The 55,027-nt window shown below is 71.1% G+C and carries 58 protein-coding genes and 3 pseudogenes (2 of these 61 running past the window's edge); 34 read left to right on the top strand and 27 right to left on the bottom strand.

From position 1 onward, the window contains the following. Window positions 1-87 carry the 5' portion of a DUF6333 family protein gene (locus OO62_RS40280; RefSeq protein ID WP_033271087.1) on the bottom strand. 627 nt of this gene lie to the left of the window's left edge, so the window shows 87 of its 714 coding nt (coding positions 1-87); its start codon is at window positions 85-87; its stop codon lies beyond the left edge, outside the window. A 106-nt stretch (window positions 88-193) separates the two neighbouring features. On the opposite strand from OO62_RS40280, the gene OO62_RS41040 reads away from it, so the two are divergent. Next, entirely contained in the window at window positions 194-388 is a 195-nt protein-coding gene (locus OO62_RS41040; protein WP_051733779.1) for an MmyB family transcriptional regulator, read from the top strand. A gap of 246 nt (window positions 389-634) precedes the next feature. Here the strand turns inward: OO62_RS41040 and OO62_RS41035 are convergent, their stop codons facing one another. The 3 genes from OO62_RS41035 to OO62_RS31710 form a co-directional block, all read right to left on the bottom strand. After that, window positions 635-1,378 carry a DUF6333 family protein gene (locus tag OO62_RS41035; protein WP_129322906.1) on the bottom strand — a complete coding sequence of 248 codons (744 nt, stop codon included), beginning with the start codon at window positions 1,376-1,378 and terminating at the stop codon, window positions 635-637. A 117-nt stretch (window positions 1,379-1,495) separates the two neighbouring features. Next, entirely contained in the window at window positions 1,496-2,059 is a 564-nt protein-coding gene (locus OO62_RS41030) for an HPP family protein (protein WP_033271085.1), read from the bottom strand. A 298-nt stretch (window positions 2,060-2,357) separates the two neighbouring features. After that, window positions 2,358-2,909: a helix-turn-helix domain-containing protein gene (locus tag OO62_RS31710; RefSeq protein ID WP_033271084.1), complete on the bottom strand. Its 552-nt coding sequence runs from the start codon at window positions 2,907-2,909 to the stop codon at window positions 2,358-2,360. A 148-nt stretch (window positions 2,910-3,057) separates the two neighbouring features. Between OO62_RS31710 and OO62_RS31705 the strand changes: the two are divergent. Then, window positions 3,058-3,840 (top strand): annotated as a pseudogene (locus tag OO62_RS31705) (alpha/beta fold hydrolase); the annotation flags it as partial. Window positions 3,841-4,297: 457 nt separating this feature from the next. Continuing rightward, complete coding sequence (locus OO62_RS31700; protein WP_033271082.1) at window positions 4,298-5,002, top strand: hypothetical protein; 705 nt, start codon at window positions 4,298-4,300, stop codon at window positions 5,000-5,002. Between the two features lie 321 nt (window positions 5,003-5,323). Here OO62_RS31700 and OO62_RS31695 read toward each other — a convergent pair whose 3' ends face one another. The 3 genes from OO62_RS31695 to OO62_RS38530 form a co-directional block, all read right to left on the bottom strand. Beyond that, entirely contained in the window at window positions 5,324-6,082 is a 759-nt protein-coding gene (locus OO62_RS31695; protein ID WP_033271124.1) for a DUF2182 domain-containing protein, read from the bottom strand. Next, the gene (locus OO62_RS31690; RefSeq protein ID WP_033271081.1) at window positions 6,079-6,693 is read right to left on the bottom strand and encodes a DUF1326 domain-containing protein; all 615 of its coding nucleotides are present in this window, start codon (window positions 6,691-6,693) and stop codon (window positions 6,079-6,081) included. Before OO62_RS31690 ends, OO62_RS31695 begins: the two co-directional genes overlap by 4 nt. Before the next feature lie 199 nt (window positions 6,694-6,892). Next, window positions 6,893-7,840, bottom strand: coding sequence for a DUF2218 domain-containing protein (locus tag OO62_RS38530; protein ID WP_164993239.1), 948 nt, complete (start codon window positions 7,838-7,840; stop codon window positions 6,893-6,895). Between the two features lie 115 nt (window positions 7,841-7,955). On the opposite strand from OO62_RS38530, the gene OO62_RS31680 reads away from it, so the two are divergent. Further along, a complete protein-coding gene (locus tag OO62_RS31680; RefSeq protein ID WP_033271080.1) occupies window positions 7,956-8,507 on the top strand; it encodes a winged helix-turn-helix domain-containing protein in 552 nt (183 codons plus the stop codon). A gap of 264 nt (window positions 8,508-8,771) precedes the next feature. Here OO62_RS31680 and OO62_RS31675 read toward each other — a convergent pair whose 3' ends face one another. Next, on the bottom strand, window positions 8,772-9,290 hold the full coding sequence (locus OO62_RS31675; protein WP_051733778.1) for a hypothetical protein: 519 nt from the start codon (window positions 9,288-9,290) through the stop codon (window positions 8,772-8,774). A gap of 308 nt (window positions 9,291-9,598) precedes the next feature. Here OO62_RS31675 and OO62_RS31670 point away from each other — a divergent pair, with 308 nt between their 5' ends. From OO62_RS31670 to OO62_RS41810, 3 genes and pseudogenes are all read left to right on the top strand, one after another. Beyond that, a complete protein-coding gene (locus OO62_RS31670) occupies window positions 9,599-9,844 on the top strand; it encodes a hypothetical protein (protein WP_033271079.1) in 246 nt (81 codons plus the stop codon). Between the two features lie 41 nt (window positions 9,845-9,885). Further along, window positions 9,886-10,512 (top strand): annotated as a pseudogene (locus OO62_RS31665) (hypothetical protein); the annotation flags it as partial. Between the two features lie 299 nt (window positions 10,513-10,811). Then, window positions 10,812-10,985: a hypothetical protein gene (locus OO62_RS41810; RefSeq protein WP_398742480.1), complete on the top strand. Its 174-nt coding sequence runs from the start codon at window positions 10,812-10,814 to the stop codon at window positions 10,983-10,985. A 172-nt stretch (window positions 10,986-11,157) separates the two neighbouring features. Here the strand turns inward: OO62_RS41810 and OO62_RS31655 are convergent, their stop codons facing one another. After that, window positions 11,158-11,673 (bottom strand): hypothetical protein, encoded by a 516-nt coding sequence (locus OO62_RS31655; RefSeq protein ID WP_063739077.1) that lies wholly within the window; start codon window positions 11,671-11,673, stop codon window positions 11,158-11,160. A 183-nt stretch (window positions 11,674-11,856) separates the two neighbouring features. Between OO62_RS31655 and argG the strand changes: the two genes are divergently transcribed. Continuing rightward, a complete protein-coding gene (argG, locus tag OO62_RS31650; RefSeq protein WP_033271078.1) occupies window positions 11,857-13,302 on the top strand; it encodes an argininosuccinate synthase in 1,446 nt (481 codons plus the stop codon). 166 nt (window positions 13,303-13,468) lie between these two features. Here the strand turns inward: argG and OO62_RS31645 are convergent, their stop codons facing one another. Then, complete coding sequence (locus tag OO62_RS31645; protein WP_033271077.1) at window positions 13,469-13,747, bottom strand: hypothetical protein; 279 nt, start codon at window positions 13,745-13,747, stop codon at window positions 13,469-13,471. A gap of 88 nt (window positions 13,748-13,835) precedes the next feature. On the opposite strand from OO62_RS31645, the gene OO62_RS31640 reads away from it, so the two are divergent. The 4 genes from OO62_RS31640 to OO62_RS31625 all read left to right on the top strand — a co-directional run bounded on the left by OO62_RS31640 (window position 13,836) and on the right by OO62_RS31625 (window position 18,137). After that, window positions 13,836-14,132: a MarR family winged helix-turn-helix transcriptional regulator gene (locus OO62_RS31640; RefSeq protein WP_129322907.1), complete on the top strand. Its 297-nt coding sequence runs from the start codon at window positions 13,836-13,838 to the stop codon at window positions 14,130-14,132. A 106-nt stretch (window positions 14,133-14,238) separates the two neighbouring features. Beyond that, the gene (locus tag OO62_RS31635) at window positions 14,239-15,942 is read left to right on the top strand and encodes an FAD-dependent monooxygenase (protein WP_033271118.1); all 1,704 of its coding nucleotides are present in this window, start codon (window positions 14,239-14,241) and stop codon (window positions 15,940-15,942) included. A gap of 243 nt (window positions 15,943-16,185) precedes the next feature. After that, window positions 16,186-16,611: a pyridoxamine 5'-phosphate oxidase family protein gene (locus OO62_RS31630; protein WP_033271117.1), complete on the top strand. Its 426-nt coding sequence runs from the start codon at window positions 16,186-16,188 to the stop codon at window positions 16,609-16,611. A gap of 350 nt (window positions 16,612-16,961) precedes the next feature. Further along, window positions 16,962-18,137: a hypothetical protein gene (locus OO62_RS31625; RefSeq protein WP_033271076.1), complete on the top strand. Its 1,176-nt coding sequence runs from the start codon at window positions 16,962-16,964 to the stop codon at window positions 18,135-18,137. Window positions 18,138-18,231: 94 nt separating this feature from the next. Here the strand turns inward: OO62_RS31625 and OO62_RS31620 are convergent, their stop codons facing one another. Further along, window positions 18,232-19,347, bottom strand: coding sequence for an Lrp/AsnC family transcriptional regulator (locus OO62_RS31620; RefSeq protein ID WP_228332340.1), 1,116 nt, complete (start codon window positions 19,345-19,347; stop codon window positions 18,232-18,234). A gap of 30 nt (window positions 19,348-19,377) precedes the next feature. On the opposite strand from OO62_RS31620, the gene OO62_RS31615 reads away from it, so the two are divergent. Beyond that, window positions 19,378-20,412 (top strand): amidohydrolase family protein, encoded by a 1,035-nt coding sequence (locus OO62_RS31615; protein ID WP_051733784.1) that lies wholly within the window; start codon window positions 19,378-19,380, stop codon window positions 20,410-20,412. Further along, a complete protein-coding gene (locus tag OO62_RS31610; protein WP_033271074.1) occupies window positions 20,409-21,113 on the top strand; it encodes an SDR family NAD(P)-dependent oxidoreductase in 705 nt (234 codons plus the stop codon). Before OO62_RS31615 ends, OO62_RS31610 begins: the two co-directional genes overlap by 4 nt. Window positions 21,114-21,155: 42 nt before the next feature. Here the strand turns inward: OO62_RS31610 and OO62_RS31605 are convergent, their stop codons facing one another. Continuing rightward, a complete protein-coding gene (locus OO62_RS31605; RefSeq protein ID WP_033271073.1) occupies window positions 21,156-22,001 on the bottom strand; it encodes a helix-turn-helix transcriptional regulator in 846 nt (281 codons plus the stop codon). A 217-nt stretch (window positions 22,002-22,218) separates the two neighbouring features. Here OO62_RS31605 and OO62_RS31600 point away from each other — a divergent pair, with 217 nt between their 5' ends. Next, window positions 22,219-22,977: an SDR family NAD(P)-dependent oxidoreductase gene (locus OO62_RS31600; protein WP_033271072.1), complete on the top strand. Its 759-nt coding sequence runs from the start codon at window positions 22,219-22,221 to the stop codon at window positions 22,975-22,977. Window positions 22,978-23,019: 42 nt separating this feature from the next. On the opposite strand, the gene OO62_RS31595 is transcribed toward OO62_RS31600, so the two are convergent. After that, a complete protein-coding gene (locus tag OO62_RS31595) occupies window positions 23,020-23,349 on the bottom strand; it encodes a hypothetical protein (RefSeq protein WP_033271071.1) in 330 nt (109 codons plus the stop codon). Window positions 23,350-23,363: 14 nt separating this feature from the next. Next, the gene (locus tag OO62_RS31590) at window positions 23,364-23,786 is read right to left on the bottom strand and encodes a winged helix-turn-helix transcriptional regulator (RefSeq protein WP_051733775.1); all 423 of its coding nucleotides are present in this window, start codon (window positions 23,784-23,786) and stop codon (window positions 23,364-23,366) included. A 141-nt stretch (window positions 23,787-23,927) separates the two neighbouring features. Between OO62_RS31590 and OO62_RS31585 the strand changes: the two genes are divergently transcribed. Beyond that, the gene (locus OO62_RS31585) at window positions 23,928-24,305 is read left to right on the top strand and encodes a VOC family protein (RefSeq protein WP_033271070.1); all 378 of its coding nucleotides are present in this window, start codon (window positions 23,928-23,930) and stop codon (window positions 24,303-24,305) included. 73 nt (window positions 24,306-24,378) lie between these two features. On the opposite strand, the gene OO62_RS39755 is transcribed toward OO62_RS31585, so the two are convergent. Continuing rightward, window positions 24,379-24,555 (bottom strand): hypothetical protein, encoded by a 177-nt coding sequence (locus tag OO62_RS39755; protein ID WP_157850177.1) that lies wholly within the window; start codon window positions 24,553-24,555, stop codon window positions 24,379-24,381. 50 nt (window positions 24,556-24,605) lie between these two features. On the opposite strand from OO62_RS39755, the gene OO62_RS31580 reads away from it, so the two are divergent. The 4 genes from OO62_RS31580 (at window position 24,606) to OO62_RS31565 (ending at window position 27,515) form a co-directional block, all read left to right on the top strand. Next, entirely contained in the window at window positions 24,606-24,962 is a 357-nt protein-coding gene (locus OO62_RS31580; protein ID WP_129322908.1) for a hypothetical protein, read from the top strand. A 377-nt stretch (window positions 24,963-25,339) separates the two neighbouring features. Next, entirely contained in the window at window positions 25,340-25,783 is a 444-nt protein-coding gene (locus tag OO62_RS31575) for an RrF2 family transcriptional regulator (RefSeq protein ID WP_033271068.1), read from the top strand. 75 nt (window positions 25,784-25,858) lie between these two features. Next, window positions 25,859-27,055 carry a globin domain-containing protein gene (locus OO62_RS31570; protein WP_033271067.1) on the top strand — a complete coding sequence of 399 codons (1,197 nt, stop codon included), beginning with the start codon at window positions 25,859-25,861 and terminating at the stop codon, window positions 27,053-27,055. A gap of 31 nt (window positions 27,056-27,086) precedes the next feature. Next, the gene (locus tag OO62_RS31565; protein WP_033271066.1) at window positions 27,087-27,515 is read left to right on the top strand and encodes a hypothetical protein; all 429 of its coding nucleotides are present in this window, start codon (window positions 27,087-27,089) and stop codon (window positions 27,513-27,515) included. Between the two features lie 60 nt (window positions 27,516-27,575). On the opposite strand, the gene OO62_RS31560 is transcribed toward OO62_RS31565, so the two are convergent. Further along, on the bottom strand, window positions 27,576-28,004 hold the full coding sequence (locus OO62_RS31560; RefSeq protein ID WP_033271065.1) for a DUF6086 family protein: 429 nt from the start codon (window positions 28,002-28,004) through the stop codon (window positions 27,576-27,578). Window positions 28,005-28,197: 193 nt separating this feature from the next. Here OO62_RS31560 and OO62_RS31555 point away from each other — a divergent pair, with 193 nt between their 5' ends. Beyond that, entirely contained in the window at window positions 28,198-28,692 is a 495-nt protein-coding gene (locus OO62_RS31555) for a GNAT family N-acetyltransferase (protein WP_033271064.1), read from the top strand. A gap of 180 nt (window positions 28,693-28,872) precedes the next feature. Here the strand turns inward: OO62_RS31555 and OO62_RS31550 are convergent, their stop codons facing one another. Both OO62_RS31550 and OO62_RS31545 read right to left on the bottom strand, forming a co-directional pair. Continuing rightward, on the bottom strand, window positions 28,873-29,742 hold the full coding sequence (locus OO62_RS31550; protein ID WP_033271063.1) for a dienelactone hydrolase family protein: 870 nt from the start codon (window positions 29,740-29,742) through the stop codon (window positions 28,873-28,875). Between the two features lie 219 nt (window positions 29,743-29,961). Next, entirely contained in the window at window positions 29,962-30,363 is a 402-nt protein-coding gene (locus OO62_RS31545; RefSeq protein WP_033271062.1) for a hypothetical protein, read from the bottom strand. A 340-nt stretch (window positions 30,364-30,703) separates the two neighbouring features. Here OO62_RS31545 and OO62_RS31540 point away from each other — a divergent pair, with 340 nt between their 5' ends. Together OO62_RS31540 and OO62_RS31535 are read left to right on the top strand one after the other, a co-directional pair. Continuing rightward, a complete protein-coding gene (locus OO62_RS31540) occupies window positions 30,704-31,153 on the top strand; it encodes an SRPBCC family protein (RefSeq protein ID WP_033271061.1) in 450 nt (149 codons plus the stop codon). A gap of 101 nt (window positions 31,154-31,254) precedes the next feature. Then, window positions 31,255-32,187, top strand: coding sequence for an SDR family oxidoreductase (locus tag OO62_RS31535; RefSeq protein ID WP_033271060.1), 933 nt, complete (start codon window positions 31,255-31,257; stop codon window positions 32,185-32,187). A gap of 83 nt (window positions 32,188-32,270) precedes the next feature. Here the strand turns inward: OO62_RS31535 and OO62_RS31530 are convergent, their stop codons facing one another. Beyond that, entirely contained in the window at window positions 32,271-32,744 is a 474-nt protein-coding gene (locus OO62_RS31530; RefSeq protein WP_228332342.1) for an ATP-binding protein, read from the bottom strand. A gap of 418 nt (window positions 32,745-33,162) precedes the next feature. Between OO62_RS31530 and OO62_RS31525 the strand changes: the two genes are divergently transcribed. Beyond that, window positions 33,163-33,519: a hypothetical protein gene (locus OO62_RS31525; RefSeq protein WP_033271113.1), complete on the top strand. Its 357-nt coding sequence runs from the start codon at window positions 33,163-33,165 to the stop codon at window positions 33,517-33,519. Window positions 33,520-33,752: 233 nt separating this feature from the next. On the opposite strand, the gene OO62_RS31520 is transcribed toward OO62_RS31525, so the two are convergent. Beyond that, window positions 33,753-34,544, bottom strand: coding sequence for a DeoR/GlpR family DNA-binding transcription regulator (locus tag OO62_RS31520; RefSeq protein ID WP_033271059.1), 792 nt, complete (start codon window positions 34,542-34,544; stop codon window positions 33,753-33,755). A gap of 38 nt (window positions 34,545-34,582) precedes the next feature. Next, window positions 34,583-35,623 (bottom strand): NAD(P)-dependent alcohol dehydrogenase, encoded by a 1,041-nt coding sequence (locus tag OO62_RS31515; RefSeq protein ID WP_164993240.1) that lies wholly within the window; start codon window positions 35,621-35,623, stop codon window positions 34,583-34,585. A 217-nt stretch (window positions 35,624-35,840) separates the two neighbouring features. On the opposite strand from OO62_RS31515, the gene OO62_RS31510 reads away from it, so the two are divergent. Both OO62_RS31510 and OO62_RS31505 read left to right on the top strand, forming a co-directional pair. Beyond that, entirely contained in the window at window positions 35,841-37,190 is a 1,350-nt protein-coding gene (locus tag OO62_RS31510; protein WP_078617457.1) for an MFS transporter, read from the top strand. 114 nt (window positions 37,191-37,304) lie between these two features. Then, window positions 37,305-38,084: a hypothetical protein gene (locus OO62_RS31505; protein WP_063739076.1), complete on the top strand. Its 780-nt coding sequence runs from the start codon at window positions 37,305-37,307 to the stop codon at window positions 38,082-38,084. 93 nt (window positions 38,085-38,177) lie between these two features. Here OO62_RS31505 and OO62_RS31500 read toward each other — a convergent pair whose 3' ends face one another. From OO62_RS31500 to OO62_RS31490, 3 genes are all read right to left on the bottom strand, one after another. Beyond that, the gene (locus OO62_RS31500; RefSeq protein WP_033271109.1) at window positions 38,178-39,401 is read right to left on the bottom strand and encodes an RNA polymerase sigma factor; all 1,224 of its coding nucleotides are present in this window, start codon (window positions 39,399-39,401) and stop codon (window positions 38,178-38,180) included. Window positions 39,402-39,406: 5 nt separating this feature from the next. Further along, window positions 39,407-39,826: a YciI family protein gene (locus OO62_RS31495; protein ID WP_033271058.1), complete on the bottom strand. Its 420-nt coding sequence runs from the start codon at window positions 39,824-39,826 to the stop codon at window positions 39,407-39,409. A 178-nt stretch (window positions 39,827-40,004) separates the two neighbouring features. After that, a complete protein-coding gene (locus OO62_RS31490; RefSeq protein WP_033271057.1) occupies window positions 40,005-42,257 on the bottom strand; it encodes a HelD family protein in 2,253 nt (750 codons plus the stop codon). A 553-nt stretch (window positions 42,258-42,810) separates the two neighbouring features. Here OO62_RS31490 and OO62_RS31485 point away from each other — a divergent pair. From OO62_RS31485 to OO62_RS31465, 5 genes are all read left to right on the top strand, one after another. Beyond that, window positions 42,811-44,631, top strand: coding sequence for a TIGR03767 family metallophosphoesterase (locus tag OO62_RS31485; protein WP_033271056.1), 1,821 nt, complete (start codon window positions 42,811-42,813; stop codon window positions 44,629-44,631). Window positions 44,632-44,775: 144 nt separating this feature from the next. Further along, the gene (locus tag OO62_RS31480) at window positions 44,776-45,747 is read left to right on the top strand and encodes an alpha/beta hydrolase (protein ID WP_033271108.1); all 972 of its coding nucleotides are present in this window, start codon (window positions 44,776-44,778) and stop codon (window positions 45,745-45,747) included. Further along, entirely contained in the window at window positions 45,740-46,909 is a 1,170-nt protein-coding gene (locus OO62_RS31475; RefSeq protein ID WP_033271107.1) for an acyltransferase family protein, read from the top strand. Before OO62_RS31480 ends, OO62_RS31475 begins: the two co-directional genes overlap by 8 nt. A 10-nt stretch (window positions 46,910-46,919) precedes the next feature. Then, the gene (locus OO62_RS31470) at window positions 46,920-48,248 is read left to right on the top strand and encodes a sensor histidine kinase (RefSeq protein WP_033271106.1); all 1,329 of its coding nucleotides are present in this window, start codon (window positions 46,920-46,922) and stop codon (window positions 48,246-48,248) included. Continuing rightward, window positions 48,245-48,919 (top strand): response regulator, encoded by a 675-nt coding sequence (locus OO62_RS31465; protein WP_033271055.1) that lies wholly within the window; start codon window positions 48,245-48,247, stop codon window positions 48,917-48,919. The genes OO62_RS31470 and OO62_RS31465 overlap by 4 nt, the downstream gene beginning before the upstream one ends. 82 nt (window positions 48,920-49,001) lie before the next feature. On the opposite strand, the gene OO62_RS31460 is transcribed toward OO62_RS31465, so the two are convergent. Then, entirely contained in the window at window positions 49,002-50,600 is a 1,599-nt protein-coding gene (locus OO62_RS31460; protein WP_206738449.1) for a N,N-dimethylformamidase beta subunit family domain-containing protein, read from the bottom strand. A 147-nt stretch (window positions 50,601-50,747) separates the two neighbouring features. Here OO62_RS31460 and OO62_RS31455 point away from each other — a divergent pair, with 147 nt between their 5' ends. Further along, window positions 50,748-51,995, top strand: coding sequence for an aromatic acid exporter family protein (locus OO62_RS31455; RefSeq protein ID WP_033271054.1), 1,248 nt, complete (start codon window positions 50,748-50,750; stop codon window positions 51,993-51,995). Between the two features lie 138 nt (window positions 51,996-52,133). Next, a pseudogene (locus OO62_RS38520) lies at window positions 52,134-52,370 on the top strand (tautomerase family protein); the annotation flags it as partial. 295 nt (window positions 52,371-52,665) lie between these two features. On the opposite strand, the gene OO62_RS31450 reads toward OO62_RS38520, so the two are convergent. After that, window positions 52,666-53,538: an HpcH/HpaI aldolase/citrate lyase family protein gene (locus OO62_RS31450; RefSeq protein ID WP_033271053.1), complete on the bottom strand. Its 873-nt coding sequence runs from the start codon at window positions 53,536-53,538 to the stop codon at window positions 52,666-52,668. A 5-nt stretch (window positions 53,539-53,543) separates the two neighbouring features. Then, complete coding sequence (locus OO62_RS31445; RefSeq protein WP_033271052.1) at window positions 53,544-54,617, bottom strand: HpcH/HpaI aldolase/citrate lyase family protein; 1,074 nt, start codon at window positions 54,615-54,617, stop codon at window positions 53,544-53,546. Between the two features lie 341 nt (window positions 54,618-54,958). Here OO62_RS31445 and OO62_RS31440 point away from each other — a divergent pair, with 341 nt between their 5' ends. Continuing rightward, window positions 54,959-55,027: the start of a prephenate dehydrogenase gene (locus OO62_RS31440; RefSeq protein ID WP_033271051.1), read on the top strand. It continues 1,062 nt past the right edge of the window; 69 of the gene's 1,131 nt are visible here — the first part of the coding sequence; the start codon lies at window positions 54,959-54,961; the stop codon falls past the right edge of the window.

The raw sequence follows: 55,027 nt of genomic DNA, 5'->3' as shown, positions 1-55,027 counted from the left end.
GGGCCGCTCGATCATGGTCAGGCGGAACGCCCCAGTGCGGAGTACGGGGGCCTCGGGGGGACAGTCCCAGATGCTGTTGTCGGTCATAGCCGCCCACGGTAGTGGCCCGGCCCGCGGCGGGGACGACCTGGCCCGCGCCCGCCCAGCGCACGCCGTCCCGCCGAAAGAACGTCGAGGTCCCCGACCCTGTCCAGTGGCTGTTCGACTCGGTCACCTCGACTCGGTCACGCTGTCCGCGGCCTTCGTACGCAACGGCCGCATGGACGTCGTCGTCGCCACCAATCCGCTGGCCAGAGCCCTGCACGCCCCGATGTTCGCCAGCGACACCACCGACAGCCACGGCTGCGCCAACATCGCCCGCTACCACTTCCTCGACCCGGGCGGCTAAAGCACCCCGCGGTCGGCCGCCCGGAGCTGAACTACCAGTCCCTGGACCTGCCGGTGTCCCACCGGGCGGCGCACGACCTGACCTTCTACACCGCCGAGCCCGGCCGCACCTCCGAAGACCGCCTCAGACTCCTCACGAGCCTGGCAGGCCCAGCCTCGGGCGACCGAGCCCACCGACCAACTGCGCTGAGCCAAGCCCCTCGTGGTGGCTACCTGGAGGGCGGCTTCAGCCAGGTCATCGTCGTTCCTAGTACGCCGTCCACATCCACATCTCCTCCATCACCGAGGTGTAATCCTCGGTGTGGCGGACGCGGAAGACGGACCACTCAAGCCCGGGCCGGTACCTGCGACCGCAGCGGTCCAGGACCAGCCCGCCCAGCATCCCCCAGTTGGTGACGTGGGGTGCCTCATCCAGCTGAAGGTCTTCCCGCTCTTCATCGGTCAGCTCGGCCGGATCGATGTCGAGAGCCTTCAGGAGGGCGTGGGGGTCACCGTCGACGTCCCACGGCGTCGGGTAAGCGGGAAAGCCGGCAGCGAAGAGCGTCAGACCCCCGGGAAGACAGATCACGTCCTCCGTGTGCGTCTCACCGAAATCCGGCGACGCCGAACCGACGATCAGAGCCTTGGGGTAGCGCTCGTGGAGGGCCGTGACCTCCTGGAGGACCGGCGTCATGCCGGCGTCGTAAGTAGCGAGAGCCGGATCGGATATGCAGGTCACATTGCCCCAGCAGCCCACCGCGATCAGATCCAGGTCCGAGAGCGTCTCCGCGTACAGAGCCTCCGACGCCGGCAAGGGAGAAAGCTCTTCCAGCACCGCGTCGACGGTAGGGAAGGCTTCGGCGAACGCGCGCGCCCGCTCGCGATCGTGAGCCGGCAACTCGGCGGTGCTCGCGGGCAGCGGCGGGTCCAGGACGGTGATGACGTATTCATCGGAGTTCGAACTGCGAACGGCCGTCTCGGCCGGGTGCGTCCAAAAGGAGAGCTCGGTCATGAACGGCACCGTAACGGCAACCACTGACAGCGGGGCGAGTCCCGGACCCTGACGCGGCGTCATATCGTCCCGCCTCGTGCGGCAACTGGGCAGAACGGCGCGTTCCCAGCGGCGGGGTCACCACCAGTACACGGGGTACCTCGGTGTCCCGCGGCGTACGCGGGAGGCGGCGAAGCCGGTCAGGGCGAGGAGCACGGTGGCGCCGAGCAGCAGCGGCACGAACCGGCCGGGAGCCGGGGTCTGGAGCACGACGACGACAGCGGTGGCACAGGCCGGCGAGTGGGGGGTGCGGGCAGCCATCGTCGCGGCGAGTGTGACGCCGCCCGCCACCGCGGCGGCCCAGGGGCTGCTGTGCGCCAGGGCGAGGACGCCGTACCCGACCGCAGCACCGAGCAGATGCCCCACGACGAGACTCCTTGGCTGGGCCAGAGGCTGGGAGGGGGCACTGTGCACGAGGGCTGCGCTGGCGGCCAGCGGCGGTATCAAGACCGGCTCGTGGATCACCGTGCCGATCGCGACGAGCCCGAGGAGAACCGCTGTGGCCGCAATGATGCTGTGGAGGGCCGCGCCCGCGGTGGGCCGGGCCGGGGGTCGGGCGGAGGTCCGGCCGGACCGCTTCGGTGGCCGGGGCGAATCGGGGGCAGGGGCAGGCTGCGGGCGCAGCGCGAAATCGGTGCTCACGGTGAGGTTTCTGGGGCAAGCGGCTCACGGCCGGCAGGACGACAGGAGAAGGAACGGTCGTTGCTGCGGGAGCACACCTCTGTGATCAACAGTGGTTCTTGACCTTGCGCCTGTGCCCCGGTAGGGCCTGCGCAGTCCGTTCTCCACCATATCTTCCCTGCTCACGGCCCCGGACAGGGGGGTGAGCGGCACAGAGAACCCGCCCCTCGCTGGGCGCCTCGGTACAGCCGCCGGGCAGGTGCGGGCGCGTGCACGGTGCACGTCCGACCCGCCGCAGAAAAAGAAGTGGTCCATGAGTCTACGGTCGGGCCTCGTCAGGGGGCGGCTGCTCGGCCGGGAAGAAGATGCGGCTGAGCAGGTACGGTGCGCGGCCCGGCTCCGGCTGGTTGGCGAGCAGGGGTCCCAGAACCGTGAGCAACTTGTGGTTCATCTCGTTGAGTTCGTCCGGGTTGAGCCAGAGCGTGCCCTGGCGGTAGGAGACCGCGTCGGCGACCGGGTCGGCGCCGTCGCGGTCGAGGTAGGCGTTGAACTCTGCGATCAGCACAGCCATGGCGGCGGCGAAGCCCCGGCGGTGATCGTCCAGAGACATCGAGGCGGCCGCGTCGACGTCGACGACGGGGCGGTCCTGACGTAGGCGGTAGTGCCGCTCGACGGCGCCGCGCACCCGCTGCTCCTCGGCGACCTCCAGGAAGCCTGCCTCGGTGAGCAGGGCGACGTGCCGGTACACGGTCACCTTCCCCACCTCGGGCATGCGCTCGCACAGCTGAGTGGTCGTCAGCACCCGCCCGCCGGAGAGTGCGTGCACCACACGCAGGCGCACCGGATGGAGAAGCAGGTCGATGGTGTCCATGACGCTACTCTTTCACATGCGATACCGTTATCGAAGTTGAAAACGTAGAGGTGCGGGAGGGGAACATGCGCCAGGCAGTGGGGCAGGCGGTGCAGGTGAACGGCCGGTCCGTCTATGTCGAGGAGTCCGGCAGAGGGGCGGACCGGGTGGTCTTGAGGCCGGCCAGGGACTGGGACGTACCTGCTGGGACCCGGTGCTTCCGCTGCTGGCGGATCGAGGGCGACTGGTGACCTACGACCGTGCCGGCTTCGGCCTCAGCGGCCGGACGGCGGCGCAACTGGGCATTGACGACATGGCCGCCGACCTGGTCGCCATGGTCGAGGCAGTCGTCTCCGACCCCTTCGTGCTGGTCGCGCACAGCATGGGCGGGCTGGTCGCGCGGCGCGCGGCGGAGGGTCTGCGACCGCATCTACGGGGGCTGTTGCTGCTCGATCCGACGCCGGAGAGTGCTCCCGTCTACGACACGTTCGCCCATACCGCCAGGAACGTCGACCGTGCGATGAGCGTGACGCAGGCGCTGGTCCGGTCACGCTCGCTGGCTCGCATGGTCAGCGGGAAGATCCGCCGCGTCTACCCGGCGGACACCTACGCGGCCATGCTCGCTGAGGACTTCGTCCCGGCCGGCATCGCACAGACAAGGAAGGAGTTCAGAGCCGTGGCCGCAGCCATCCCCCAGCTCCGTGCTGAGCCGCCTGCCCTCCCGTCCTGTCCAACGGTCCTGCTCTCCGCATCCCGCCCTGTGAAGGGTCGGGAACGGCAGCACGCCGTTATCGCCGAATACCAGCGACGCCGGGTCGAGACGTTGCCGGACGGACGGTTCGAAGAGGTCGACTCGGGTCACTTCATCCAGGCCGAGCAGCCGGGCATCGTCGCGGACAGGGTCGGAGAGCTGCTGGACCGGGCACCGGACCGGCACTCCCGGTCGGCCTGAGGGGCACCCTGCGGCGTTCCTTCTCCGCTGGTCTGCACCCATATGCCCGAAGGGTGAAAACTTCTGCAACATTTCCCTGGTGGAGTACCAGGGCCACTGAGCCTTCAGGCAGTCAGATTCCGGCACATTCAGGCCAGCAGGGCTTTGGTGAGTTCGCTGACGAGGGCGCCTCCAGCTGACGGCCACCCGTTCGGCCTCGTTGCGGTGCCCGGTGGTTGTTGCGTCTGTCAGCAGGTCGCGTGCGGCGGGCGTAGCGCCGGCCCGTCCCGCTGGGCCCAACCGGGCGCCTTTCGTGGGTCAATGTCGGATCGTTATCTCCGACTGTTGGGACACTTGCTACCGAATGAGGCGGATGGGACGCGAAGGACCTTGACGGACTGGTGGGAGTGGCTGGAATCTTTCCCTCTCCCCCACGTGTCACTCTCAACCTCCATCACTTTGAGGCGGGAACACGCCCATGCGCACCCTCAGCTCAGCCTGCGCGGCGTCCACGGCTCTGGCGGCAACCCTGCTGTTGCCCACGACCGCGTACGCACACAACGCACCCGGCGACAACGGCACCGTCAAGATCCACGATGCCGAAACCGGCGAGGCGCTGAAGAAGAACGAGCCGCACGTCTGCACCTTCTACCTGGACGCCTTCGGTTTTGACGGCCTCCAGAAGGTGGACTGGCGGATTGCCGAATGGCCCCCGACCGGCACCAAGAACAAGACCGCCGACTCCGGCACGATCACCTTGGACACGGACGGACACGGCCGCACGGAGGACCAGAAGCTTCCGAACGGCCACTACAAGCTGTACTGGAACTTCGGCGGCGAGAAGGGCGCCGCGAAACACAAGGTGTTCTGGGTGGACTGCGCGGACCAGGGCGGCACCGTGCCGTCGGCGACCGCCTCGGCGCCGGCCTCCCCCAGCTCCACTGCGTCCGCCTCGGCGACCCCGGCGAACCCCTCCGCGTCCGGTACGCCGTCGGAGTCGGGCACGAGCAGTGCGCAGCCCGGTGCGCCGGCCGAGCCCAGCGCGTCGGCCACGCCCGACAGCGGCAACCTCGCCGAGACCGGATCAAACGCCGGTGTGCTGACCGGCGTCGCCGTGGCGCTGCTCGCCGCGGGCGGCGGAGTCACCCTGGCCATGCGGCGCCGGGCGCGCGTCCAGCGCTGATCCGCTGGACCGGCGGCGCCGAGCCCACCTCCCCGGCCCCGGCGCCGCCGCTTCGTGTCACGAGGCGCGTCCTCGTACGGCACGGGCACGTGCTCATCGGGTAGCCGCCTCGTCCTGGTGGCGCGGCGGCTCGCGGTACGTGCGGGGCGCCCGCGCTCCGCTCCGGACGGGTGGCCCAGGCGGCCTGGTAGAGCTGGATCGCTTCGGGCCGCCACCGGGGACAGCGGCGCAGGGCACGCTCAGCCTCGCCGTCACCCAGCCGCAGGGCCTTGTGCACCGTGCCGCGCACGCCCCGGCGGTCTCGGCCGGCCCGGCCTCTTCTCACATGCCGGCCATCCCACCGCCGGTGAGGCCCGGGGCCAGCGCCGGGAACCAGAAGACGGCGACTGCCAGGGCGAGCGAGGCGAGCCCGACGACGCGGGCGATCAGGTGGCCGGCCGGAGCGAGCTTCTCCGCGGTGATCACGGCGGTCAGCGCGACCATGGCCCACAGATTCATCACGCCGAACGCCGCCAGCAGGACCATCAGCGACCAGCAGCAGCCCAGGCAGAAGGCCCCGTGATGGGCTCCGGCACGCAGATCGCGCGACGTCCTGGGGTACGAGGCGTAGCGCAGCATCAGCCCGATCGGCGAGCGGCACCTTGCCAGGCAGCGGTCTTTGAGGGGCGTGAGCTGGTAGAGGCCGCTGACCGCGAAGACGGCCGCGGCCACTGCGGTGCCCGTCGCGGCGGGAAGGCTTGCCACCCGGCCCAGGCCGGCGGCCAGCCCGTACGCCGGCAGCCCGGCCGCGGCCCAGACGAGCAGGTAGGCGATGGTGAAAACGACCATGCGCGGCGCCCGGTGCACGGTGAGGGTGCGTGCGTACAGCGCCGCGACGGGCGCCGTGGCGGGCAGCATCATCGCCGCGGTCATCAGCGTCCACACGGCCAGGAAGGCGGGCAGGCCCAGGCCCATGGTGCCCGGCATCGCCTGCATGCCGCCCCAGCGCATCACCATCCAGACCCAGGCGGCGACCGCCACGACCAGCAGCAGCCCGGCGGGGCCCGCCCTGCTGCGGACGGTGACCGGCCCACCGGTCACGCGGACCACGTGAAGGGCGCCGAATGTCCGTTGCCGCCGCTGAAGTCCCAGGACCGGCCGTAGACGCCGTCGCCCGTCGCCCGGGTGGACCTGGCGATCGTGAGCGTGCTGCTCACCGGGTGGAACATGCCGGTCAGGCCCATGATCGGGCCGTCCTGGCCGAACTGCGGGGCGATCTGGTCCTCGATCTCGATGTCGATGGCGTCGCCCACCCGCACGGCGTGGCGACGGCCTTCTTCGCGGTAGTCGATGGGGACGCGCTCCACACCGAGGACCTCGCCGATGAGCGGAGTGAGCGCCGCCATCGGGCCGCCGGCCTGGCCGGAGAAGACCTTGCCCAGCGCCTCCGCCTGGCCGTCGTCCGCCGCGGCGTCGACGTACAGCGCCACCTGCCAGCCGCCATCGGCCATCACCCGGGGCCCGTCGATGAAGACGGCGACGCTGCGGTCGGAGACGTCCACGCCGTCCACTTTCCCGCTGTCCACGTGGAACGCGAAGGTCACCTGGCAGCGCTCGTGGTCAGCCGGTGCGGTCAAGCCGGAGGTGGTGCAGGGGCACACCACGTCGCAGTTGCAGCTCTCCAGGTACGTGCCGTTCATATTCCAGGGCACGGCTCTTCCTCCCTGTTTTGCCGCCCCCTCGGTGGAGGGGATGCATCGGGAGCGTCCGTACCGTCCCGGTACCCCCGGTGCGGCTCTTTCCAGGCTATTCCCGGCGGCCCCGTCGCGCAGATCCGCTTCCGGTGCAGGTCACCGGCCTGGGACCGGGTCGTGGGTACCGGCGAACCCGGACTGTTCTGCGCATCCGTGGTCAGCGCTTGCGCGCCAGTGTCACCCCGTCCCGCACCGGCAGCATCACCGCTTCCACTCGCTCGTCGCCGACAATCGCGTCGTTCAGTCGGCGCATCGCGAGGTGGTGCTCCTCGTGGTAGGCGGGGTCGAAGACCCGGCCGGCGAGGAAGACGTTGTCCAGCACGACCAGACCGCCCGGGCGCAGTCGCGGCACGATCTCCTCGTAGTAGGCGGGGTAGTTGGCCTTGTCCGCGTCGATGAAGGCGATGTCGATGACCGGCTCGTCCGGCAGGGCTCGCAGGGTCTCGACGGCGGGGCCGAGCGTCAGCTCGATCCGGTCGGCAACGCCGGCCCGCTCCCAGTACGGGCGAGCGACCGAGGTCCACTCGTCGCTGATGTCGCAGGTGAGCAGGCGGCCGTCGTCGGCCAGGCCCCGCGCGATGCAGACGGACGAATAGCCGGTGAAGGTGCCCACCTCCACCGCGAACCGGGCGTTCACCAGGCGGGTCAGCATCGTCAGCAGTGCTCCCTCGTCGTGGGAGACCTGCATCGTCGATGCGCGCCCGGTGGCCTCCCGCGTCGTGACCGCCAGCTCCTGGAGCACGTCGTCGGGGGCAGTGGAGTGGGCCAGCAGGTAGTCGCCGACCACCGGGTCGACGATCTCCAGGTCTTCCCCCGCCGCAGGTTCGCTCCAGTCGACGTTCAGGACCTCCTGGGTTGCGAAGCGCGTCAGGTGACGGGCGACCACGTCCTGGACGCGGGCCAGGCCCTTGGTGTCCGTGGCGGTGGCGATCAGGCTCAGTCCGTCGGAGCCTGCGGTGAGTGCGCAGGTTCCGGCACTGAGCTGGACGGTTCCCCGGCCGTCACCGGCCAGCTGGGTGGTGGCTTTGTGGCCCAGGTGGGAGACGAGCTGTTTGAGGTAGCGGGCGGAGCGGTCGGTGGTGACCAGCGCCGTTGATATGGGCATCGCGAGTCCTTCCGCACGAGGAAGCGTCGAAGAAAATCGACGCTTGGCTGCGGCCGATTCTGTTGCCGCTCGGCGTCGCTTGTCAAAGGGTCGAGGATTATGGACACTTGCCGGCATGTCAGACCCTCAGTCCGAGCCCCTGGTGCTCAGTTCGCCCGAGCAGTTCAAGGCGCTCGGGCACCCGGTCCGCCACCGCATGGTGAACGTTCTGCGCCAGCGGCCGGCCACACTCCGCCAGTTGTCGACGGCGCTGGGCATGGCCAAGGGAACGACGGGCTACCACGTGCGGGTGCTGCGCGAGGCCGGCCTGGTCCGCCTGGCGGAAACCCGACAGGTGCGCGGCGGCACGGAACAGCACTTCGCGCTGGTCAGCCACGGCTTCACCTTCCACGAAGACGTCCAGGGCGGGCCCCAGTTCCTGATCAACGCGGCCCTTGGCGAGATGCTGCCGGCCCGCCCCGGGCAGGCGGAGCACACTGTGTTGCGTCACCTCTGGCTCGCCCCGGACGAAGCCCACGCGCTGGCCGCCCGGTTGCGCGAGCAGGCCGATGAGCCGCACACCGTCGACAGCTCACAGGGCGAGCCCTACGGCCTCCTGGTCAGCCTCTTCCCGGCGGACATCCCCACCCTGGATCGCGACTCCCCCGCACCCGACACGGCGGTCTGACCAGCGGGCACGCCCCGCCGCTAGTGACCTGCCGCGGCGCACCGGCCCGTTGAGGTCGGCTCGTTCGCCCGGGCGAACGCGTCGGCACACTGGGCACTGCCCGTCGCCGAGCGGGGCTCCTCGTGGTGACACCGGGGTAGCGGGCGACAGCCGTACCGACACCGACCGTCCGGGTCTTCCGACGAGCCCGGACCCCGGCGATCCCGGCAGCTCTCGTCCGACCGCAGAGACGGCGGCCGCGGAGCCGTCACCCACATGAGCCGTTCACTTGACCACCACGTTCGCGAACACGATGAACAGCCCGACCATCACGTCCACCCCGCCGACCCGACAGCTCGCCGGCCAGGTGCGACCGGCCACCCGGGCCGCCCACAGACCCCAGCCGAACAGCGCCACCAGATTGATGAGCAGCGCGGCGTCCACTGCCGCTTCCTCGCTCCACCAGTGCAGGTAAGCACCGGACAACGCGGCAATCGTCGGCAGCGCCGCCACCACCAGCGGCCATTCGGTCAGCATCGACCGTACGGCGCTGGTGGTGACCGCTGCCGCGTCGTCCGTCCGGTGCGCGATGGCATGGGCGTAGCCGTGCGACGCGGCCGACGCCACGGCCGTCAGCGCCACCCACAGCGCGTCATAGCCGGGATCTGACGGATGGCCGTCATGACCGAGCGCAGCCAGCAGCGCGCTGGCGAGCACCGAGCCGTACACCCCGCCGAACAGCAGCCGCTGCAACGGCTCCCCTCGTCTGGGCGGTGGCAGGGAAGCGCTGGAACGGATCGACACGGCGCCACCTCACAGGGACGAAGGGCTCTTCTCACGGGGACGGGTGCCTACGAGGTGTAGCAGCCTGCGGCACGGATCCTCCGGAGCTACGCCGACGACATGCGGCCATCGCCCTCGCCCCCACATCGCGCATCGCGCAGCGGAGGTGAGGCGGGGCTGCGGGCTTTGCCCTCAGCGACGTGGTGGCCCGCATCGATCTGCGCGTTCGGGTACCTCGCGCATTCGGCGCAGCACGGGGAGCGTGGCAGGCCACGCGGTGATCTCCTTTGAGGACCGATGTCGACGCGCCCGTAACCGAGGAGACCGCTGTGATCATCAAGAAGCTGCACGAGGCTGGACTGCGGAGCGAGCATGCTTACTGCGCGGCTCTGGGTTCCATCGGCATTTCGTTCCTCAGCTGGGCGACCTCGGCCAAACTCGAGAAGTCCGCCGAGGTGGACCGCGCTGACCGGTGGGGCATCTTCGTCGGCGAATGGGCGCCTACCTTCTTCGGCCTCGGGCTGGCCCTCGCCCACTACGAGAGCCACCAGACCGGCCTGCTGCGCCGAGGCTGAGCCCCGCCGACCCGGCGCCGGACCCTGCCGGAGGAAAGGCGATGCCCCCGTTGTTCGTGCCGCAGCGGCACGCTCGACTGCACTTCGACGGCTGGATCGCCGGCGTCGGTACGGCCTCCGGTACCCGCGTGGTGGTCGGTCACTGGGCACGGTCGCCGTTCGGGCCGTTCAGCGACGTGATGCTCGAACGACCGGACGGACACCGGCTTCTGCTGGCCCCCACGCAGCACACGGCCGACTTCATCGCCGAGACGTACACCTTCGACAGCGTTCGGGTCACGCCCGTCCGCGTTGGTCTCACCGCGGGGAGCTGGACCGTTTCGGCGGGCTCGCTCGACCTGCGGCTCACCCTCGGCCGACGGTCCCTCCTGGGATTCCTGCTGTCGGCCGTCCCCGGTCCGATCGCCGCCCGGCCGGCCTGGACGGCGGTGACGGACCCGCTCGCCCGCCTGCTGTTGAACGTACGGACCCATGGGAGCGGCGGCGGCCGAAGCGAGTGGTACGGCGTCCGTGACCTGCACCCGATCACCGCGGCAGCCGCCACCTACGAGGGCCGGGACCTCGGCCCCCTCGCGCCGGTCGAGCCCCCCGTACGGTTCGGGTTCGGTTCGACACCCCGGACGCCCTGCGTCGTGCGCATCACGACCACGGTGGAGGTGAGCGGGGGCGGCTCCGCACCCCGTACGCCTCCGTCCACGCCCGGTGCCGACAGGGCGGGAGGCGAAGCGCCCGGGGCGGGTACCCGCAGCCGTGCGCGCCGGTGGCGGTCCCGCCTCCTGGCGCCTGGCCCGCGTAGGTGGCACGGGAGGATCGACCGGCCTCGCTCCGGCGCAGCTCAGGCCGAAGGCACCCGCGGCACGGGCCTGGACCTGCTGGGCATCTACCTCAACGACCACCTGGCCGGCGCCACCGCGGGGGTGGAGCGGGCCCATCATCTGGTGCGGACCACCCGCGATACGGCGCTCTCATGAGAGTGGCGGTGGAGGCAGCCGGATGGCAGACCCTCCGCCGGCTCACCGCCACCGAGAAGCGCCTGGACCCGCAACTGCTCGACGACCTCCTCGAACGGGCCCGGCGCCAGCAGGACGTCGTGGAGGAGTGGCGCACCCGACAGACCGAAGCGGCCTTTCCGAGTGGGTGACGTGCACCCGCTCACTTCAGGCGTCACACGGCTGGGGCGACGCTCGCCCACCGCTGTCGGAGACTCCCCCACCCGCAGCTACGTCGCGCAGGGACTCACCACACCGGAGCGAAGCCAAGCGAAGCCAAGCGAAGCCAAGCGAAGCCAAGCGAAGCCGAGCAATGCCGAGGAACTACCCACCAGCGCCAGGGCCCTGCGCAGCCTTTCCGTCGCGGCCCGCTTCCACTTCCACGTGGTGGCGACGGCCGGGGCCGCGTACCGCCAGCGCCTCGAAGCCCCAGTCTCGCAGTACGTCCTGGCAGCGCCGGAGATGCTCTTGCTCTTGGTAGCGGGCGCCACTCCCCCGCGGCCCGACCCAGCGCACCAGCACCTGCCCGGGCCGTTCCCCTTCGCTGGTGCGGTACCCGGTCCGCACCGGCTCGCCGTCCGCGCCGGTGGCTGACGGGGCGATGCCTTCGGCTTCGAGCAACAGGCTCACCGTGTGCAGCAACCGACCACGCTCCCACGCGGCGGGATGCGCAGCCGGGTCGGGTCCGCTGTTGGTGAGGCGCCGGATGGTGCGGATGCCGTCGAGGGCGGTGCGCAGCTCAGCCTCTCGCGCCGCGGTGCTCCCAGCCTCCGCCGGGTCGGGAGGTTCGGCACCGGTGCGCACCTGGAGTCGGCCTGCCTCGATGTTCTGGTCCCGCATCCCCACCCCAGACTGCGCCGGTGTTGTCTGCCTTGACAGTACGCGCGCCACTACTGCCTCGGTGTCGGTCGAGGAGTCATGACTGAAGGGACTACGAGGCCGCCCGCTGCGCCTCGCAAGGGGGCCTCCGACACAGCCCACCCACCTATTGCATACTCATGCCTTTTGTTGCATACTCTTCCCATGTCTAAGGTCCTCACCTCCCTTCCCGTCGGCGAGCGCGTCGGCATCGCCTTCTCGGGCGGCCTCGACACCTCGGTCGCGGTCGCGTGGATGCGCGACAAGGGTGCCGTTCCGTGCACCTACACCGCCGACATCGGCCAGTACGACGAGCCCGACATCGCCTCGGTGCCCGGGCGCGCGCAGACCTACGGCGCCGAGATCGCGCGCCTGGTCGACTGCCGCGCGGCTCTGGTCGAGGAGGGCCTCGCCGCGCTCACCTGCGGCGCGTTCCACATCCGCTCGGGCGGCCGTGCCTACTTCAACACCACGCCGCTCGGCCGCGCCGTCACCGGCACCCTCCTGGTCCGGGCGATGCTCGAGGACAACGTACAGATCTGGGGCGACGGCTCGACCTACAAGGGCAACGACATCGAGCGGTTCTACCGCTACGGCCTGCTCGCCAACCCGAACCTGCGGATCTACAAGCCCTGGCTGGACGCGGACTTCGTGACCGAGCTCGGCGGCCGCAAGGAAATGTCGGAGTGGCTGCTCGCCCACGACCTGCCCTACCGCGACAGCACCGAGAAGGCGTACTCCACCGACGCCAACATCTGGGGCGCCACCCACGAGGCGAAGACCCTGGAGCACCTCGACACGGGCGTGGAGACCGTGGACCCCATCATGGGCGTGCGGTTCTGGGACCCGTCCGTCGAGATCGCCGCCGAGGACGTGACGATCGGCTTCGACCAGGGCCGCCCGGTGACGATCAACGGCAAGGAGTTCTCCTCCCCCGTCGATCTGGTGATGGAAGCGAACGACATCGGCGGCCGGCACGGCATGGGCATGTCGGACCAGATCGAGAACCGGATCATCGAGGCCAAGAGCCGCGGCATCTACGAGGCGCCCGGCATGGCTCTGCTGCACGCCGCGTACGAGCGCCTGGTCAACGCGATCCACAACGAGGACACCCTCGCCCAGTACCACAACGAGGGCCGGCGCCTGGGCCGGCTGATGTACGAGGGCCGCTGGCTGGACCCGCAGGCGCTGATGGTCCGCGAGTCGCTGCAGCGCTGGGTCGGCGCGGCCGTCACCGGTGAGGTGACGTTGCGGCTGCGGCGCGGTGAGGACTACTCGATCCTCGACACCACCGGATCGGCTTTCAGCTACCACCCGGACAAGCTGTCCATGGAGCGCACCGAGGACTCGGCATTCGGCCCGGTGGACCGGATCGGCCAACTCACCATGCGCAACCTCGACATCGCCGACTCGCGCGCCAAGCTGGAGCAGTACGCCGGGCTCGGCATGATCGGCACCGCCAATCCCGCCATCGGAGCCGCCCAGGCGGCCGCGACCGGACTGATCGGCACCATGCCCGAGGGCGGCGCCGAGGCCATCGCCTCCCGCGGCGAAATCTCCAGCGAGGACGAGATGCTGGACCGCGCCGCGATGGAGTCCGGCACGGACTGACCAGTCCGCCAACCGGACCTGGACGGCTCAGCACCCCGAGGAATGCACCACCGGAAGGCCGGCTCGACGCCCACAGCGCCGAGTCGGCCTTCGCCGTTTTCCCAGGCCGGCGGCCGGAAAAGGGCGGCGGGGCGGGGCGGTGATGCCGCGTCATGCCCCCTTGGCGCTACGCGGCGTCCGCGAGGATCCGGCCCACCACGGGCGAGCGGGGCTCGAAGACGTCGAGGAGCCCGATCGTGCGCAGGACGGGGGCGAGTTCCCGCAACTGCGCGAGGAGGGCCGCGTACTCGGGGGTGTCCTCGGTGAGGTCGTCGAGTCGTACGGCGTTGGCGACGAAGGCGGCCACCGAGCCCTTGCGGACGGTACGCCCGTTGATCGCGGTCGAGTCGATCCCGGCGGGCAGGACGTCCTCGGGTCGTACGGCGGGCTGATGTGCATGCGACATGAGATCCCCTTGCGTGTTTGATGCACGTGCTTTCTGCACGCATAAGACGCTAGCAGGACTCCGTGCTTTTTGCACGTATCATCGAGGAGTGAGCGAGCCAACCACTGACTCCATTGACCACACGTCCGTGGACACCCGCTACGCCACGCGGTTGCAGGAGGCCGGGCTGATCGCCCGCCGCTCCGACCCGTCCGACGCCCGCGCCACCCGGCAGGCCCTGACCGCGGACGGTGAGCGGGCCGTCCAGGCGCTGCGCGCCGCGATGGAATCCTTCCTGGCCGACGAGATGGCCACCTGGCCTCCGGGCGAGGCCACCGCTTTCGCCCTGCGCCTCGAAAAACTGACGGAAGCCCTCGCGTCTCCCGACAGGAGCCGTACGTCCTGAAGTGAGCCGGGCTCCGCAAGACCCGATGGCCGGCTCGCCGCTCGCGCACCCCCGGGGCACGATGGAGTACGGACCGGCACGGGGCCAGCAGCAGCGGGAGGCACGCGTGGCGCACACCCACACGACCGACGTACTGATCGCGGGCGCCGGTCCGGTCGGGCTGAGCGCGGCCGCCGAACTGCGTCGCCACGGGGTGCGCTGCCGTCTCGTCAACCGGCTGCCGGCCCGCCTGCCGTACGCCAAGGCAGTCGGCATCCAGCCGCGCACCCTTGAGCTCTGGGACCGGATGGGCCTGGCCCGCACGGTCCTGGAAGCCGCCATCGCGATGCGCGGCCAACTGATCTACGTCAACGGCCGGGAGCAGGCGCGGATCGACCTCACGCTGCCGCCCGAAGTGCCGTACGGATTCGCCGCGCTACCGCAGTACGAGACCGAGCGCATCCTTGAGGCGTATCTCGCCGGCCTGGGTACGGTCATCGAGCGCGGCACCGAGCTCATGTCGTTCACCCAGGACGAGCACGGGGTCACCGCCCGGCTGCGTACCGCCTCCGACGCCGAGGAGGAGGTCCGCGCCCGCTATCTGATCGGCTGCGACGGGGCGCACAGCATCGTCCGCAAGGGGCTGGGACTCGCCTTCGAGGGCGGGGCCTTCGCCGAGGAGTACATGCTGGCAGACGTCGAAGCGGACTGGGATCTGCCGCACGGTTTCGGCCTACGGTCCCTGCACCGCACCGACGACGGTGCCACCGACGACCTGCTGGTCTGCATCCCGCTGCCCGGAGCAGGCCGCTACCGCATGTCAACGCTGGTGCCACCCGAACTCTCCACGCAGACGACGGACCATGGGCCCGCGCGCGGCGAGTCCGTCACGCACGGTCTGGAGGGCGGCCGTGCCCCGGAACTGTCCCATCTCCAGGCCGTTGTGGATCGCCTCGCCCCCAAGGCGGCCGTCCTGTCGCGGATGCGCTGGTCCTCCGTCTTCCGCATCAGCCACCGGATCGTCGACCGCTACGCCGACGGCCGGGTCTTCGTCGCGGGCGACGCCGCCCATATCCACCCGCCCACCGGCGCGCAGGGCATGAACACCGGCATCCAGGACGCCTGCAACCTGGCATGGAAACTCGCCCTCGTCGTCCGCGGGGAGGCAGGACCCGCCCTGCTCGCCAGCTACGACGCCGAGCGCCGCCCGGTCGGTGAAGAGGTCGTCGGCCGGACCGTCCGCCACGCCACCCACGGCATCGAAACCGACCCTGACGACCCGCGGACCCTGATGCTGCGCGAAGCCCAACTGCTCGTCAGCTACCGGGGCGGCCCGCTCACCGACAGGCCCAACGGGCCGGCCGACGCGCCCCAGCCCGGTGACCGAGCCCCGGACTGCACCGGTCTGACCACCCCCGTGGCCACCTACCCCTTGCGGCTGCTCGACATCATGCGCGGCCGCACAGGCCACGTGCTGCTTCTCTACGCGACCGACCCCGCCGACCTGGTCAAGGCCACCGAAGCGGCCGCCCGAGCCGCAAAACAGCCGCCCGTGGCCGACGGCAGCCCCGGCGCCCGCAACGCCCCCGCTCGGGAAACCGGCCTGCAGACCGTTGCCGTCCTCGCCCGCGACGCCGTACCGAGCGCCCCCGACACCCTGCCCGTCCCCGGATACCGTGACGCCAAAGGGGAGTTCGCCCGGCTCTACCGCCCCGACGGGCCGACCGGATTCCTCGTCCGCCCGGACGGGCAGCTCGGCGCCCGCTTCCCCCTCGCCGACACCGCAGAGGCCCTCTCCGACTACCGCACGGCCCTGTCCACGCCGGCCTGAACGCCACACCGGGCCGCCACACCAAGCCCCAGCGCGATCCAGCGAGCCCCCTCCCCCGGCGCCTGTCCTGCACCACGACTGCCACATCGGACGTGACGGAACCTTGCACGTCACCGTTGTCCGGCGCGCAATCCCGGTCGAGAAGACGACCCACGGAGGCGGCATCCGTCGCAGCCGCGATCGGGGCGACCCGCCAGGAAAGCCCCCCATCGGAGCGCTGTCGGTCGGGCTATGGTCGACCATATGAGCCTGTCGACACGAGAACGAGAGCTGTTTCTGGCGGAACCTCATATCGGTGCGCTGTCGGTGATCGAACGACCGGACCGCGCACCGCTGACCGTTCCCATTTGGTATCAGTACACGCCGGGTGGCGAACTGTGGGTGCGTACCGGGCCTGATTCCCGGAAGGCGCGAGCGATTCGGTCTGCAGGGCGCTTCAGCCTGATGGTGCAGCGGACCGAGCCGACGGTGCGCTACGTCTCGGTGGAGGGGCCGGTCACCAGGACGGAATCGGACAGCCGCGAGCGGTCCTGGGAGATGACCGCGCGGTACCTCCCTCAGGAAAAGGTCGCGGAATTCGTGGAATACGACCGCACCCAGCTCGGTGAGCACGTCGTCATTTACATGCAGCCAGAACATTGGGTGTCCGCGGATTTGGGATCCCTCTGAGCGCCGCAATGGCACCCGGCCCCGCTCTCCACTGGAAATCGACCTTCGGGGACAGCGGAGCGGTACCGACTCCTCACCGCTGCGGACGCGAAGAGCAGGGGCGACGAAACAGGTGCGATGATCTCGAGTGGTTCGGCTGCCTGACACTGACGCTTACCGAGGCGGGACGAGAAATCTCCCGGTGATCCGCGGGCCGATCTCGCAGTCGAGGGAACGGACCGGACAGTCCCGCCGTCGGGGCCGGCGAGTGTACGGCCGTGATCGGCGTACGACTGTGATCCGCGCGTGATCAACGCCCCCGTAAACTCCACTGCTTGGGGGATTCACGGGATGCATGACCAGGGGGACACATGACATACCGGCGCGCGGCAATACCGGCACTGGTCGGCGGGATAGTGCTCACGGCGCTTCTGTGGTGGGTGGGGGCGAGCACGCACGCGTTGCATCTGCCGGGCGCCACCAACGTGATCGGTGGCCCGGCCGCCGCCGAGCTCGAGCACTGGCTCACCCCGTGGTCGTACGATCCGCCGTCCTCGGCTCAGCCCGGCGCCGAAGCGTCCGGCGGGGCCGGGGACGCCGGCTGGTTCGACGGCGTCGGCTACCTCGCGCTGTACACCACCGCGCTGCAGATCCGGTTCGGCGCGGTCTTTGCCTTCTTCGTGTTCGGGGCGATCCTCCTGATCCGCCGGCTGCCTCCGGTGCGCGGCCGGCGGACGGCCGCGCTGCTCGCGGTGTGGGCCTGGGGTCTGGTGGCCGGGACCCTGGCGGTGACCGTCTCCGCGCCGTGGCTGATTGCCGCTGGGGGGCACGGCAGTTACCGCTTCCTGCCCCAGCTGGCGAGCGTGATCTCGTCCGGGCGGCAGATCCTTGTGGTGACCGCGCTGGTCGCGGCGGTGGTGACCGTGCTCGCAGGCCGGGTTGCCGTCGACGGGACCGATCCGCTGCCGCAGGAGGTCGTCCCGGTGCGCGCCGCCCGCCTGGCCGCCACCGTCGGGACCGCGGTGATCGCCCTGTCCCTGGTGGTCCTCTCGTACCAGCCGGTCGCCGCCGCGCTCCAGCAGATCTCCCCGAATGTCGGTCTGCTCGCCGAACCGGGCGATCTCCTACGCCAATGGCTGCTGCTCGGTGCCTGGACGGGCCCGACGGGCACGCCGCTCGGCGATTGGCTCCTGTATCGCGCCGCCGACGTACTGCTGCTCGCCGTGGTGTGGTGGGCGCTGCGGCGGCTGCCCGGACTGCTCACCCGGGTCACTGTCCCGGTGATGGCGGTGGGCGCGGTGTGCGCGACGGTGCTCGGCCTGCTGGCGAGCCAGCTGCTGCGGATGGCGACGGACGGGACGGGCCTGCGCTGGGGGCTGCTGCATCTCTCCGCGGAACTCGGCGGCGGCGTCCCGGCTGCCCTGACCTGCGGCCTGGTGGCGGGAGTTGCGGCTGCCTTGACGCTGCGGGTGGCCGGGCGCCGCACGAAGACCGCTGACGCGACGACCTCCGTCCAGGACTCCGTGCAGGACTCCGTTCAGGGCTAGGAGCTGTCGTGGAAGTGCTGTGGGGAAGCCCTCAGCGAGGGGGAGCCGAACCCCGGGACTCCGCGCCTCACCGTCCCTGGCTACGGGAGAACCCTTAGCGGCTGCGGCCGCTCGGCGGATCGATCAGGCGGTCGGCGTCCACGCGCGTTCCGGCCTGCTTGATCTGGCGGAAGACGGGACTGACTTCCACGGCCTCGACGCCGGGAAGGGTTCCGACGCGGTCGGAGGTGAACTCGAAGAGTTCGTCGAGGTCGCGGCAGTGGACGACAGCGTGAAGGTTGTCCGGTCCGGACAGCGCGGCGGCGAATGCCACTTCGGGCATCTGCGCCATCGCGCGTCCAACGGTTTTGATCCTGGCTGGATGGACTCGCATCCACAGGTTCGCTCGGGCCCGGTATCCCAGGGCCAGCGGAGCGATCTCCACGTCGATGTGGACCACTCCGCCGGAGACCAGGGCGTGCAGACGTCGTGATGCTCGGCCCGGAGTGAGGTCGGCCGCGGCTGCGAGGTCGACGAGACTGGCCCGTCCGTCGGCGGCGAGGGCCGCGAGCAGCTTCTCGTCCTGCGCGCCGAGCTGGGAAGGCTCGTTCCGCACGACCGGCCTTTCGGTGAACGGCCCGTCGCCGGGGCCGAGGGCGGCCTCCTGCTCGGGGGTCAGGGTTCCGGTGAGTGCGGCCCAGTAGTGGCCGCGTCCGCCGACGAACTGGCGGAGCATCACCGACGCCCGGAGGTCGAGTACGGCGGCTGCGCGGGGAAGCCGACGGCCGAGCAGGTCGTCGCGCTGCTCCTGTGACCGTGAGCGCACGGCACAGGTGACTTCCGAGCCGGCAGCGGTCAGTGCGACCCAGCTGATGTCGGCGCGTTGCGCGAGAGCTTCGGCCATGGCGGAGGCGCTACCGGGTCGGCAGCGCAGGCGCACCATCCACCGGCTCTGCCCGAGCGCTCCCGGGTCGACCACCCCGATCACCCGGAGCACCCCGGCACGCCGCATGCGGCGGTAGCGGCGGGCGACGGTCAGCTCGGAGAGCCCGAGGACCGTCGCCACGGTCGCGAATCCGACCCGCGGATCAACCTGAAGGGCACGAAGGATTCGCACATCGTGCGGCTCCAGAATGACGGAATCATCGATCCCTGGACTCGTCATGGCGGTGACACTACAGAAGGTGCCGCTTCTGGGTCGTTGCGCACCGCGCGTCGCGGACGCTTGCACAGGTACGACGACATGCGCCGGAGGAGCCTGATGAGAGTCATCACCATCGAGGAGCACTGGACCACCCCGGGAATCGACCGGGCCTTGCGAGCGCAGCCGATGCGGTCGCGCGATGAGAGCGTGGCGTTGAACGACCGGGGAGATGTCCTCGCGCGTCTGCTCGACATCGGCGAGCAACGGATTGAGGCGATGGACGCGGCAGGCATCGACCTGCAGGTCCTCTCGATCGCCCCGCCGGGCACCCACGGGCTCCCGGCCCGCGAAGCCGTTGCGCTGAGTCGCGAGGCGAATGACCGCGCGAGCGAGGCCGTAGCGCACCATCCGACGCGTCTGAGGGCGATGACGACGTTGCCGATGTCGGATCCGGACGCGGCCGTGACGGAGCTTCAGCGGGTCGCGCAGTCGCCCGCCCATGTCGGGATCATGTCGTACGGTCGCAGCGGCGACCGTCCGTTGGATGATCCCGCCTACGACGAGCTGCTCGCGACCGCCGCCGGTCTGGGGCGGCCGGTGTTCCTCCACCCCCAGATCCCGTCGAACGTGGTCCGGGACGCCTCCTACCGGGGGTTCGACCCCACCGTCGAGCTCGCGCTCGCCACCTTCGGCTGGGGCTGGCACATCGAGGCGGGACTCGCGGCGCTTCGCCTGATCCTGCGCGGCACGTTCGATCGACACCCGGACCTCCAGATCGTTCTGGGGCACTGGGGCGAGATGCTGTTGTTCGCCCTGGATCGGGTCGACAGCCTCTCGAACGTCGCAACCGACCTCGACCGTCGGGTCGCTGAGTACTTTCGGACCAACATCCACATCGCGACCAGCGGCATGCTGACCCCCCGCTTGCTGCGTCACGCATTGGACTTCACAAGCGTCGACCGGATCTTGCTCTCGGGCGACTATCCCTTCCATCGACCGGACGCCGCGGCTGTCACCGACTTTCTTGGGACGCTCCCCGACCGCGAAGATCAGCGCAAGGTGGCGTATGCCAACGCCCAAGCGCTCTACCACCTCGAACCGTCCCCGTCCGGATCGGACGATGCGACAGCGCGACTCCTGGAGCGGTCATGAACGCGGTCCCGGAGAATGCGACCGTTCTTCTCATCGGTGCGTCTCGTGGCCTGGGCCTTGCGATCGCCGCTGAGTACCTCGACCGTGGCTCCCACGTCGTGGCGACCGTCCGCGGTCCCGGCCGGACCGGGTTGCACGACCTTCAGCAGACTGCCGGTGGGCGGCTGGAGATCGAGCACGTAGACATGAACGCGCCGGAGCAGATCCGCGCGCTCCGCGAGCGGCTCGGCGCCCGCAGGTTCGATCTGCTCTTCGTCAACGCCGGCGTGACCAACCGCCCGGAGGAGACCGCCGCGGACGTCACGACCGACGAGTTCACCCGCCTGATGATCACCAATGCGCTGAGCCCCGTGCGGGTCATCGAAACGCTCGCCGATCTCGTTGACCCGCACGGCACCATCGCGATCATGTCCTCCGGCCAGGGCAGCGTCGCCAACAACGAACGCGGCGGCTTTGAGATCTACCGAGCCAGCAAATCCGCCCTCAACCAACTGATGCGCAGTTACGCGGCCCGTCATCGCAACGAGACCCGCACGCTGCTTTTGATGGCGCCCGGGTGGGTCAAGACCGACCTGGGCGGTCCGAACGCCCGGCTCGCCATCAACGAGAGCATCCCCGCCCTCGTCACGACCGTTGACGCCCAACGCGGCCGCAGCGGCCTACGATTCCTCGATTATCTGGGGCGGACCGTCGCCTGGTGACACCACGCGCCGCGCGGCGCGGACAGCGCGACGCCGTTCGTTCTACGGGTGCGGGCTTCGCGCGGTCTGCCGGGTGGTGGCGTCGAGGGCACCGAGCAGGGACAGCGCCTGGGCGCTCGGGCTGCCGGGTTCGGCATGGTAGATGACGAGTTGCTGGCCGGGAGCGTCGCGGACGTCGAAGGCTTGGTAGGTGAGGGTGAGCGGGCCGACGTCGGGGTGGTTGAGCCGTTTGGCGTCCTGGGTCTTGCCGCGCACGGTGTGGGCCTGCCACAGCGTCGAGAAGGTGGTGCTGTGCTCGGTCAGCGTGTCGATGAGCGCGTTCAGCCGGGGGTCGCCGGGATCAAACCCGGCCGCCTGACGGAGGTTGGCCACGGTGGCCTGGGCGGCCCAGTCCCAGCGGGTGTAGAAGTCCCGGCCGGTGGGGTCGAGGAAGACCATGCGGGCGAGATTGTCCGCGGGATGAAAGGGCGAATACAAGGCGTCGGCCAGGGCGTTGGTGGCCAGGATGTCCAGCGTGCGGCTGAGGACGAACGCCGGGGTGTGGGGGTAGCCGTCCATGAGCTGGCGCAGGGCCGGGCTGACCCCGTTCCGCTGCGGCATCGGGCGCTCGTGCGGTGCGGTGCCGGCCAGTCGGTGGAGGTGGGCGTGGGCGTCGGTGTCGAGGTGGAGGGCGCGGCTGAGCGCGTCGAGGACCTGGGGCGAGGGGTGGCGTTCGCGTCCTTGTTCCAGGCGGGTGTAGTAGTCGACGTTCACTCCGGCCAGCACCGCGACTTCCTCACGGCGTAGCCCGGCGACTCTCCGTAGGCCGTAGCTCGCCATGCCGACGTCCTCTGGCCGCAGGCCGGAGCGCCGGGCGCGCAGGAAGTCTCCCAGGTCGTTGTCGGGCATGCCGTCCAGGTTAGGCACTCGATCGGTGTGCTGCCTGGGTGTGTGGCACCCAGGCAGCACACGTCCTGGTGAGCGGTCTCCGGGGCGTCCAGCCTTGGTGGCGGAAGGAACGACAGCAGCTGGAGGGGGCCGGACGGGCACCGGCCGACTCCGCACACCGGAGGGCGACGCCCTGCCTGCCCAGCCGACCACCACCGAGACAGAGGATGACATCGCTGTGCCTGGACTACGACTTGACGGCAAGGTCGCACTGATCACCGGTGCGACGGGCGGAATCGGCGCCGCGACCGCCCAGCTGTTCGCCCGCGAAGGCGCACGGCTGGTCGTCGCCGATATTCGCCGGGAGCGCCTCACGGCACTCACGCGGGAGATTGCGGAGACCGGCGCGGAAGTCGTCTCCGCTTGCCTGGATGTGTCCTCCGCCCAGCAGTGGGACGAGGTGATCACCATCGTCCGCGAGCGGTTCGGCAGGCTGGACGTCCTCGTCAACGTGGCGGGCGTCCTGGACTGGCCGGGCATCGAGGACACCGAGGAGGAGGCATGGAACCGCGTCATCGACGTGAATCAGAAGGGCACCTGGCTCGGAATGAAGGCTGCCATGCCCCTGCTCCGCGCCACCGGAAACGCCTCGGTGATCAACACCTCGTCCGTCCTGGGGCTCGTGGGAAGCGGAGCGGCCGCGGCCTACCAGGCGTCCAAGGGCGCGGTGCGCCTGCTCAGCAAGACCGCGGCGGTCGAGTACGCCCGTCAGGGAGTGCGGGTCAACTCCCTCCATCCCGGTGTCATCGCCACGCCGATGATCCAGGATCTCCTGGACGAGCAGGGCGACCAGCAGCCGGACATCGTCCGTACGCCGATGCGCCGCGCGGGCCGCGCCGACGAGGTCGCCTCCGCGATGCTCTTCCTCGCGGGCGACGAGTCCTCGTTCGTCACCGGTACCGAACTCGTCGTCGACGGCGGCCTCACCGCCTACTGACCGCTCCTCCGGCAAGAGGAGACGACCCGGCCGGCACCGGTCTCACCACGGCAGACGCTGGTCCAGCACCTTCCAGCCGTCACCCAGCTCACCGCGCAGCGCCTTCACCACGGCGTCCGACTGCTCGTCGAACAATTCCTTTTCCGCGTCGGACCACGGGGACGGGCCCTGTGGGTACTTCCAGTCGATGGAGGACTGGAACCGCTCGCTCAGCCGCACCAGTTCGGCGCGGGTAGCCGCACTGATCGGCAACCGCTCCGGCTCGCACGGGTAGCCGTACGGACTGTCTATGTGCTCCGGCCACAGCGGCGTGTGCGGGACGCCCGCTTCGAAGAAGAACCGCAGATAGGTGTACACACTGCACTTTCTCACAGCGCCCGGCCCCCTCACTCGCCGGTGGCGCCGGTCTCCCCGTGGTCGCCGGTGTTCTGCGCGTCGAAGCGCCGTCGGGCCGCCTCGATCTCGTCGAGGTAGCGGCGGGTCCAGGCACACATGCCGTTGACCGTGTCGCGCAGCGCCGCACCCGCTTCGGTGAGGCGGTAGTCGACGCGGGGCGGCACCTCGGCGTACACCGTCCGGTGCACCAGCCCGTCCCGTTCGAGTCCGCGCAGGGTCTGGGTGAGCATCTTGTGGCTGACGCCGTCGACCTCACTGCGCAAGGCGGTGAACCGCAGGGTCCGCTCCCCCAGCGCGTTGATGATCAGCAGCGCCCACTTGTTGGCCACGCCGGTGAAGATCTGGCGGGCCAGGGAGTCGGCGCGCGTGACGTCCCCGTCCTCGTCGGGGCGCCGGGCCTGCTCGGTAACCACGAGGTTCCCCTCTCACCAAGAAGTGCGTTCTTCCACGTCAGAGCATACTCACCTACGGTTTCTGACTAACCAAAAGAAAGCACTGGCCATCTCGGCAGGCACACTGCCGCGGCCTGCAACGGCAGGGAAACGGAACCGCACATGACCATCCTCAAGACCTACGCCCGGCTGTGGACCGAGGACCTCGACCGCGCGCTACCGCTCCTCGAGCAGCTCACCGGCGCGCAGGTGGACCTCCGCCTGACGTTCCACGCCGTCGAACTGGCCGTCCTCGGTGACTTCCTCGTCATCGCCGGTCCGGCCGACGAGCGCGCGAAGTACGCGCACGCCTCCGCCACCGTGATCGTCGAGGACCTCGATGACCTGCAGACGACCCTCAAGGCCGCTGGCGCCACCCTCACCACCCCCGCGACGGCCGGCCCCACCGGACGGTTCCTCTACGCCCGACACGTCGACGGGGCAGAGATCGAGTACGTCGAGTGGACGCCGGAACTACGCCGACGGCTCCTCGGCCGGTGACCACCGGCGTGCAGAGCTCGTCGGGGCGGGTCCGGGGCATCGACGGAAGTTCGCCTCGCCGGCCCCCGCCTCGTCAGGGCGGCGGCATGTCGCCGGCGGAGTGGACCCCTGTGGACGCATTGCCAAAAGAGGTGTGGACCGTGTGCCAACGCTTTTCCGGCGGCACCCCGGCATGCTGGGCAGCACCGAAAGCCAGCAGGCAGGCGGCGAACGAACGCACCGAGGGGTCGAGATCCTGTCCGGTTCTCACGGGGGCTCCGCAGGAAGGGAATTGTGATGCGCTTTCGACGAGGAATGACCGTGACCGCTGCGGCGGGCGCAGCTCTGGTCCTTGCCGCGACTCCCGCCTTCGCGGGGAGCGACCTGTCCATGGAGACGGGCGGTGGCGGCTACGGGGGCGCGTTGTTCCACCATGAGGGCGAGACGGTGACCGTGTGCGACTTCGCACGCGACGGCAAGGCCGTCACCGCCTACCTCGGCTTTTTCGAGCCGACGGGGAGCCGGAGGGTGTCGGTCACGAACGCCAAGGGCGCGGGAGGCGGCTGTGTCACCAAGGACTTCAGCGTTGTCGAGGGCAGCCGGGTAGTGATGCAGGTGTGCCTTCGCCAAGGTTCCACCGTCTCGCATTGCAGTGCCCGCCGATGGACCACGGCCTGAGGAAGTCGGGGGACTTCAGGGCGTTGAGGGGGTGCTCGGTCGGCCGGAGATCCGGTCGGCCGAGCGCCTTTTGGCATGTTTTGAGTTCTGCTGCCCTGCGGGCCGTCGGCCTCCGAACCCCGGGCCTGGAGGGCGCCGTTGCCTACGCGTGGGGCCGGGCTTGCATCGAGTTGCCGTCCGGGCTCGGTCAGCCGCCACAGCGCTCCGGCCGGCGCGGAGGCGACTACGTGCCTGCTGCTGTCTCCGGGCCGGTTCCACACCGGCCTCGGCCGGCGTCCGCCTCGCGGTGGAAGACGCTCACGTGCGTGACGCACTCCACACCGGTTCAGGGCCCCATCAAACACGCATTTAACATGCGCAATTGTTAGCGTCGCAGCATGCGGTTGACGAAGTTCACCGACCTGGGGCTGCGTGCCGTCATGCGCCTGGCGGTCACCGAGCAGGCCGAGCCCTTGACCACTCGCAAGGTGGCGGAGGCCATGGGCGTGCCCTACGCCCACATGGCGAAGGCGATCACCCGGCTCCAGCACCTGGGCGTGCTGGAGGCCCGGAGGGGGCGCGGCGGCGGGCTCGAGCTGACCGGGCTCGGTCAACAGGCTTCGGTCGGCTGGCTGGTGAGGGAACTGGAAGGCGTGGAGGAGGTCGTCGCCTGCGACGGCGATCCACCCTGCCCGCTGCGCTGGGCATGCCGGCTTCGCGGGGCGCTGCGCCAGGCACAGGACGCCTTTTACGCCGCGCTTGATCCGTTGACCGTGGCCGACCTGGTGGCATCCCCCACCGGTCCGGTACTGGTCGGGCTGGTCGGCCGCCGAGCCAAGTGACCCACGCCCTGCCGCCGCGGGTGGGCACCCCGCCCGCCTGAATGCGAAGATCATTAGCCAGTTTCAGGAGTCGTTGTGCTCTCCGAGCAGTCCACCCCCGTCATCCGCGCCACCCTGCCCGTCGTGGGCGGCGCCATCGGTGAGATCACCGAGCTGTTCTACGCCAAGCTCTTCGACGACCGCTCCGAGCTGCTGCGGGACCTGTTCAACCGCGGCAACCAGGCCAATGGCGAGCAGAAGACGGCACTGGCGGGCTCCATCGCAGCCTTCGCCGGCATGCTGCTGGAGCACCCCGGCACCCGGCCGGACGCGATGCTCGCCCGGATCGCCAACAAGCACGCCTCGCTCGGCGTCACCTCCGACCAGTACAAGCTCGTCCACCAGCACCTCTTCGCGGCCTTCGGTGACGTCCTCGGCGACGCCGTCACCGAAGAGGTGGCCGCGGCCTGGGATGAGGTCTACTGGCTGATGGCCAACGCACTGATCGCCCTTGAGGCCCGGCTCTACCGGGACTCCGGCGCCGCCGAGGGCGAGATATGGCGGCAGATGGAGATCGTCGAGCGGCGGGAGGAGACACCCGACGCGGTCTCCTTCACCCTGCGCCGCACCGACGGCAGCCCCGCGGGCTCCTTCCGCCCGGGCCAGTACGTCAGCGTCCGGGTCGAACTGCCCGACGGCGCCCGGCAGATACGTCAGTACAGCCTCTCCTGCGCCCCCGGCAGCCCGCAGTGGCGCATCACGGTCAAGCGCGTCCGGGGCGGAGTGGCGCCGGAGGGAGAGGTCTCCTCCTGGCTGCACGAGCACGCCCGGGCCGGCGACGTGCTCGCCGTTTCCGCCCCGTTCGGGGACCTCGTTCTCCCCGAAGGAGACGGGCCGCTGCTGCTGGCGTCCGCCGGGATCGGCAGCACGCCGATGCTGGCCATGCTCGACCACCTGGCCGCGGAGGGCGCGGCCCGGGCGGTGACGGTGGTCCACGCCGACCGCACCCCGTCCGACCACGCCCACCGGGACGAGCAGCGCCGCCTCGTCCGGGCGCTCCCGAACGCCGAGTTGCACCTGTGGTACGAGGAGCCGGGCGACCATGCGCCGGATGCGTCGGCCGGCCAGGTCGACCTGGCCGCGCTGGATCTCGCCGAGGGGCTGACCGCGTACCTGTGCGGCCCGCTGCCGTTCATGCGGGCGGTGCGCGGCGACCTGCTCCACCGCGGCGTGCCCGCCCCGTCCATCCACTACGAAGTCTTCGGCCCGGACCTCTGGCTGGGCCAGGAGTAGGTCGGTCACGAGCACAAGGAGAGCGCACAGCATGAACGCCACCTCGGCCGCCGTAGCCACCGCGGTCACCTTCGTCTGGCTCGGAATGGTCCTGGCGATCTCCTTCCTGGAGGCGCCGTTGAAGTTCCGGGCCCCCGGCGTGACCGTACCCATCGGGCTCGGCATCGGCCGCATCGTCTTCCGTGCGCTCAACCGGGTCGAGGCCGTACTGGCCATCGCTGCGATCGCGGCGGTGGCCACCGGCGGTCCTCCCGCATCCGTCGTCGTACCCACCGCCGTCGCCGCGTTGCTGCTGGCCGTACAGCTGCTTGTGATCCGGCCCGGCCTCAACCGCCGTTCCAACCGCGTGCTCGCCGGCGAGACCCTCCCGCGCTCCCGCGCCCACCACTTCTACGTGGCCACCGAGCTGGTCAAGGTCTTCGCCCTGCTCGCTCTGGGCACAGACGTGCTCACGACCTGACCGCCTTCCTGGGCCGCTCAGGATGGCTTACGAGTCCTCCGCAGCGTTGGCTGACCCCAATCAGGTCGGCATGAAGCAGCCCAGCTCACGCGACTTCTGCCGAAGTGCGGCTGCCCACGCCCCCTCGGAGGGCCCCGGGCCCATGGGGACCTGAACATCAGTGAGTTCACGGCCGTCAGCACGGTCGGCCGCCTGCCAGTTCACCTCGATGGCCGCTCTCTCCGCCAGGACCAGCACCGTGGCGATGAACCCCTCGGACAGGGCGGCCATGACGGCGTGGCTCGTTCTGCGGTGCCACGCGAGCAGGGCGTGGACGAACGCAGTGAACAGGGTGGGGTCGATCTGGCACTCGTCCGCCTTCATGGGACCGATGCCGGACGGCAGCCCCACTTCGGCTTGGTAGACGCTCACCTGGCTCAGGAACAGCCGGGAGGCGCCGTTGGACGGGTTCCACAGGGTCTGGTCGCCCATGTCGTAGTACTGGCTCACTGCGGCCTCATCCTCATCCTGATCCTGTTCCTGATCCTCCGAGATTCTGTCTCCGGATCGAAGCCTCCGGAGAAGCCTCCCTGTTCTCCCCTAGTACTCCAGCTGTAGATCGTTATGTGCCCTGGTCTTGGGACTGTCTGCCACTGGCGGAAACTCAGGTGGGCTCAGCGCATGATCTGGGTAGAGTCGGGCGATGCCCGAGCTGAAGCGGCTGCATGCCGGCCACGCCCCGGCGGTTCTGGCCTTCGAGCTGGCGAACCGCGCCTACTTCGCTGCCTCGATCTGCGACCGTGGCGACGACTTCTTCGACCGGTTCACCGACCGGTACAACGCCTCGCTGGCCGAGCAGCAGGCCGGCATCTGCGCCTTCTACGTGCTCGTCGCCGAGGACGGCTCGGTACTCGGCAGGTTCAACCTGTACGACGTGGAGGACGGCACTGCCAGACTCGGCTACCGGGTCGCGGAGCGGGTCGCCGGCCGCGGCGTGGCGACCGCGAGCGTCCGGGAGCTGTGCCGGATGGCGATAGCGAGGCACGGCCTGCGCACACTGCGGGCGGCCACCTCCCACGACAACGCCGCGTCCCAAAAAGTTTTGGCCAAGGCCGGGTTCGTCCCGGTGGGCCCTGCCACCCCGGCCGACCTCGGCGGCAAGTCAGGCACTTGGTACGAGCGCGACCTCCAGCCATAGACCTCTGGACGGCTTCCTGGCCGGCAGCAGAAGTTGATCGTTCTGCTGCCCCAGGATGATCCGAAAGAGTCCGAAAGAGACGGCCCCGCCCGGCCGGTGGCCGGGCGGTACGGCGGCGCGGCGCGTTCTCGCGGACCGGCGTGCGGGAGCGCGTGCGGGTCGCACCGTGGGCGCCGGGATCTACGGTCCGGCGGGAGTGGCCGGCGCTTGAGCGGCGGCCGGGTTGCCGGGCTGTTCGAGCAGGCGGTTGCGGAAGAGATCGAGCACCTTGTCGAGCGCCGCACGGGTCGGCTGGCCGGGTTCGTCGAGGAGGTGCTCGGTCAGGACGGAGTGCGGCGGCAGCGCGGAGGCCGGGTTCGCGGCACTGTCATCGAGCTCGACGGCAACGAACGCCTCGCCGAGTTCCCGGCGCAGGAAGGCGAACCGGTCGCCCGGCACCAACCGGTCGCCGCAGAAGCGCAGCCCCATGACCTCAAGGCCGTCGCGTTCGCAGCGGGCCCGGACGGTGGCGAGGTCCTGGGGGGAGATGTCGATGACCGCGGCCCGGCTTCTGGTGACGGGCAGGGGCAGCGAGGGCTGGGACAGTACGGGGGCGAGAAGCCGCTCGTCGGTGGCCATCGCGAGGGCGAAGCCACCGGTCAGGCACATGCCGACGGCGCCGACGCCGGGGCCGCCGCAGCGCTCGTGCTCGTCCGCGGCGAGGGCCCGGAGCCAGCTCACCACGGGGGAGGTCTTCCCGGTGGCCAGCACGGTGAATTCCCGGCTGACGCACACCTTCGCTATCGACGAGGCCATGTAGAGGCGCGTCTTCAGCCGGCCGACCGTTGCGGGGTCGGCGGCGCGGCCCGGCGTACCGAAGAGGACCGGGAGGACCGCGGTGCAGCCGATGGCGGCGACCCGCCGGGCGAACTCCAGAACCTTGGGTGTGATCCCCGGTATCTCCGCTATCACGACCACCGCCGGGCCTGTCCCCCGCCGCAGGATCGGGCGGGTGACGCCCTCGTGGGTGAAGGTGCTCTCGTCGAAACCGGTGAGGTCATGCTCTGACATGGGCTACCGCCATCCTGTAGGTCAAGTGCTGACCGAAGCTGATCACATGCGGCGCGAGCGGGGGCGGTTTCCGGTATGTGGTGCGCTTGGCCGTGGGGCAGAGCGAGGCGGCCGGGGCCGGCCGCGAGGCCGTCTCTCCCGTCATGCCGCCGGACGCCACTACCGTGAGGCCGAGGCCGGCCTCACGGTAGTGGCGTCCGGCGGCGTTCCGGCGTCGGCCTACGCTGCGATCCGGCGGGTGCTGAGCCGCAGTTGGCGTTCCTGCTCCTGATCACCGGAGGCGGAGCCGACGTCGTGGACGGTGAACACGGAGGCCAGACCTGCGTGCAGACGGTCGGCCGCCCAGGGGCCGCCCTGGAGGGTGACGGTCACCGGCTCGGTCAGCCGGCACGGCTGCGCCAGGGCCGCTGCTGCCGCCGACACGTCAACGGTCATGGCCCATACGGTCGGGCCCGGCCCGGCTGAGCCCTGAGGTGCGTCCTCCGTCGCCCGGTCGGAGCTGAAGAGTGCGTTGAGCGTGCGGAAGACCGTGTGTGCGTCCTCTGCGGGGCAGTCCGTGATCTCCACCTGGACCTGGTCCGCGCCGTCACCGGTCTGTGCGGTCGCTTCCGAGTCGTTCACTGTGGTGCGCCTTCCTCTCTACGTGGTGCATGCAGCTCTACGTCGTGCGAGCAGCTCTACGTCGTGCGTGCGGCAACGGCGTCGCCCGCGCGGCTCTCCGTGCGTGCGCACGCCGTTGAGGAGCGGTGGGTGGATCCGTCATGGGGAGCGCGTACCCGATCACGGCCCGCGTACCGCTGCGCCGCCCGTCTCCCTGGGGCCGCTGAAATCGTGCGGATCAGCACGGCGATCCGGGGTGATGTCCTGGCCGAACAGGGCACACGGGACGGCAGGGGGGAACCGGAAGCGGAGCGACACCGAAGCATCGGCGTCGCCTCACGGACGAGTGAAAGGGTTAGGCATGTCGCAGGTAGAGGAGTCGGTCGAGGTCAGCGTTCCGGTGCGGACGGCCTACAACCAGTGGACGCAGTTCGAGTCCTTTCCGCAGTTCATGGAGGGGGTTGAGCGAATCGACCAGGCTGGTGACCGCCTCACGCACTGGGTGACCAGCATCGGCGGGGTCAAGCGGGAGTTCGACGCGAAGATCACCGAGCAGATCCCGGACGAGCGCGTCGCCTGGTCCACCGTCGACGGTGAGGCCAAGCAGGCCGGGGTCGTCACCTTCCACCGCATCGACGACACGACCACCAAAATCATGCTGCAGATGGCCTTCGATCCGGACGGGCTCGCCGAGAACGTGGGCGACAAGCTGGGCGTGGTCAAGCGGCAGGTGAACGGTGATCTCAAGCGGTTCAAGACCTTCATCGAGAATCGCGGTATCGAGACCGGCGCCTGGCGAGGCAGCGTCTGAAGCCGCACGGCCGGCCGCCACCCGGCCCCACGAGAGGACTGCGAGGGGAGCAGCGTGCTGCTCCCCTCGCAGTTCTGTGCGCGACGCATGAGACTGGGCCCATGGCTGCCCTACTGGATCGTGACGCGCTGCGCGGCCGGGTCGCGGTGGTGGCCGGCGCCACCCGCGGTGCCGGGCGGGGGATCGCCGCCGCGTTGGGTGAGGCCGGCGCGACGGTCGTCTGCACCGGTCGCAGCAGCCGGTCCGGCACGAAGTCGATCCGGTCGGACTACGACCGTGCCGAGACCATCGAGGAGACCGCCGAACTGGTCACCGGTCTGGGCGGCGTCGGCATCCCGGTTCAGGTCGACCACCTCGAACCCGAGCAGGTGCGGCGCCTGGCCGAACGTCTGCGGACGGATCACGGTCATGTCGATGTGCTGGTGAACGACATCTGGGGTGCGGAGGTCCTCAAGGGGCCGCCGACGAGCTGGAATACGCCGATCTGGGAACACGATCTGCAGACCGGCCTCCGCATTCTGCGGCTGGCCGTCGACACCCACCTGATCACCTCGCACCACCTGCTGCCGCTGCTCATCGACCGGCCCGGCGGGCTGCTGGTCGAGGTCACGGACGGCACGACCGCCTTCAACCGGAACCGGTACCGGATCTCGGTGTACTACGACCTCGCGAAGGTCGCGGTGAATCGCCTGGCCTTCTCTCAAGGCCACGAACTCACTCCGTACGGCGGCACGGCGGTCGCGGTCACCCCGGGCTGGCTGCGCTCGGAGATGATGCTCGACAACTTCGGTGTGACCGAGGGCAATTGGCGCGACGCTCTGGACGGCTCGGTCGAGGGGTACCCGTCGGCCCCTGACGGTTTCGAGGAATCCGAGTCGCCCCGCTATATCGGGCGCGGCATCGCGGCCATCGCCGCGGACGTCGATCGGGCTCGGTGGAATCAGCGGTCGGTGACGTCGTCCGAATTGGCCCGGGCATACGGCTTCACCGACATCGACGGCCGTCGGCCCGACAGCTGGGCAGAGCAGAACTGAGGAACCGGGGGGACGGTCATCGCTTGGGGTGCGCCGATCCACGGGGCCTGCGGCACGGGCGACGGCACCTGAGCCAAGGCCCCTCAGCGGTGGGCGCTGCCGTCCTCCCGGTGGCGGGGGATCAGGGCGCTGACCGTCTTGCCGGCGGTTTCGTCGGTGACCGCCACGGCTTCCGCTATCTGGTGGATCATCGACCAGCCGAATCCGCCTCCCTCACCGGAGACATCCGGGGTGCGCGGCTGGGGCGGGACGTGGCTGCCGTCGCTGACGGCCACGGCGATGGCTTCCGGGCAGGCCGAAAGGTGCAAGGTGCAGGAGGGTCCCTCCGCGTGGCGCACCGCGTTGGTGACGAGTTCCGAGACGACCAGGACCACGGCTTCGATGTCCTCCTGATACAGGGGCGGCTCCAGTCCTCGCAGGAACTCGGCAGCGAGATGGCGTGCGCGTCCGGCGCCTTCGGGGCAGCTCCTCAGGTCGACGTACAGGGCCGGCGGTGCGGTGAGTGTCCGCGAACCCGCGGTGGTGCTCATGTAGCTCACCTCGTCGTGCATCGTCATGGTGAAAACGTGGCGGGGAGCACGCCCCTTGGACCGGCCGCACACTCCACGTTGCGCAGGTGGGTGATCCGTCGGCGGGTCCTTGACCACTTGTTCCTTACTTCGAGGCGCTTACCCGGCGCGACCGTCACGAAAAGCACTCACCCGCATCGGCTTCATCCGGTCCCGGCGTTCGAGTGGTTGGGCGATATGCCCCAACTGTCCGATCCTTGTCGTAGCGTTGCAGGTCAGCGCCCCTCCCCCGGTTCACGGAAAGTGCGCATACGTGGCTCGGATTGCCGGTGGAAAGGTGTGACGCTCCGTCACCGGGGTACGGGAGGGGCACGGCCGGGGCGGATCGCGAGGGCACCCCTCTCGCGGAGCGCTCCGGCCTCGGCAATGCACGCGAGAAGGCAGACGAAAAGGAGGAGTGACCGTCATGAACAGCATCTGGACGTACGCTCCGGATCTGGAGCCGCAGGGGACGACTCTGACGGGCTTCAGCGTGGAGACGGCTACCGGCACGATCGGTCAGGTGGAGCGCCAGATGGATCAGCCCGGCGTGCAGCACCTGGTCGTCGACACCGGCGTCTGGGTCTTCGGTAAGAGCGTGCTCATCCCGGCCGGGATCGTGACCGGGATCGACCGTGCAGCGAAGGTGGTGACCGTCGCCCGCACCAAGGAAGAGATCAAGGCCGCGCCCCGCTTCACGGTCGACAGCGAGACCGCCGATCTCAGCTATCTGGCCGAGGTCGGCAGCTACTACAGCGGCCTCCCCGCGCTGGCTCGCGTCTGAGGCGCAGGGCATGACCGACAGCGGGGAAGGCTGAGAGCTGTGACCGCTGAGAGCCGTGCAGGCTGAGAGCTGTGACGGCTGGCCGCTGGTCTGCATGTCGCGGGCGGCCGTGGCCTGTTGGCGGGCGGATACGCCGGCTGACATGTGGGGGCCCCGCCGGAATGCGGCGGGGCCACCACTTTGTCGAGGGCGGGCGTCCGGAGAGGCCGCACCGGCGGTCGATCGCGCGGTGGTCAGGGTTGGTCGAGCACGTCGACCGTGACGCCCCGGCGGCGTAGTTCGGTCAGTTCGTCGGCGGGTGCGGCGCGGTCGGTGACGACGCGGTCGTAGCGGGCGATGTCGCTGTAGGCGTGGGTGGCGGTCTTGCCGAATTTGGTGTGGTCCACCAGCAGGAGTGCGCGTTGGGCGCAGTCGAGCATGGCTTCCTTGATCTCGGCGTATTCGCGTATCGGGTGGAAGAGGCGGCCGCCGAGGACGGACACCGCGGACATCACCGCGAGGTCGGCGCGCAGGCGGCTCAGTGCGCGGAGCACGTCGGGGCCGACGCAGGAGCCGAATTCGCCGCGGTAGCGGCCGCCGAGGAGGGTGACGTCGGCGCCCGGCGTGTCATCGAAGAGGCGGGCGACGCCCAGGGAGTTGGTGACGACGGTGACCGCTTCGGTCCGGGCGATGTGGGCGGCGAGCGGGAAGACGGTGGTCGAGTCGTCCAGGACGACGGTGCTGCCGGGCCGGATCTCGTCGGCGACGGCGGCGCACAGCGCTTCCTTGAGTTCGGGGTTCACGCCGACCCGGAAGCGGGTCGCGGTTTCCATGGTGAGGCTCGGGAAGGGGGCGGCCCGGCCCCGTTCCTTGCGCAGCAGGCGGCGTTCGGCGAGCTGGTCGAGATCGCGGTGCATGGTGGCGAGGCTGACCCCGAAGTGTCTGGCCAGTTCGTCGATGCGGACTTCGCCGTGTGCGACGACATGGGCCAGTACGTCCTGCCGTCGCCGGTCGACCTCGGCCAGCGACGACCGTGCGGAAGCCATCGGGGCCGCCTCTTTTCGGTCGGGCAGCGGCGGTGCGCCTACCGCTGCGGGTAGATGACGGCCTTCACCGCGGTCTCGTCGCGGGTGGCGACGGTCAGTGCGCGCTCGGCCTGGGCAAGACCGTAACCGTGCGAGACGAGGGAGTCGAGCCGGACCGCGCCCGAGGCGACGAGTGCCGTCGCGGTGGGCCAGGTGTGGGCGTAGCGGAAGGTGCCGGTCAGTTCGAGTTCGTAGTTCTGCACCCGGCTGAGCGGCAGCGGGATCTCGTCCCCGCCCATGCCGATGAGGACGACCCGGCCGGCCCGGCCGACGGTGCGGATCGCCTCGTTGCTCACGGCGGGGACGCCGGAGCACTCCAGGAGCACCGTCGGGGTGTACCCGGCTCGGCCCAGCGGGGTGCCGGAGACGTCGAGGGTGGTGGCGCCGGCCGATCGGGCGAGTTCGAGGCGGTGCGGCAGGACGTCGGTGACGAGCACATCGTGGGCGCCGAAGGCACGGGCCGTCTGGGCGGCGACCAGGCCGATGGGGCCCGCGCCGGTGATCAGGACGCGGTCGCCCGGGCCGATACGGGCCTTGCGGCAGGCCCATACCGCCACCGACAGCGGTTCGAGCAGGGCGGCCTCCTCGATGGTCAGGGAGTCGGGGACCTCGTGGGCGAAGTCCTGGTGCACGGCCAGGTATTCGCAGAAGGCGCCGTCGACCGGCGGGGTGGCGAGGAAGCGCATGTCCGGGCAGAGGTTGTAGCGGCCCGGGCGGCATTCGCCGCAGCTGCCGCAGGGGGTGCCGGGCTCGACGGAGACGCGTCGGCCGATCCGTGCGGAGTCGGCTCCCGGGCCTGCGGCGACGACCGTGCCGGCCGCCTCGTGGCCCAGGACGAGCGGCTCGCGCACGACGAAGTCGCCGATGCGCCCGTGGCGGTAGTAGTGCACGTCCGAGCCGCAGGTGCCGACCGTCTCGACGCGGACGAGTAGTTCGCCGGGCCCTGGGGTGGGGACGGGGCGTTCTTCAAGGGTCAGCCGCTCGGGGCCGTGGAGGACGGCGGCGCGCATGGTGGCGGGGATCGCGGAGGTGACGGTCATGGCGGGTCTCACGGCTCCCTGGGGTGCGGGCGTCTGCAGCAACAACGTAACGAGCTTTCTTCTATCAGAACAGGCTTGACTTTGCACAAAATACGAGAAGACTTGCGCAGGCTTGCGGGCTTGCACCGCTGCACGCGCCCTTTCCGGCCGCGCTCGCCCTCGGTCAGTACCGCTTCGTCGCTCGTGTTCCGCCCCTCCCCCGCCCCCTGGAGGCCCCATGCACAGCCCCGCTCACCCCCGCCCGATACCGGGGCCGGCTGCCGCACCACCGCCGGAACGCCGGCGCTCCCCCGTCGAGCGGCTGGGCATTCCCCCGGCCCTCACCTGGGGCTTCGTCGGCGTCCTGCTGTTCATGACCGGCGACGGCGTGGAGACCGGCTTCTTCTCGAAGTACCTGGCCGACCACGGCCTGGCCAGGGCCGACGCGGCGGTCGTGATCGCGGTCTACGGCATCACCGTCGCGGTCGGCGCCTGGCTCTCGGGCGCCCTGTCGGACCTCTGGGGCCCGCGACGGGTGATGATCGCCGGCTTCGCCGTCTGGCTCGTCTTCCAGGTGCTGCTGCTGACGGTGGCGCTGCCGGCGATGAACTATCCGCTGCTGCTGATCGTCTACGGGCTGCGCGGCTTCGGCTATCCCCTGTTCGCGTACGGGTTCCTGGTGTGGGTGACCGCGGCGACCGCGCCACAGCGAATGGGGACCGCCGTCGGCTGGTACTGGTTCGCCTTCACCGGCGGTCTGCCGACCCTTGGCTCGTTGCTGGCCAGCGCGACGATTCCGCAGGTCGGCTCGTACCGCACGCTGTGGTGCGCGCTCGGTCTGGTGACGCTCGGCGGTCTGCTCGCGCTGTTCCTGGTGCGTGAACCCACCGGCCGCTCGCGGCTCGCGCCGCCCGGCGAACGTCCGCTGGCGACGCTTGCGGGCAGCGTCTCGATCATGCGCCGGCGGCCCCGGGTGGCGATCGGTGCGGCGGTGCGCGTGTTCAGCACCGGCTCGCAGTTCGGCTTCCTGGTCTGTATGCCGTTCTTCTTCACCGAGACGGTCGGCTTCACCACGTCGGCCTGGCTGCGGCTGCTGAGCGTGATGTTCACCGCGAACATCTTCGCCAACCTGTTCTTCGGTGCCGTCGGCGACCGGCTCGGGTGGCAGCGCACCATGACCTGGTTCGGCGCCGTGGCCTGCGCGGTGACCTGTCTGGCGCTGTACTACGTACCGCTCGCGGCCGGCCCCGACTTCGCTGCCGCGGCCGTGGTGGCCGCCCTGTACGGCATCGCCCTGGCCGGATACGTACCGATTTCCGCGCTCGTCCCGGCGCTGGCACCACACCACAAGGGACAGGCGATGTCCGCGCTCAACCTCGGTGCCGGGGCCAGCACCTTCGCCGGACCGGCCGTGGTCGCGCTCACCCTGGGGCCGTTCGGCGTGGCCGGCATCGTCTGGATCTTCGCGAGCCTGCATCTGGCCACCGCGGTCGCGATCCGCTTCCTGGAACCGGACCCGGAGTTCACCGCTCCTGACGGGGCGTCGGCCAGGCCCGTCGGTGCGGAGCTGCCCGCGGGCCGTCCCTGACCGGCGGAGGACGGCGCTTGGCTCCATGATGGGGACGTCGAGTGACCGCGCGCTCACAGGTGCGCGGCCCTCGGGCCCTCCGGGCGCACCGCACCAGCAGCGAAAGGACCACGTATGCCCGCTCGCCACCTCGCCGCGGCCGCCGCCCTCGTGCTGGCGTCCGCCGTACCCGCCGCCGCGGCGGCCCCGGCGCACCCCCACCAGCCGGCCGGCAGCACCGAGGTCCCCGTCGAGCGGGGCTCGGCCCGCCTCCGGCTGTCCCCCGATCTGCGCAGCGCGCTCAAGGAAGACGGCGTGGTGGTCGCGGGCGTCGACGCGAAGGGGAGGATCAGCCCGCGGGGCCACTCCGGCGGAGGAACGACTCTGCGGCTCACGGGCGGGGCGGTCACCAACAGCGGCGGCAAACTGGGCGGCGAACTTCGCTTCGGCAAGGCCGGTCTGGCCCTGGTGGCCACCGGATCCGGCCCCGGCGGCACGCAGTCCGGGAGCTCCAGGAAGTCCGTCAAGGTCACCCGCTTCGAGGTGGACCTCGGGCACGGCACCCTGACCGCCGCCCTGCACAACGGCACCAGGTTCACCCTCGGCACCTTCCCCCGCCCCGCCACACGATCGGCCGTCAACACGAAAACGCGCTCGCTGCGAGTGGACCTCACCATCAAGGCCACTGCCTCCGCCGCCCGGCTCGACGCCGCCCTCGGCACCCACTGCTTCACCGGCCACCGGCCGCTGCTGCACGCCCGCATCGTCGCCTCACTCGAGCGGTCGGTCGACGTCCGCACCGCACTCAACCTGGGGCAGCCCGGGCGGGACGCCGACCGGGCCCGCACGCGATCGGTGGTGTCCGGGGCGCCGGTGCCCAGGATGCCGGTGTCCGGGGTGCCACTGTTCCGGTAGGTGCGCGGGGAGAAGGACCGGACATGCCTGCCCTCCAATGCGGTGGGCGAACGGAGGGGCCGGCGGGCGCCCCGGCGGGACGAGCGTGACCCGTCAGCGCGACAGGCGGGCGTTGAGCCGGGCGGCCTGGCGCGTCAGGTAGTCGCGTTCGGCGAGGTTGGGTGCCTTGTGGGCCGCCTCGGCGTACAGGCGGGCCGCCGTCGTCAGGTCGCCGTCGCGCTCATGGAGGTAGGCCGCCACCGCGGTGTGGCGGGGCAGGGTGTCGTTCAGCGAGGCGAGGGCCGCCAGGCCGGCGCGTGGTCCGTCGGCCTCGCCCACGGCGACCGCGCGGTTGAGGCGCACGACCGGGCTGTCGGTCAGCCGCGCGAGCTCGTCGTACCACTCGACGATCTGCACCCAGTCGGTCTCCTCGGCGGTAGGCGCGTCTGCGTGGAGCGCCGCGATGGCGGCCTGGGCCTGGTATTCGCCCAGGCGGTCGCGGGCGAGGGCCGCCTGGAGGATCTCGACGCCCTCGGCGATCGCCTCGGTGTCCCACCGGCCGCGGTCCTGCTCGGCCAGCGGCACCAGGCTGCCGTCGGGCGCGGTCCGGGTGGCGCGCCGGGCGTGGTGGAGCAGCATGAGCGCGAGCAGACCCGCCACCTCGGGGTGGTCGATCGCGGCCGCGAGCTGCCGGGTGAGCCGGATGGCCTCGGCGGCGAGGTCGACCTCGCCGGAGTAGCCCTCGTTGAAGACCAGGTAGAGGACACGCAGCACGGTGGCGACGTCGCCGGGCTGGTCGAACCTCACACCGGAGACGGTGCGCTTGGCCCGGCTGATGCGCTGCGCCATGGTCGCCTCGGGCACCAGGTAGGCGTGGGCGATCTGACGGGTGGTCAGCCCGCCGACCGCGCGCAGCGTGAGCGCGACCGCGGACGACGGTGTCAGCGACGGGTGGGCGCACAGGAAGTAGAGCTGGAGCGTGTCGTCCACCGCGGGCGCGGGGCCGGGCGGCGGCTCCTCGTCGACGAGGTCCTCACGCCGGCGGCGGGCGGCGTCCGCCCGGGTCGCGTCGAGGAACTTCCGCCAGGCCACGGTGACCAGCCAGCCCTTGGGGTCCCGAATGGGGTCTTCCCTGCTCAATGGGGTCTCCCCTGCTCGAACGAAGTTGAGAGCTCGGGGATGAAGCTCAGAGCTGGGGGAAGGGTCGGCCGGCCAGACGCGGAGCGCCTCGACCAGCGCGTCCTGTACGGCGTCCTCGGCCGCCGCGAAGTCGGCTCCGCGGCGGACGAGGATGCCGAGCACGCTCGGCGTGAGGCTTCTCAGCAGGGCCTCGTTGATCCGGGTCACTTGAAAGTGCACTCCGTGATGGTGGGCGGCGCGCCCAGGAACGGGCGCAGCTCCAGCCACTCGTGGATCGGCTTCCCGCCCGCGCCGGGGGCGGCCGACAGTTCACCTGCCAGCTCGACGGCACGCTCGTAGCTGTCGACGTCGATCACCATCCAGCCGGCGATGAGGTCCTTGGTCTCGGCGAACGGGCCGTCGGTGACCGGCGGGCGGCCCTCACCGTCGTACCGGACCCACGTGCCCTCGGGAGCAAGCGCCTGACCGTCGACGAACTCGCCGGTCTTCTCGAGCCGGGCCGCGAAGTCGTTCATGTACTGCACGTGGGCCGAGATCTCCTCCGGCGTCCACTTGTCCATGGGCACGTCGTTGGCTGCAGCCGGGGCGCCGCGGTAGTGCTTGAGCAGCAGGTACTTGGCCATCGTGGTTCTCCTCGGTGCTGGTGCGACCCATTGTGGTCACGTTCACCCCGGGGACGGAGCCAGTCACGCGTTCTCGACATCGCCGCCGAAATTTTTTTAAAGGCTCTCGCGGAGCCGCCCGGGCGGGGCGCCGCGCGGCCCGGTCTCCCCGTGGCCGGGCGGCGCCCCGCGGGCCGGCTCACCGGGCGGGAGTGGCGCCGGCGTGCTCCGGCAGCGTCTGCAGTCCCGTTTCCAGCGCAGGGGGCAGCGGAGCCGTATGGATCACGCCCAGCCGCTGCGTCGCCCGGGTGAGCGCGACGTACAGGTCGCTGGCGCCCAGCTCGTGCGGCTCCGCCACGATCACCGTGTCGAACTCCAGCCCCTTGGCCTGTCTGGGGTCGATCAGGACGACCGGGCTGGTCAGATCGGGGGCCGGACCGGTGGAGGCGCCCGGGAGCGCGGGGACCAGGGCGTCGTGGCGGGCGCGCGGGGCGATCACCGCGAGCCGTCCGGTCCCGTCGCTCTCCCGCGCGACCGCGGCGGCCACCGCAGCAGGCAGGTCGTCGGCGCGCTGCGCCCAGGGCCGTACCCCCGTCGAGCGGATCGAGCGCGGCGGCTCGAACGCGGGGTCGGCGGCGCCCGGCACCTGCGCCGCGACCTCCATGATCTCGGTCGGGGTGCGGTAGTTGACGCCCAGCCTGACGTGGTGCCAGCGCTCGTCGACGTGCGGCGCGAGGATTTCCTCCCACGCGCCGCAGCCACCCGGCTCCGCGGTCTGTGCCGGGTCGCCGACCAGGGTCATCGAGCGGGTCGGGCAGCGGCGCATCAGCAGCCGCCAGACCATCGGCGACAGCTCCTGCGCCTCGTCCACGATGATGTGGCCGAAGGCCCAGGTGCGGTCGGCCGCGGCGCGTTCGGCGGCGCTGCGGTGGTCGGCCTCCTCCTGCCGGTCGGCGAGCCGTTCCGCGTCGACGAGGTCGTGCGCGGCCAGCACCTCCGATTCCTCGTCGTCGCGGTCCTCGAACTCCTGGGTGCGGGAGCCGTAGGAGAGGTCGAGCACGCCCTGTGCGTAGGCGATCCGCTCCTGGCGCTCGGCCTCGGCGGCGGCGCGGGCCGCCGAGTCGTCCTCGCCGAGGAGTTCGGCGGCCTCGTCCAGCAGGGGGATGTCGGCGGGGGTCCAGCCGCCGCCGGTGCGGCGGATCGTCCGGGCGTCCGCCTCCGGGAGGTGGACGGGCTCCGTGAGGAAGTCCTCGACCAGCTGATGGGGGGTGAGGGCGGGCCACAGCTCCTCGATGGCGCGGTGCACCTCGGGACTGGTGGCGATGCCCTTGCCGAGCTGGGCGATGTCGTCGGGGCCGAGCAGGTTCGGCCCGCCGTAGGGGTCCGCGCCGATCCTCTCGACCAGCTGCGCGGTGAGCGCGTCGATGATGCGGAACGCGAAGTGCGGGCGGGCGAGATTGTGCGGCAGCCGCGTGTCGCGGGCCTGCCGCCGCGCCTCGTCCGCCATCTCCGCGTCCAGCAGCAGTTCGCCCTCTTCATGGTCGATCACGGTCACGTCGTCGGGCAGCGTCTGCCGGTCGCGGACGAAGAGCGCCAGTGCGTCGGCCATCGCGGCACCGCCCTTGACCGCGGCGGCCTCGGGGGTGTCCGTCGCGGTGGGGGTCACGCCGGGGAAGAGTTCACCGGGCGTGGCGAGCAGTACGCCCGTCTCGCCGAGCGCGGGCAGCACCTCCGAGATGTAGCCGAGGAAGGCCGGGTTGGGGCCGACGATGAGCACGGCGCGACGGGCCAGTTGTTCCCGGTGCGCGTAGAGGAGGTAGGCCGCGCGGTGCAACGCGACGACGGTCTTGCCGGTGCCGGGACCGCCCTCCACGACGAGGACGCCGTGCTGCGGGGCGCGGATGATGGCGTCCTGCTCGGCCTGGATGGTCTGCACGATGTCGTGCATCCGCCCGGTGCGCGCGGCGTCCAGTGCGGCCAGCAGTACGGCGTCCGCGTCGGCGCCCTCGTGGCCGGTGCGCTCGGTGTCGGTGAGGTCCAGGATTTCGTCGTGCAGGGCGGTGACCCGGCGGCCCTCGGTCGTGAGGTGGCGCCTGCGGCGCAGCCCCATCGGGGTGTGGCCGGTCGCGAGGTAGAACGGGCGCGCGACCTCGGCCCGCCAGTCGATGACGAGCGGGGTGCGGTCCGGGTCGTCGCGCCGGATGCCGAGGCGGCCGATGTGGTGGTCGCGGCCGTCGCGAAAGGCCAGCCGGCCGAAGCACAGGCCGTTCTCCCCGGCTTCGAGGGCGGCCAGCAGAGCGGACTGCTCGGTCACCGACACATCGCGTTCCAGCCGGGCCTGGGCGTTGCGCCCTTCCAGCGGCAGGGCGTCCTGCACCGCTGTGGCGGCGCCGGCCTGCATTTCGGCGAGGCGCTCATAGAGCAGGTCGGTGAATTCCTGCTCGTGCCGCAATTCCTCGTTTGACAATTCAACTCCGCTCGGATACGATTCGAATTGAAGATTGGGACTGTGCCTTGAAAGTAATCGAGACATAGAAGCCCTCAATATACGCAGAGAGACACCCCGGCCGTCAATTCGGTTCGGGGCTTTTTTCTTGCCCGGGGCGGCTGCGGCGGCGCGGAATTCGTTCCGTTCCGGCGGCCGCATATGGCATCGCCCCTCCCCCGGCGCCCCGGACCCGTGACCAGGGCCGCGTCACCAGGCGCAGGTCGACGGTGGTCAGCCGGGCGCGCCGAGCTCAGTGACGGCGGTCACCTGGCGCCGCCCCCACCGCTCACTCCGGTCACTCCGATCACTCCGATCACTCCGATCGTCCTGATCGCCCCGACCCTGCCGATCAATTCGGAGTCGTTCACCGGGCGGACCATGCCGACGGATGATGGGCGTTCCGCGTTCCGGACCCGTTCAACTGCCGGCCACGCACACCGCGCACGCTACGGAATGAGAAATTCCGATTGGTGACACCCGCGGTGGCCGGTCTCTCCGCCACCGCACGGAGGGCCCCATGGCCGGTATTGCATCCCCCACCAACCGTCGCAACTTCCTCCTCACTTCCGGTGCCGCGCTCGCCGGAACCGGCGCCGCATTCGCCCTTCCCGGCCAGCGCAGCGGCAGCGCCTCGGAGCCGGGCACCCGCACCGCGGCGGCCGCGCCCGCACCGTCGCCGACCCGCCGCGGCGCCGGACGGGCCGCACCGTACGGCCGCACGACGCTCGACACCACGGCGCGGCTGGCCGGCAGCGGCGGCTACCGGCGCCTCACCTCCGGCCCCGGCTGGCCGCTGGTCGTCCGGGGCGACCTCGCCGCCGCCCGGTCCGGACGTCAGGACCGCAGGACCGCGCTGGCGTGCTTCGTCCAGCTCACCGACCTGCACGTGGCCGATGTGCAGAGCCCGCTGCGGACCGAGTTCCTGCGCGCCGGGTCGACGGGGTCCTGGCGGGCCCAGGAAGCGCTGTCGGTGGCCGGCGCGGTCTCGCTCGTGGAGCAGGTCAACGCGCTGGGTGGCGGCCCGCACACCGGTCGGCCGCCGGCCTTCGTCATGTCCACCGGCGACAACATCGACAACCACTCCATGATCGAGCTGGAGTGGTTCCTCACCCTGATGAGCGGTGGGCGGATCACTCCCAACACGGGCGATCCGGCCGCGTACGAGGGCGTGCAGAACTGCGGCCTGCCGCTCTACTGGCACCCGGACCAGCCGCTGCGCGACCAGGACAAGAAGCGCGGACTGCCGGAGATCCCCGGCTTCCTCGACGCGGCGATCCGGCCCGTCACCAGCCCCGGGCTGCGCATCCCCTGGTACTCGACGCCCGGCAACCACGACGACCTGCCCGGCGGCTGTCTGGCCCCCGCCGACCCCGCACTCGGCGAGTACATCGTCGGCGGGCGCAAGCTGTTCTCCATACCCGACGCCGACGTCGCGGCCTTCGCCAAGGTGCTGGACACCGGCGACGACCCCAAGAGCACCGTCTTCAAGGAGATCCTGAGCCACAACGCGGCCAGGGCGCGCAGCGTGACCGCCGATGAACGCCGCCGGCTGGTCACACCCCACGACTACCTCCGCGCGCACCTGAACCCGGCCTTCGCCGGAGCGGGACCGGCCGGCCACGGGTACACCGAGAACCACCTCGACGGCGAGCGGATGTACTACTCCTTCCCCGTCGCGGACGGCGTCGTCGGCATCAGCATCGACACGACCTACCGCAGCGGCCACTTCGAAGGCTCCCTCGGCACCGAGCAACTCCGGTGGCTCGAACGGACCTTGGCCGCCCACAGTTCCCGCCACTACGACGCGGACGGCCGCCTCGTCCGCAACCCCGGCGCCGACGACGCACACGTCCTCGTCTTCAGCCACCACCACAGCCCGAGCATGACGCGGCGCCCGGACGCGGCCCGCACCGACGAGGTCCGGCACGACGGCGCGGAGGTCATCGCCCTGCTGAGCCGCTTCCCGAACGTGGTGGCCTGGATCAACGGTCACAGCCACATCAACCGCATCACCCCGCACCCGCACCCCACCCCCGCCCGCTCCTTCTGGGAGGTCAACACCGCCTCCCACATCGACTACCCGCAGCACGCCCGGCTCCTGGAACTGGTCGACAACCACGACGGCACGGTGTCCCTCTTCGCCACCCTCGTCGAGTCCGCGGCTCCCCACCGCACGGACCTCAACGACCTGTCCGCGGTGGGCCTCGCCTCCCTCTACCGCGAGCTGGCCTACAACACCCCCGGGCTCGCCGCCGGCCTGCCCTCCGGCGCCGTCCACGAGGCAATGGCGGGCACGGCAGCCGACCGCAACGTCGAACTGGTGCTGCGGCGGGAGTGAGGGCGCCGGGCGGCACCCCCTACCCCCCTACCTGAGAGCTACCCGTGGAATGAGCTCCACGGTGGGACGTGGGGGACGGGGTGGGATTCATAGGTTCTGGTGGCGGAAGCTCGACCGGCTTCCGGTACGGAAGGACCGATGACCATGGCTTCCCGCCCGCGTCGCAGACGTCTGCTGCGCACTCTGCTTGCTGTTCTTGTCGTTTCCTCGGTGGCCGTGCCCGTTGCGGGTGCGGCGCGTCCCGCGGCCGTTCCGGCGCCGGTTCCGGTGCCGCTCGGGCCGCTGCGGGACGCCGCTCCCCGGACGCTCGCCGAGCGGTACGCCGTCAACCGCGACGGGATCCGCGCCGCGGCGCGGATGGCCGCCCGGCACGGGGACCGGGCGAGGGCTGCCGTGCTGCGGGCGATGGCGGCGCCGGCCCGGCAGTTCCTCGTCTTCGACGGGCGCGGTGGCGGACGTACCGCCGAGGTCTTCGGCGATCTGTCGCGGGCCGAGCGGATCGCCGTGGTGGTACCCGGATCGGACACCAGCCTGGACAGGTACGGGCGGCTCGGGGACGGGGCGGCGGCGCTGCGGCGGGAGCTGGGCGGCCGGTCGGCGGTCATCGCCTGGCTGGGGTACGCGACCCCGGGGACGCTGAGCGCCGAGGTGGTGTCGCCGGACCTCGCTGCCGCTGCGGCTCCTCCTCTGCGGCGCTTCGTGCAGGAGTTGAGGGCGGTACGGGGTGCGGCGCGGATCGTCGCGCTGTGCCACTCGTACGGGTCCGTCGTGTGCGGCCGGGCCGCGGCGGGGCTGGCGGTGGACGACCTCGTCCTGTACGGCAGTCCGGGGGCCGGGGCCGACAGCGTCGCCGCGCTGCGTACGCGGGCGCGGGTGTGGGCCGGGCGGGGCGCGGACGACTGGATCGCGCAGGTGCCGCACGGGCAGCTGGAACTCCCCTTCGTCACCGTCGGGTTGGGCACCGACCCGGTCGCGCCGGAGTTCGGGGCCCGGGTCTTTGCCGCGGGTGGCGGCGGGCACAGCGACTACCTGCGGCCCGGTTCGCTGTCCCTGGCCAATCTCGCGCGGATCGTCGCCGGGCAGGCCCCGGTCGAGGAGGCCCACCGTGCTGCGTGACCTCGTCCGGCGGATCGACGCCGCCACGCCGGCCGACCGTGACCGTGCCGTCGACGCCCTGCGGGCGGTCGCGATCCTCGGCGTGGTGCTCGGGCACTGGCTGGTGACCGCGCTGGTCGCCGACAGCGGCCGGGTGCACGCCGAGAGTCCGCTGCACCATCTGCCGCAACTCGCCCCGGTCTCCTGGGTGTTCCAGACCCTGGCGGTCTTCTTCCTGGTGGGCGGGCAGGTGGGGGCGCGCAGTTACGCCGCCGCCCGGGCCGCGGGCGGGTCGTACCGGCGGTGGCTGGGCGCCCGGTTGGCCAGGCTGTTCCGGCCGGTCGCGGCCGTGGTGACGGTGTGGAGCGTGGTCGCGGGGGCGCTGCTCGCCTCCGGCGCCGGGCTGGCGACCGTAGGAGCGCTGGGCAAGCTGGTGCTGTCCCCGCTCTGGTTCCTGCTGGTCTTCACCGCGCTGACGGCCGCGACGCCGCTGGTCGCCCGGCTGCACCCGCTGTGGCCGCTGGCCGTCGTCCTGCACGTCGATCTGGTGCGGTTCGGCCTGGGCGGGCCCGCCTGGCCGGGCTGGCTCAATGTGGCCGCCGGGTGGCTGGTCCCGTACTGCCTGGGGGCGGCCTGGGCGCGCGGCGGGCTGCGGAGCCGGACGACCGGGTGGGTGCTGCTGGGCGGCGGCGCCGTCGCCACCGCCGGGCTCGTCGTGTGGGGCGGTTATCCGGCCTCGATGGTCGGGGTGCCCGGTGCCGCGGTCTCCAACCTCAACCCGCCCACTCTGGCGGCGGTCACCTTCGGGCTGGCGCAGTGCGGGGCGGCCCTGCTGCTCGTCGGTCCGCTGCGGCGGGTGCTGCGGCGTCCGGCGCTCTGGGCCGCGGTGGCGCTGGTCAACCTCTCGGCGATGACGGTCTTCCTGTGGCACCAGACGGCGATGATGGCGGTGACGGCACTCGGGCTGCTGGCCGGTGAGCCGCTGCCCGGCCTGCACACCGTGCCCGACGGGGCCGGCTGGGTGCTCGCCCGGCTGGTGTGGCTGCCGCTGTTCGCGGCGGCGCTGCTGGTGTGCTGGGCCGCGTTCCGCAGGTACGAGCAGGGGCGGCGGCAACACCGTGGCGGCAGCCGGGTGGTGGCCGGACACCGGCCCGCCCCGGTGGCGGGGGCCCGACGTGTCTAAGGTGTCCTCCGTGGAAACGGGGGGCGGGAAGCGCGGGTGGCGGCGGCTCGGGGCGGCGCTGCGGGCGCTGCCGCGTACGCTGCGCGAGGATCTCTGCACGCTGAGGGGCGCTCCGCTGCCCCGCATCCAGGAGCCGAGTTGGCTGGACTGGCTGCCGGCGTTCGCGGTGCTGTGGGTGCTGACCGCCGTGGGCGTGGCCGTGTTCGACGTGGACTGGCTCTTCTCCCGTTACGGGCTGGATCCGTTCTACGCCTTGCTGATCGGCGTGGGTCAGGCGGTGGCACTCGTCGTCGCGATGTTCCGGCCGGTGCCCGCCTGGTGGGTGGTCACGGTCACCATGGTCGTCGTCACCTGGGGCACAGATCCCCGCATGCCGCACGAGGCGCTCTATTTGTGGTCGTCGACGGCGATCATCGTGCAGGGCGGGGTGCTGTTCCTGCTGGCGTTCCGGCATCGTCCCCGAGTGGCGGTCGAGGCCCTGGTGTTCAGCCTCGCGGCGGGGGCGCTCTGCGGGCTCGTGCTCACCCGGCCGCACCAGTACGACTTCGGCGGTGCCGTGCCCGTTCCGGTCACCGCGGTGGTGGTCGGCGCCGCGCTGCGCGGCCGTTGGGTGGCCCGGGCCAAGCTCGCGGAGCAGGAGGTGCTCACCGCCGAGGAGCGGGCCCGCCGCACACTGCTGGAGGAGCGCAACCGGATCGCCCGGGAGCTGCACGACGTGGTGGCCCACCACATGTCCGTCATCTCCATCCAGGCGCAGGTCGCCCCGCACCTGGTGGAGAACCCGTCGGACGAGCTGCGGGAGAACCTCGCCGGCATCCGGGAGAACGCGGTCGAGGCGCTGGCCGAACTGCGGCGGGTGCTGGGCGTCCTGCGCTCGGAGGACGCCCTGGCGCACGGCGTCCGGCACGCCCCGCAGCCCACCCTCGACCGGCTGGACGAGCTGATCGGCAAGGTGCGCGGCGCCGGGGTCACGGTCACCACCGAGACGGTGGGCACACCGCGTCCGCTCGCGCCCGGCGTCGAGCTGTCGGCGTTCCGCATCGTGCAGGAGGCGCTGAGCAACGCGATGCGGCACGCGCCGGGAGCGGCGGTACGGGTGACGGTCGGTCACCACCACGAGGGCCTCACCCTGCGGATCACCAATTCCGCCCCGGACGGCCCGGCCCCGCCCCCGTCCGGTTCCGGGCACGGGCTGCTGGGGATGCGCGAACGCGCCGCCATGCTCGGCGGCGAGCTGGCCGCCGGCCCCACGCCCGGCGGCGGTTACGAGGTGACCGCCGTCCTGCCCGCCGTCCCGCGCCCCTCCGCCGCCCCCATGCCCCTCGAGGACACCCCATGACGACACCCATCCGCGTGCTGATCGCCGACGACCAGGTGATGGTCCGCCAGGGGTTCACCGTGCTGCTCAACGCGGAGCCGGGCATCGAGGTCGTCGGCCAGGCCGTGGACGGCCTCGACGCCGTCGCCAAGGTCGCCGAACTCGCCCCGGACGTCGTCCTGATGGACGTCCGGATGCCCCGGCTCGGCGGGATCGAGGCGACCGGCCGGATCACCGGGCCGGACGACGCCACCGTCAAGGTCCTGGTGCTGACCACCTTCGACCTCGACGAGTACGTCTACGAGGCGCTGCGCGCGGGCGCCTCGGGTTTCTTGCTGAAGGACGCCTCGGCGGCCGAACTCGCCCATGCGGTGCGGGTGGTGGCGTCCGGTGACGCGCTGCTCGCCCCGAACGTCACCAAGCGGCTGATCGCCGAGTTCTCCCGGATCACCCGTACGCCGCGGGCGCCGGCGAGGGAACGCGTCGGCGAGCTGACGGCGCGCGAGACCGAGGTGCTGTCCCTGATCGCCCAGGGATTGTCCAACGGCGAGATAGCCGAACGGCTGGTGGTGGCGGAGCAGACCGTCAAGACGCATGTGGGCCGGATCCTGGTCAAACTGAACCTCCGCGACCGGACGCAGGCCGCGGTGTTCGCGTACGAGACGGGGCTGGTGCGCCCGGCCGGGTACTGACGCCGTCAGGGAGAGGCACCATGCGTCAACTGGACTTCCACCGCGCCTACGCCACGTCCGATATACCGGCGAGAAAAGCGCACTAGAGGCGGTAGACGCTCCGCACGTTGTTCCGCGGTGCCGGGCGGGTCCGGGCGGCCGGGCCCTCCGCGAAGGCGCGCAGCAGGTTCTCGGTGGTGCGGGTGACGAACGCTCCGGTGCGGGCGTCCATGCCGTGGTCGCGGCCGTCCTCGTGGCGTCCGGCCATCAGGCCCTCGACCCAGCGCATCGTCCCGGACGAGAAGACGCCGGCGCCGCTCGGCACGGTGTAGTACGCGGAGTCCGAGTGGCTGCTGCGGCCCGCGCAGACCAGCGGCGAGTGCGCGATGATCTCCAGCTCCGACGGGGTGGGCGCGTCGGGGGTGACCCGGTCGTACTCCACCCCGACGAGGTGCTCGAAGGAGTCGCCGCGCCGGGCTCCGGTGCCGGCGAAGAGCCAGTGGTCGGCGTTGTGCACGACGTAGGGGGCGTCGGTCGGGTAGCCCTCGTAGAAGACGCCGGTGAGGGAGGATTCCGGGGCGGCGGCGGGCGGTTGGCGGAAGTCGTGGGTCGGCTGGTCGCGGTGCGCGGCGAAGTACGGGTCGTCGCGGTAGGCGGTCTTGTAGCAGACGACGGTGCGTACCGCGCCGGACGGGCCGGGCTCCAGTCGGACCCGGCGGAAGCAGGCGTTGGCGCCCAGGAAGGCCAGGTTGGTTCCGGCGTCGCGGGCCACGGTGACGTGCCGGCGCTGTTGCGGGGTCCAGTACTCGTCGTGGCCGAGCGACAGCACCGCCGTGGCGCCCCGGAGCGCTGACGGGTCGAGGTGGACGTCCAGGCCCGTGGTGTAGGCCAGGGGGATCCCGAGCCGTTCCGCGAGGACCACCACCGCGCGCTCGTAGACCATGAATTTCTCGGCGCCGTCGGCGTCGTAGGGCCGGTCGAGGCTGACCTCCAGCGACCGCGTCCCGTACCCGCCGTCCTGCCCCGCGTAGAGGTTGTAGCCGCCCCACCTGTTGTACGCCTGCCAGGTCGCCACGGCGTGCATCAGGACGGTGCGGCCCGTGGTGGAGGCGGAGCGGACGACCAGCGGCACATAGCGCTGGTGACCGTGGTCGGCGTCCAGGCGGAGCAGATAAGCGCCCGGCGGCCAGCCGTCGGTGGGGACGGCGAGGGTGCGCGGCCAGTCCGCCCGTACGCTGCGGATGCCGGGGAGTACGTGCGGGTGACGCTGGACCCGTCCCGCGATCCGGCCCGAGCGCCAGACGAGCCGGGCCTCGGCCCCGCCGTACCAGCCGACCCGGTAGGCGGAGACCCGGAAGCCGGGCGCGGTGGTCGAGACGTACAGCCCGAACCCCTCCCCCGGCCGGACGCTTGCCTTGTCGGTGTAGCCCTCGACGGCGTCGGGCGGGCCGGTCGAGCGGATCCGCCAGTCGGGGCTGCCCGGGCGCCGGCGCTCCGCGGCGAGGTCCGAGGGGCCGGTGCCGGGGGTGCCCGTCGCGCCGCCGGGGTTCCCGGTCGTGGTGTCGCAGCCGGCGGTGCCGCCGACGGCGACTCCGGCGGCGCCCGCCGCGGCGGCCCCGAGGAAGTGCCGGCGGTCCAGGCCACCGCCTGCCGAATCGCCGCCCGCCGCATGGTGCCCGCCGTGCTGCGCGCCGTCGTCCATCGCACCGCTCCCACGCACCCGCCGCCCGTTCTGCCGTCAGATCGATCGTGCGGTCGGGCGCGCCGGCGGACGACCCGAGGCACCCGAATGCGGGTATGGCGGCCGTCGATGTTGCCCCTGATGCGAAAGGTGGGAAGGAGACAAAAGGTGCGAGAAGTTACCGATCCCCTGCTGGATCTCGTCCGGCGGCACACCGAGCCCGTGGTCGCGCAGACCTTCCGCTCGACCATTGCCGCGGTGATCTCGTACGTCGTCGCACTGGCCCTGAGCAGCGAACCGGCGCCGCTGACCGCACCGCTGACCGCCCTGCTCGTCGTGCAGGTCACGCTGTACACGACCCTGACCACCAGCGTGCGCAGGGTGAACGCCGTGGTGGTGGGCGTGGTCATCGCCATCGGTTTCAGCTCCCTGGTGGGGCTGACCTGGTGGAGCCTGGGGCTGATCATCCTGGCGTCGCTGGTCATCGGGCGCTTCGTCAAGGCCGGCGAGTTCGTCCCCGAGGTGGCGATCAGCGCGATGCTGGTGCTGGGGGTGACGACGACGCGGGTGGCTGCGACGGCCTGGGACCGGGTGCTGGAGACGCTGATCGGGGCGGTCGTCGGACTGCTCTTCAACATGCTGTTCGTGCCGCCCGTATGGGTGCAGCCCGCCAGTGAGGCCATCGAGGCCCTCGCCCGCCGGATGCGGGACCTGCTGCTGAAGCTCGGCGCCGAGGTGACCGGCCATACCACCGTGGCGGAGGCCGCGGAACGGCTGCACGAGGCACGGCGGCTGGACCACGACGTGGTGGAGGTGGATGCGGCGCTGCGGCAGGCCGAGGACAGCCTCCGGCTCAACCCCCGCGTCAAGGAGGGGCTGCTCTCCCGCGTCGTGCTGCGCACCGGGCTGGACACCCTGGAGATCTCGGCGGTGGTGATCCGTACGGTCTGCCGCACACTGACCGACCTCGCCAAGGCGCGGACGGACGAGCCGCTCTTCTCCGAGAACATCGCCAGCGCGCTGCGGGAGCTGTTCGGCCATATGGCCCGCGCCGTGGAGAGTTTCGCCGTCCTCATCACCACGCAGGTCAGCGCCAATGCCGAGGAGGCGGAGAGTCAGCTCGTCCGGGAGCTGGCCGCCAGCCGGGAGAGCCGCGAGGTGGTGGCGCACCTGCTGCTCGACGGCGTGCAGCAGCATCCCCGAGAGTGGCAGCTGCACGGCGCGCTGCTGGCGGAGGTCGACCGGATCCTGGACGAGCTGGACGTCGAGAAGCGCTCCGAACGACTGGTGGAGGAACTCAACCGGCAGGGGCGCGAGCAGCGCGGAAAGTACTCCGTGGTGGCCAAGCTCCGCAGCCGGCTGCGGATCGGCCGCGGCGACATTCCTTCCGAGACGCTCACGGTGGATCCGTCCTAGGACGCCGCCCGGCGAGAGCAACTCGCAGTGTGGCGCGGGGACTCCGGCCGCTCACGGCAACCCCGGCGACTTCTGTACCTACTAGTATGTACGATCACAGGAGAGAGGGAACGCCCCTCCGGAAGGAGAACCGCTGCCATGCCGTTTGTCCGTATCGACGCGCTGGGGACCGACAGCGCCCGGCTCGACGCCCTCGGCCGCGCCGTGCACGACGCCCTGGTGGAAACGATCGGCTTCCCGCCCGACGACCGGTTCCAGGTGCTGGTGGGTCACGACGGCGCCCGCAGCACGCTGCGCTACGACAACTACTTCGGCATCCAGCGCGACGACGGCCTGGTGTTCGTCGCGATCACGATGCGCTCCGGCCGCACGCCCGAGGCCGGATCAGGGAGCGGGGTCTGGTGCCGTGCATCGCAAGGCGGAGGAGGGAGTCAGGGCGGAGCCCTGGCGACCGACGACAACGCGGCGAGGTGCGCTGCCAGACCCCGCGAGCCCGGCATGATCCAAACGACAGCCCCTAGGCGCTCCGGAAACGGCGGATGCCTGGTGCGGGGGTCTCCGCACCAGGCATCACGCATCAGGCATCAGGCATCACCAGGCATTCACGCACCAGGCGTCACACATCACGCGTCACGGCATGCGCCTGTGACGCCGGGTCAGTGCCGGTGGCTCACCGGCCGGCGACCGCCTCGGCCAGGGCGAGGATCCGGCGGGCGTCCTCGACGTGCAGATTCTCGATCAGCCGGCCGTCGACGGTGACGACTCCGCGCCCCTCACGGGTGGCCTCGTCGAAAGCCTCGATGATCCGGCGGGAACGCTCGATCTGGTCGGCCGACGGCGCGAAGACCCGGTTGCAGGGTTCGACCTGCGACGGGTGGATGAGCGTCTTGCCGTCGAACCCGAACTGCCGCCCCTGGACGCATTCCGCCTCGAACCCCTCGGGGTCCTTCACGTCGTTGTAGACGCCGTCCAGGATCACCTTGCCGGCGTCGCGGGCGCCCAGGAGCGCCAGCGACAGTCCGGTGAGCAGCGGGGCCCGGCCGGGGACGTGCTCCGCGTGCAGTTCCTTGGCCAGGTCGTTGGTGCCCATCACCAGCACGGTCAGCCGTTCGCTGGCGGCGGCCACCGCCCGCGCGTCCAGCATCGCGCGCGGCGTCTCGACCATCGCCCAGATGGCCGTACGGTCCGGGGCGCCGGCCGCCTCCAGGGCGCGTTCGACCTCGCGCACGGTGTCGGCGGACTCCACCTTGGGCACGACGACCGCGTCCGGACCCGCCTCGGCGGCGGCCCGCAGGTCGTCGGCGTGCCAGGCGGTGCCCGGCGCGTTGACCCGGATCGTCACCTCGCGGTAGCCGTACTCCCCGGAGGCCGCGGCGGCCGCGACGCGCTTGCGGGCGTCGGCCTTGGCGTCGGGGGCGACGGCGTCCTCCAGGTCGAGGATCAGTGCGTCGGTGGGGAGGGACTTGGCCTTCTCCAGGGCGCGTTCGTTGGCACCGGGCATGTAGAGCACGGAGCGGCGCGGCCGCAGGGTCGCGTCGGACATGGGTCTTACTCCTTGTTCTGCCGGGACTCGGCCGCTGCGTAGGCGTCGCGCAGCTCGGGGTCGCGGGCGGCGAGGGCCTCCGCGAGCTGGACGACCACCTGGCACTGCTTGTACGTGGCGTCGTCCTGCATCTTGCCGTCGATCATCACCGCTCCGGTGCCGTCGCCCATGGCCTCGATGACCTTGCGGGCCCAGGCGACATCGGCCGGGGCGGGCGAGAACACCCGCTTGGCGATGTCGATCTGCACCGGGTGCAGGCTCCAGGCGCCGACGCAGCCGAGCAGGAAGGCGTTGCGGAACTGGTCCTCGCAGGCGGTGGTGTCCTTGATGTCACCGAACGGCCCGTAGAACGGCAGGATGCCGTGCGCCGCGCAGGCGTCCACCATCCGCGCGAGGGTGTAGTGCCACAGGTCCTGCTGGAAGGTGGCCCGCGGCGCCGCGCCGTCGGGGCCGTGCGGGTCCTCCCGCACGAGGTATCCGGGGTGTCCGCCGCCCACGCGGGTGGTCTTCATCCGGCGGCTGGCGGCGAGGTCGGCGGGGCCGAGCGAGATGCCCTGCATCCGGGGGCTGGCGCCGGCGATCTCCTCGACGTTGGCGACGCCGGTGGCGGTCTCCAGGATGGCGTGCACCAGGATCGGCCGCTGGATCTGCGCCTTGGCCTCCAGCTGGGCGAGCAGCCGGTCGACGTAGTGGATGTCCTCGGCGCCCTCCACCTTGGGCACCATGATCACGTCGAGCTTGTCGCCGATCTCGGTGACCAGCGTCAGCAGGTCGTCCAACGCCCAGGGCGAGTCGAGGCTGTTGATCCGGGTCCACAGCTGCGTGTCGCCGAAGTCCGTGGCCTTGGCGATCTTCACCAGGCCCGACCTGGCGGCCTCCTTGCGGTCGGCTGCGACGGCGTCCTCCAGATTGCCGAGCAGTACGTCCACGGTGGGGGCGATGGCCGGCACCTTGGCCGCCATCTTCTCGTTGCCCGGGTCGAAGAAGTGGATCATCCGGGACGGCCGGAAAGGTACTTCGCGCACGGGTGTCGGCGCGCCGACGGCCAGCGGGCGGAAGAAGTCCTTCGGAGAGCGCATGCAGTCTCCCTGGTCGGATCGAGGGGTGCGGGGCAGCCGCCGGTGTCCGGCGGCGCCATCCGGCCTCACTTTAGGCCCGTGCGCCGCGGTAACACTACTGATCAGTACGTGTGCCGTTGGTCACCGGACGGCCGGTGACCAGGCGTCGGAGGCGCGCGGGCCCGGCGGCCGCGGGCCGGCTGTCCCTCCGGCGCCGAGCAGGCCCCCTTGCCCGGCGCCGACAAGGTGGAGTTCCATCGGGCGCACGGCTGGCACCCGTCGAACGAGCCGCCGACCGACGGGGGACGGCGCAGTCCCCCGGCCGGCCGGCGGCGCACCGTCCCCCTTCGAGGAGCATCCCCTTGCACAGCGCTGCAGTCGTCGGCACCGGTCTCATCGGTACGTCCATCGCCCTTGCCCTGACCGAACGG

Origin of the sequence: Streptomyces lydicus, from assembly GCF_000717345.1 — a bacterium.
Taxonomy (GTDB): Bacteria; Actinomycetota; Actinomycetes; order Streptomycetales; family Streptomycetaceae; genus Streptomyces; species Streptomyces lydicus.
The sequence above is the reverse complement of the archived record's forward strand: the minus strand, read 5'-3'. Positions and strand labels throughout refer to the sequence as shown.

What these genes read in the sequence shown, in the direction of transcription:
- OO62_RS41035 (WP_129322906.1), bottom strand. Translation starts at nt 1,378, where the DNA reads ATGACCGAGCTCTCCTTTTGGACGCACCCGGCCGAGACGGCCGTTCGC.
- OO62_RS31710 (WP_033271084.1), bottom strand. Translation starts at nt 2,909, where the DNA reads ATGGACACCATCGACCTGCTTCTCCATCCGGTGCGCCTGCGTGTGGTG.
- OO62_RS31700 (WP_033271082.1), top strand. Translation starts at nt 4,298, where the DNA reads ATGCGCACCCTCAGCTCAGCCTGCGCGGCGTCCACGGCTCTGGCGGCA.
- OO62_RS38530 (WP_164993239.1), bottom strand. Translation starts at nt 7,840, where the DNA reads ATGCCCATATCAACGGCGCTGGTCACCACCGACCGCTCCGCCCGCTAC.
- OO62_RS31680 (WP_033271080.1), top strand. Translation starts at nt 7,956, where the DNA reads ATGTCAGACCCTCAGTCCGAGCCCCTGGTGCTCAGTTCGCCCGAGCAG.
- OO62_RS41810 (WP_398742480.1), top strand. Translation starts at nt 10,812, where the DNA reads ATGAGAGTGGCGGTGGAGGCAGCCGGATGGCAGACCCTCCGCCGGCTC.
- OO62_RS31655 (WP_063739077.1), bottom strand. Translation starts at nt 11,673, where the DNA reads ATGCGGGACCAGAACATCGAGGCAGGCCGACTCCAGGTGCGCACCGGT.
- argG (WP_033271078.1), top strand. Translation starts at nt 11,857, where the DNA reads ATGTCTAAGGTCCTCACCTCCCTTCCCGTCGGCGAGCGCGTCGGCATC.
- OO62_RS31645 (WP_033271077.1), bottom strand. Translation starts at nt 13,747, where the DNA reads ATGTCGCATGCACATCAGCCCGCCGTACGACCCGAGGACGTCCTGCCC.
- OO62_RS31630 (WP_033271117.1), top strand. Translation starts at nt 16,186, where the DNA reads ATGAGCCTGTCGACACGAGAACGAGAGCTGTTTCTGGCGGAACCTCAT.
- OO62_RS31625 (WP_033271076.1), top strand. Translation starts at nt 16,962, where the DNA reads ATGACATACCGGCGCGCGGCAATACCGGCACTGGTCGGCGGGATAGTG.
- OO62_RS31615 (WP_051733784.1), top strand. Translation starts at nt 19,378, where the DNA reads ATGAGAGTCATCACCATCGAGGAGCACTGGACCACCCCGGGAATCGAC.
- OO62_RS31610 (WP_033271074.1), top strand. Translation starts at nt 20,409, where the DNA reads ATGAACGCGGTCCCGGAGAATGCGACCGTTCTTCTCATCGGTGCGTCT.
- OO62_RS31605 (WP_033271073.1), bottom strand. Translation starts at nt 22,001, where the DNA reads ATGCCCGACAACGACCTGGGAGACTTCCTGCGCGCCCGGCGCTCCGGC.
- OO62_RS31585 (WP_033271070.1), top strand. Translation starts at nt 23,928, where the DNA reads ATGACCATCCTCAAGACCTACGCCCGGCTGTGGACCGAGGACCTCGAC.
- OO62_RS31575 (WP_033271068.1), top strand. Translation starts at nt 25,340, where the DNA reads ATGCGGTTGACGAAGTTCACCGACCTGGGGCTGCGTGCCGTCATGCGC.
- OO62_RS31565 (WP_033271066.1), top strand. Translation starts at nt 27,087, where the DNA reads ATGAACGCCACCTCGGCCGCCGTAGCCACCGCGGTCACCTTCGTCTGG.
- OO62_RS31555 (WP_033271064.1), top strand. Translation starts at nt 28,198, where the DNA reads ATGCCCGAGCTGAAGCGGCTGCATGCCGGCCACGCCCCGGCGGTTCTG.
- OO62_RS31550 (WP_033271063.1), bottom strand. Translation starts at nt 29,742, where the DNA reads ATGTCAGAGCATGACCTCACCGGTTTCGACGAGAGCACCTTCACCCAC.
- OO62_RS31540 (WP_033271061.1), top strand. Translation starts at nt 30,704, where the DNA reads ATGTCGCAGGTAGAGGAGTCGGTCGAGGTCAGCGTTCCGGTGCGGACG.
- OO62_RS31535 (WP_033271060.1), top strand. Translation starts at nt 31,255, where the DNA reads ATGGCTGCCCTACTGGATCGTGACGCGCTGCGCGGCCGGGTCGCGGTG.
- OO62_RS31530 (WP_228332342.1), bottom strand. Translation starts at nt 32,744, where the DNA reads ATGACGATGCACGACGAGGTGAGCTACATGAGCACCACCGCGGGTTCG.
- OO62_RS31525 (WP_033271113.1), top strand. Translation starts at nt 33,163, where the DNA reads ATGAACAGCATCTGGACGTACGCTCCGGATCTGGAGCCGCAGGGGACG.
- OO62_RS31520 (WP_033271059.1), bottom strand. Translation starts at nt 34,544, where the DNA reads ATGGCTTCCGCACGGTCGTCGCTGGCCGAGGTCGACCGGCGACGGCAG.
- OO62_RS31515 (WP_164993240.1), bottom strand. Translation starts at nt 35,623, where the DNA reads ATGACCGTCACCTCCGCGATCCCCGCCACCATGCGCGCCGCCGTCCTC.
- OO62_RS31510 (WP_078617457.1), top strand. Translation starts at nt 35,841, where the DNA reads ATGCACAGCCCCGCTCACCCCCGCCCGATACCGGGGCCGGCTGCCGCA.
- OO62_RS31505 (WP_063739076.1), top strand. Translation starts at nt 37,305, where the DNA reads ATGCCCGCTCGCCACCTCGCCGCGGCCGCCGCCCTCGTGCTGGCGTCC.
- OO62_RS31495 (WP_033271058.1), bottom strand. Translation starts at nt 39,826, where the DNA reads ATGGCCAAGTACCTGCTGCTCAAGCACTACCGCGGCGCCCCGGCTGCA.
- OO62_RS31485 (WP_033271056.1), top strand. Translation starts at nt 42,811, where the DNA reads ATGGCCGGTATTGCATCCCCCACCAACCGTCGCAACTTCCTCCTCACT.
- OO62_RS31480 (WP_033271108.1), top strand. Translation starts at nt 44,776, where the DNA reads ATGGCTTCCCGCCCGCGTCGCAGACGTCTGCTGCGCACTCTGCTTGCT.
- OO62_RS31465 (WP_033271055.1), top strand. Translation starts at nt 48,245, where the DNA reads ATGACGACACCCATCCGCGTGCTGATCGCCGACGACCAGGTGATGGTC.
- OO62_RS31460 (WP_206738449.1), bottom strand. Translation starts at nt 50,600, where the DNA reads ATGGACGACGGCGCGCAGCACGGCGGGCACCATGCGGCGGGCGGCGAT.
- OO62_RS31450 (WP_033271053.1), bottom strand. Translation starts at nt 53,538, where the DNA reads ATGTCCGACGCGACCCTGCGGCCGCGCCGCTCCGTGCTCTACATGCCC.
- OO62_RS31445 (WP_033271052.1), bottom strand. Translation starts at nt 54,617, where the DNA reads ATGCGCTCTCCGAAGGACTTCTTCCGCCCGCTGGCCGTCGGCGCGCCG.